The sequence below is a fragment of the Variovorax sp. Soil_C_19 genome (genome assembly GCF_057657255.1).
Window position 1 is genome coordinate 1 of record NZ_JBDGIV010000024.1, and the last position, 48,316, is coordinate 48,316.

The 48,316-nt window shown below is 69.0% G+C and carries 43 protein-coding genes, 3 tRNA genes and 1 pseudogene; 38 read left to right on the plus strand and 9 right to left on the minus strand.

Going from position 1 to position 48,316, the window contains the following annotated elements; all coding sequences use genetic code 11:
• Nucleotides 1-180 precede the first annotated feature (180 nt).
• The 18 genes from AC3A6R_RS26125 (at nucleotide 181) to AC3A6R_RS26210 (ending at nucleotide 25,921) form a co-directional block, all read left to right on the plus strand.
• Nucleotides 181-2,088 (plus strand): protein kinase domain-containing protein, encoded by a 1,908-nt coding sequence (locus AC3A6R_RS26125; RefSeq protein WP_487861340.1) that lies wholly within the window; start codon nucleotides 181-183, stop codon nucleotides 2,086-2,088.
• Between the two features lie 54 nt (nucleotides 2,089-2,142).
• Nucleotides 2,143-3,765, plus strand: a complete 1,623-nt coding sequence (gene mltA / locus AC3A6R_RS26130; protein ID WP_487866033.1) for a murein transglycosylase A — start codon at nucleotides 2,143-2,145, stop codon at nucleotides 3,763-3,765.
• Nucleotides 3,766-3,922: 157 nt separating this feature from the next.
• Entirely contained in the window at nucleotides 3,923-4,672 is a 750-nt protein-coding gene (locus AC3A6R_RS26135) for a hypothetical protein (RefSeq protein ID WP_487866034.1), read from the plus strand.
• A gap of 28 nt (nucleotides 4,673-4,700) precedes the next feature.
• A complete protein-coding gene (locus AC3A6R_RS26140) occupies nucleotides 4,701-5,834 on the plus strand; it encodes a hypothetical protein (RefSeq protein WP_487866035.1) in 1,134 nt (377 codons plus the stop codon).
• Between the two features lie 116 nt (nucleotides 5,835-5,950).
• Nucleotides 5,951-7,942: a caspase family protein gene (locus AC3A6R_RS26145; RefSeq protein ID WP_487866036.1), complete on the plus strand. Its 1,992-nt coding sequence runs from the start codon at nucleotides 5,951-5,953 to the stop codon at nucleotides 7,940-7,942.
• A 37-nt stretch (nucleotides 7,943-7,979) separates the two neighbouring features.
• On the plus strand, nucleotides 7,980-8,537 hold the full coding sequence (locus AC3A6R_RS26150; protein ID WP_487866037.1) for a type VI secretion system tube protein Hcp: 558 nt from the start codon (nucleotides 7,980-7,982) through the stop codon (nucleotides 8,535-8,537).
• A gap of 1 nt (nucleotide 8,538) precedes the next feature.
• Complete coding sequence (locus AC3A6R_RS26155; RefSeq protein ID WP_487866038.1) at nucleotides 8,539-9,354, plus strand: type VI secretion system accessory protein TagJ; 816 nt, start codon at nucleotides 8,539-8,541, stop codon at nucleotides 9,352-9,354.
• Nucleotides 9,347-9,856 (plus strand): type VI secretion system baseplate subunit TssE, encoded by a 510-nt coding sequence (gene tssE / locus AC3A6R_RS26160; protein WP_487861347.1) that lies wholly within the window; start codon nucleotides 9,347-9,349, stop codon nucleotides 9,854-9,856. The genes AC3A6R_RS26155 and tssE overlap by 8 nt, the downstream gene beginning before the upstream one ends.
• A gap of 9 nt (nucleotides 9,857-9,865) precedes the next feature.
• Nucleotides 9,866-11,758 carry a type VI secretion system baseplate subunit TssF gene (gene tssF / locus AC3A6R_RS26165; protein ID WP_487861348.1) on the plus strand — a complete coding sequence of 631 codons (1,893 nt, stop codon included), beginning with the start codon at nucleotides 9,866-9,868 and terminating at the stop codon, nucleotides 11,756-11,758.
• Nucleotides 11,734-12,861: a type VI secretion system baseplate subunit TssG gene (gene tssG / locus AC3A6R_RS26170; protein ID WP_487861349.1), complete on the plus strand. Its 1,128-nt coding sequence runs from the start codon at nucleotides 11,734-11,736 to the stop codon at nucleotides 12,859-12,861. Before tssF ends, tssG begins: the two co-directional genes overlap by 25 nt.
• Before the next feature lie 39 nt (nucleotides 12,862-12,900).
• On the plus strand, nucleotides 12,901-15,600 hold the full coding sequence (gene tssH, locus AC3A6R_RS26175; protein WP_487866039.1) for a type VI secretion system ATPase TssH: 2,700 nt from the start codon (nucleotides 12,901-12,903) through the stop codon (nucleotides 15,598-15,600).
• A 35-nt stretch (nucleotides 15,601-15,635) separates the two neighbouring features.
• Nucleotides 15,636-18,449, plus strand: a complete 2,814-nt coding sequence (locus AC3A6R_RS26180) for a type VI secretion system Vgr family protein (RefSeq protein ID WP_487866040.1) — start codon at nucleotides 15,636-15,638, stop codon at nucleotides 18,447-18,449.
• Between the two features lie 26 nt (nucleotides 18,450-18,475).
• Entirely contained in the window at nucleotides 18,476-21,073 is a 2,598-nt protein-coding gene (locus AC3A6R_RS26185) for a DUF2169 family type VI secretion system accessory protein (protein ID WP_487861352.1), read from the plus strand.
• A 16-nt stretch (nucleotides 21,074-21,089) separates the two neighbouring features.
• Nucleotides 21,090-22,142 carry a pentapeptide repeat-containing protein gene (locus AC3A6R_RS26190; protein WP_487866041.1) on the plus strand — a complete coding sequence of 351 codons (1,053 nt, stop codon included), beginning with the start codon at nucleotides 21,090-21,092 and terminating at the stop codon, nucleotides 22,140-22,142.
• A 47-nt stretch (nucleotides 22,143-22,189) separates the two neighbouring features.
• A complete protein-coding gene (locus AC3A6R_RS26195; protein ID WP_487866042.1) occupies nucleotides 22,190-22,879 on the plus strand; it encodes a DUF3540 domain-containing protein in 690 nt (229 codons plus the stop codon).
• 8 nt (nucleotides 22,880-22,887) lie between these two features.
• Nucleotides 22,888-23,283, plus strand: a complete 396-nt coding sequence (locus tag AC3A6R_RS26200; RefSeq protein WP_487861355.1) for a DUF4150 domain-containing protein — start codon at nucleotides 22,888-22,890, stop codon at nucleotides 23,281-23,283.
• Between the two features lie 140 nt (nucleotides 23,284-23,423).
• Entirely contained in the window at nucleotides 23,424-25,088 is a 1,665-nt protein-coding gene (gene tagH, locus AC3A6R_RS26205) for a type VI secretion system-associated FHA domain protein TagH (RefSeq protein WP_487866043.1), read from the plus strand.
• 41 nt (nucleotides 25,089-25,129) lie between these two features.
• Nucleotides 25,130-25,921, plus strand: coding sequence for a PP2C family protein-serine/threonine phosphatase (locus AC3A6R_RS26210; protein ID WP_487866044.1), 792 nt, complete (start codon nucleotides 25,130-25,132; stop codon nucleotides 25,919-25,921).
• Nucleotides 25,922-25,960: 39 nt separating this feature from the next.
• On the opposite strand, the gene AC3A6R_RS26215 is transcribed toward AC3A6R_RS26210, so the two are convergent.
• The 5 genes from AC3A6R_RS26215 to tssA all read right to left on the minus strand — a co-directional run bounded on the left by AC3A6R_RS26215 (nucleotide 25,961) and on the right by tssA (nucleotide 31,107).
• Entirely contained in the window at nucleotides 25,961-26,962 is a 1,002-nt protein-coding gene (locus AC3A6R_RS26215) for a hypothetical protein (protein ID WP_487866045.1), read from the minus strand.
• A gap of 334 nt (nucleotides 26,963-27,296) precedes the next feature.
• A complete protein-coding gene (locus tag AC3A6R_RS26220) occupies nucleotides 27,297-27,779 on the minus strand; it encodes an Hcp family type VI secretion system effector (RefSeq protein WP_487861359.1) in 483 nt (160 codons plus the stop codon).
• A 156-nt stretch (nucleotides 27,780-27,935) separates the two neighbouring features.
• Nucleotides 27,936-29,429: a type VI secretion system contractile sheath large subunit gene (tssC, locus tag AC3A6R_RS26225; RefSeq protein ID WP_487861360.1), complete on the minus strand. Its 1,494-nt coding sequence runs from the start codon at nucleotides 29,427-29,429 to the stop codon at nucleotides 27,936-27,938.
• A gap of 54 nt (nucleotides 29,430-29,483) precedes the next feature.
• On the minus strand, nucleotides 29,484-30,008 hold the full coding sequence (tssB, locus tag AC3A6R_RS26230) for a type VI secretion system contractile sheath small subunit (RefSeq protein ID WP_487861361.1): 525 nt from the start codon (nucleotides 30,006-30,008) through the stop codon (nucleotides 29,484-29,486).
• 67 nt (nucleotides 30,009-30,075) lie between these two features.
• The gene (gene tssA, locus AC3A6R_RS26235) at nucleotides 30,076-31,107 is read right to left on the minus strand and encodes a type VI secretion system protein TssA (RefSeq protein WP_487866046.1); all 1,032 of its coding nucleotides are present in this window, start codon (nucleotides 31,105-31,107) and stop codon (nucleotides 30,076-30,078) included.
• 71 nt (nucleotides 31,108-31,178) lie between these two features.
• On the opposite strand from tssA, the gene tssJ reads away from it, so the two are divergent.
• Nucleotides 31,179-31,691: a type VI secretion system lipoprotein TssJ gene (gene tssJ / locus AC3A6R_RS26240; protein WP_487861363.1), complete on the plus strand. Its 513-nt coding sequence runs from the start codon at nucleotides 31,179-31,181 to the stop codon at nucleotides 31,689-31,691.
• Nucleotides 31,692-31,700: 9 nt separating this feature from the next.
• Here the strand turns inward: tssJ and AC3A6R_RS26245 are convergent, their stop codons facing one another.
• Together AC3A6R_RS26245 and AC3A6R_RS26250 are read right to left on the minus strand one after the other, a co-directional pair.
• Nucleotides 31,701-32,807: a type VI secretion system protein gene (locus tag AC3A6R_RS26245; protein WP_487866047.1), complete on the minus strand. Its 1,107-nt coding sequence runs from the start codon at nucleotides 32,805-32,807 to the stop codon at nucleotides 31,701-31,703.
• A gap of 10 nt (nucleotides 32,808-32,817) precedes the next feature.
• Nucleotides 32,818-34,137 carry a DotU family type IV/VI secretion system protein gene (locus AC3A6R_RS26250; RefSeq protein ID WP_487866048.1) on the minus strand — a complete coding sequence of 440 codons (1,320 nt, stop codon included), beginning with the start codon at nucleotides 34,135-34,137 and terminating at the stop codon, nucleotides 32,818-32,820.
• A 233-nt stretch (nucleotides 34,138-34,370) separates the two neighbouring features.
• Here AC3A6R_RS26250 and AC3A6R_RS26255 point away from each other — a divergent pair, with 233 nt between their 5' ends.
• The 3 genes from AC3A6R_RS26255 (at nucleotide 34,371) to AC3A6R_RS26265 (ending at nucleotide 36,005) form a co-directional block, all read left to right on the plus strand.
• Nucleotides 34,371-35,054, plus strand: a complete 684-nt coding sequence (locus tag AC3A6R_RS26255; RefSeq protein ID WP_487861366.1) for a response regulator — start codon at nucleotides 34,371-34,373, stop codon at nucleotides 35,052-35,054.
• 140 nt (nucleotides 35,055-35,194) lie between these two features.
• A complete protein-coding gene (locus AC3A6R_RS26260; RefSeq protein ID WP_487866049.1) occupies nucleotides 35,195-35,533 on the plus strand; it encodes a hypothetical protein in 339 nt (112 codons plus the stop codon).
• Nucleotides 35,534-35,555: 22 nt separating this feature from the next.
• The gene (locus tag AC3A6R_RS26265; RefSeq protein ID WP_487866050.1) at nucleotides 35,556-36,005 is read left to right on the plus strand and encodes a hypothetical protein; all 450 of its coding nucleotides are present in this window, start codon (nucleotides 35,556-35,558) and stop codon (nucleotides 36,003-36,005) included.
• A 10-nt stretch (nucleotides 36,006-36,015) separates the two neighbouring features.
• Here AC3A6R_RS26265 and AC3A6R_RS26270 read toward each other — a convergent pair whose 3' ends face one another.
• Nucleotides 36,016-36,249, minus strand: coding sequence for a hypothetical protein (locus AC3A6R_RS26270; protein ID WP_487861369.1), 234 nt, complete (start codon nucleotides 36,247-36,249; stop codon nucleotides 36,016-36,018).
• Nucleotides 36,250-36,277: 28 nt separating this feature from the next.
• Nucleotides 36,278-36,637 carry a translation initiation factor IF-2 gene (locus AC3A6R_RS26275; RefSeq protein ID WP_487866051.1) on the minus strand — a complete coding sequence of 120 codons (360 nt, stop codon included), beginning with the start codon at nucleotides 36,635-36,637 and terminating at the stop codon, nucleotides 36,278-36,280.
• Between the two features lie 209 nt (nucleotides 36,638-36,846).
• Here AC3A6R_RS26275 and AC3A6R_RS26280 point away from each other — a divergent pair, with 209 nt between their 5' ends.
• The 16 genes and pseudogenes from AC3A6R_RS26280 to AC3A6R_RS26355 form a co-directional block, all read left to right on the plus strand.
• Nucleotides 36,847-37,128 carry a hypothetical protein gene (locus tag AC3A6R_RS26280; RefSeq protein WP_487866052.1) on the plus strand — a complete coding sequence of 94 codons (282 nt, stop codon included), beginning with the start codon at nucleotides 36,847-36,849 and terminating at the stop codon, nucleotides 37,126-37,128.
• A gap of 185 nt (nucleotides 37,129-37,313) precedes the next feature.
• Entirely contained in the window at nucleotides 37,314-37,796 is a 483-nt protein-coding gene (locus AC3A6R_RS26285; protein ID WP_487861372.1) for a ferritin-like domain-containing protein, read from the plus strand.
• 168 nt (nucleotides 37,797-37,964) lie between these two features.
• Nucleotides 37,965-39,752: an alkaline phosphatase D family protein gene (locus AC3A6R_RS26290; RefSeq protein ID WP_487866053.1), complete on the plus strand. Its 1,788-nt coding sequence runs from the start codon at nucleotides 37,965-37,967 to the stop codon at nucleotides 39,750-39,752.
• 83 nt (nucleotides 39,753-39,835) lie between these two features.
• Nucleotides 39,836-40,564 (plus strand): phosphoglycolate phosphatase, encoded by a 729-nt coding sequence (gph, locus tag AC3A6R_RS26295; protein ID WP_487866054.1) that lies wholly within the window; start codon nucleotides 39,836-39,838, stop codon nucleotides 40,562-40,564.
• Nucleotides 40,565-40,845: 281 nt separating this feature from the next.
• The gene (trpE, locus tag AC3A6R_RS26300) at nucleotides 40,846-42,348 is read left to right on the plus strand and encodes an anthranilate synthase component I (protein ID WP_487861375.1); all 1,503 of its coding nucleotides are present in this window, start codon (nucleotides 40,846-40,848) and stop codon (nucleotides 42,346-42,348) included.
• A 61-nt stretch (nucleotides 42,349-42,409) separates the two neighbouring features.
• Entirely contained in the window at nucleotides 42,410-42,802 is a 393-nt protein-coding gene (locus tag AC3A6R_RS26305; RefSeq protein WP_487866055.1) for a GxxExxY protein, read from the plus strand.
• A complete protein-coding gene (locus AC3A6R_RS26310; RefSeq protein WP_487866056.1) occupies nucleotides 42,799-43,383 on the plus strand; it encodes an aminodeoxychorismate/anthranilate synthase component II in 585 nt (194 codons plus the stop codon). Before AC3A6R_RS26305 ends, AC3A6R_RS26310 begins: the two co-directional genes overlap by 4 nt.
• 9 nt (nucleotides 43,384-43,392) lie before the next feature.
• Nucleotides 43,393-44,454: a low-specificity L-threonine aldolase gene (ltaE, locus tag AC3A6R_RS26315; protein WP_487866057.1), complete on the plus strand. Its 1,062-nt coding sequence runs from the start codon at nucleotides 43,393-43,395 to the stop codon at nucleotides 44,452-44,454.
• Between the two features lie 17 nt (nucleotides 44,455-44,471).
• Nucleotides 44,472-45,140: a LysE family translocator gene (locus AC3A6R_RS26320; protein WP_487866058.1), complete on the plus strand. Its 669-nt coding sequence runs from the start codon at nucleotides 44,472-44,474 to the stop codon at nucleotides 45,138-45,140.
• Nucleotides 45,141-45,167: 27 nt separating this feature from the next.
• Complete coding sequence (gene trpD / locus AC3A6R_RS26325; protein WP_487861380.1) at nucleotides 45,168-46,190, plus strand: anthranilate phosphoribosyltransferase; 1,023 nt, start codon at nucleotides 45,168-45,170, stop codon at nucleotides 46,188-46,190.
• A gap of 29 nt (nucleotides 46,191-46,219) precedes the next feature.
• Nucleotides 46,220-47,020 carry an indole-3-glycerol phosphate synthase TrpC gene (trpC, locus tag AC3A6R_RS26330; protein WP_487866059.1) on the plus strand — a complete coding sequence of 267 codons (801 nt, stop codon included), beginning with the start codon at nucleotides 46,220-46,222 and terminating at the stop codon, nucleotides 47,018-47,020.
• The gene (locus tag AC3A6R_RS26335; RefSeq protein WP_487861382.1) at nucleotides 47,017-47,739 is read left to right on the plus strand and encodes a uracil-DNA glycosylase; all 723 of its coding nucleotides are present in this window, start codon (nucleotides 47,017-47,019) and stop codon (nucleotides 47,737-47,739) included. The genes trpC and AC3A6R_RS26335 overlap by 4 nt, the downstream gene beginning before the upstream one ends.
• 92 nt (nucleotides 47,740-47,831) lie before the next feature.
• Nucleotides 47,832-47,917: transfer RNA gene (locus AC3A6R_RS26340), tRNA-Tyr, on the plus strand.
• Nucleotides 47,918-47,982: 65 nt separating this feature from the next.
• Nucleotides 47,983-48,056: transfer RNA gene (locus tag AC3A6R_RS26345), tRNA-Gly, on the plus strand.
• Between the two features lie 39 nt (nucleotides 48,057-48,095).
• Nucleotides 48,096-48,170 (plus strand) — tRNA-Thr (locus AC3A6R_RS26350).
• Nucleotides 48,171-48,244: 74 nt separating this feature from the next.
• A pseudogene (locus AC3A6R_RS26355) lies at nucleotides 48,245-48,316 on the plus strand (GTP-binding protein); the annotation flags it as partial.

Genomic DNA, 48,316 nt, shown 5'->3' on the forward strand with positions numbered 1-48,316 from the left:
CCCGCGAAACGCGAGCACCGCAGGTTGCCCCGTAGCGCAGCGAAGGGGTCGCAGACAGCGGGGTCGCCTTTTCTTTGCTTACTTTCTTTTGGCGAAGCAAAAGAAAGTGAGGCCGCCGCCGGGCGGACACCCCGGCCCCGGGAAACAACCGCTCAGCCTGCGCCAACAAGGAGCCCGTCCATGACCGACTCCAACAAAGACGAAGAAGACCGCACCCGCGTCGTCAGCAGCCGGACCGACGCGCCGACCACGCTGGGCGACACCGCAGCCACCGTCATCACCGCCGGCACACCCGTCACAGCCCCCGCCACCGGCACCCACGAAGCCGGCCTCCTCCCCGTAGCCAGCCGCCTCGCCGAATTTGAGATCACGCGCGTCATCGGCCAGGGCGGCTTCGGCGTGGTCTACGAAGCCTGGGACCACACGCTCGAGCGCGTCGTCGCCATCAAGGAATACCTGCCCACCTCGCTCTCCACGCGCCAGCAGGACGGCACCGTCGTGCCGCTGTCCGAGCGGCACCGCGAGACCTTCGATCTCGGCATGCGCAGCTTCATCAACGAAGCGCGCCTGCTCGCGCAGTTCGACCATCCGTCGCTGCTCAAGGTCTACCGGTTCTGGCAGGAGAAAGGCACCACCTACATGGTGATGCCGTTCTACCGCGGCGACACGCTGCGCCAGGCGCTGGTGTCGATTCCCGCGGGCGTGGACGAGGCCTGGCTGATCCGCATCATGGACGGCGTGACGCAGGCGCTCGCGGTGATGCACGGTGCCAATTGCTACCACCGCGACATCGCGCCCGACAACATCATCCTGCTCGAAGGCTCGGGCCGGCCCGTGGTGCTCGACTTCGGCGCCGCGCGCCGCGTGATCACCGACAAGACGCAGGCGATCACCGTCATCCTCAAGCCGGGCTACGCGCCGATCGAGCAGTACGCGGAAATGCCCGACATGTCGCAGGGCGCCTGGACCGATGTCTATGCGCTGGCGGCGGTGATGCACGTGGCGGTCTGCGGTCGCGCGCCGCCGCCTTCGGTGGCGCGGCTGCTTTCCGATAGCTACGTGCCGCTCGCGGGCAACGAGATCCTGCGCGAGCGCTACAGCTTGCGGCTGCTGCAGGCGATCGACGCGGGGCTGGGCGTGCGGCCGGAGGCGCGGCCGCAGTCGATGGCCGAACTGCGCGCGGCGCTCGATCTCGAAGTCGGCACCAGCATCGCGCCGACGCCTCGCACCTCGCCGGCATCGCCCGGCGCGGGCGCGATGGCCCAGGCCGATCTGCCGACCACCATCGGGCGTGGCAGCAAGGCGATGGCACCGGCACCGGCACCCCGGCCGCAAGGCCGCGCCGACGGCGGTGGCGGCAGCGGCAAGACCGTGGCCACGATCGCCTCGGTCGCGCTGCTTGCCGCGGTGGGTGCCGGTGGCTGGTGGTGGCTGCGCGGCGCAGCCGACGCGCCTGCCGATGGCGGCAGCGGAGGACAGGCCGTTGCCGTGGCGCCCGCGCCGCCGGCCGACACGGGCGACAGCGCCGTCGAGGCCCCGCCGCCGCCGCCGCCGCCGCCGCCCCCTCCACCGAAGCCCCGCACGCCGCTCGAGTCGCTGCGATCGCTCGCGGCCGGCGCGGCGCCGGGCTTCGGTGTGGCGGCGGTGCCGGCCAAGGCCGAGGTCGCGATCGGCAAGGACCGCCTCGGCTTCGAGATCAAGAGCCAGCGCGACGGCTTTGCCTACGTGTTCCTGCTGTCCAGCGGGGGCGAGATGTTCCTCTTGTTCCCGAACCTGCTCGACAAGCACAACAAGCTCACGGCCGGCAACGCGCTCTCGCTGCCGCGCGCTTCCTGGCCGATGAACGCGGGCGGACCCGCGGGCACCAACCATTTCGCGGTGCTCGTGAGCGAGCACGAGCGCGACTTCGGCAACGCGGGCGTCCAGAACGACGGCGTGTTCCCGCAGTTCCCGCTGCCGGTGCTGGCCGCGCTCGAGGCCAACCGCGGCACCGGACCGTCGCCACTGCTGGGCAAGCCGATGTGCGCGCCCGGCGTCCCCTGCAACGACGCGTACGGCGTCGCGAATTTCAAAATCGTCGAGAAGTAATCGTCTGCAGGAGGAGGGCCCGCCGGGCCCTCTTCTGCCGACATGGAGGCTTTCATGAACACACGGTCGCCGATCTTCGTTCCCGCGCTTCGCTGGGCCACCGTGGCCGCCGCCGCGCTCGCGGCAGGCTGCGCCAACCTGCCGTACTTCGGGCGCAGCGCCGACGGGGCCGTTGTTGCTCCCGCCAGCGCGCCCGCCGCGCCCGCGGTGGTGGCCGCCGCCCCACCTGCGCCTGCACCCGCCCCCGCCCGGCCCCCGCCAGGCGCAAGCGTGGCCGGCCAGGCGCGCACCTTCTCCACCCAGCTGGCCACCTACACGGCGGTCAGCTTCGATGCCGTGCCCGGCTGGCGGCGCGACGATTTCTCGGAGAGCTGGCCCGCCTTCCTCACGAGCTGCAAGGTGCTCACGGGCCGCGGCGCCGAATGGAAAGACGTGTGTGCGCGCGCACTCCGGGTCGACAGCCGCAACGACGTCGCGATCCGCGGCTTCTTCGAGCAGGAGTTCTCGGCCTACCAGATCCGCGACGACGACCGCCGGCCCGACGGCGTGGTCACGGGCTACTTCGAGCCCGAGATCGCGGGCAGCCGCACCTACGCGCCGCCCTACATCTACCCGGTGTACGGCCAGCCCGAAGACATGCTGTTCGCCGACGCGCGCAAGCTGCCGCGCGGCAACGGCACGGTCGCCGCGCGAGTGCAGGGCCGCAACGTGCTGGTGCAGACGGGACTCAGCACGCGCGACATGGGCGCGCCCGGTCTCTATGCGCTCGACCTCTCGGCGATCACGCGCGACACGCTCGACCGCAAGGTGCGCCTGCGCGTCGAGGGCAAGCAGCTGCTGCCCTACTACACGCGCGAAGAGATCGAGACCAAGGGCGCGCCCAACGCCAAGGTGCTGGCCTTCGTGAGCAGCGCCACCGCCCTCTACGAGATGCAGATCCAGGGCTCGGGCCGCATCCGCCTGCCGAGCGGCGAGGTCGTGCGCGTGGCCTATGCCGAGCAGAACGGCCAGCCTTTCCGCCCGACGATCGCGAAGGCGCCCAACGGCAAGCCACGCAGCGCGGTCAAGGTGCGCGGCTCGTCGATCGAGCTGGAGCTCGATGACGGCGATGACGACGAGACCGATGGCGTCGAGACCGGCGTGATCCGCACCCGCGGCTTCACGCTGGCGCGGCCCGTGAACAGCGGCGCGGTGGTGGTGCCGGGGCGCCGTGCGACCGGCCGCGTCGCCGGCTCGGGCATCACCGACCCGAGCTACGTCTTCTTCAAGGAGTCGCAGTCGCCTGAGGGTGGCCCGGTGGGCGCGTTCGGCGTGCCGCTGTCGGCCGGCCGATCGATCGCGGTCGATCCGCGCAGCACGCCGCTCGGCTATCCGGTGTTCATCTCCACGCGCACGCCGCGCACGGGCGAACCGATGCAGCGGCTGACCATCGCGCAGGACACCGGCGGTGCGATCCGCGGCGCGGTGCGGGCCGACTACTTCTTCGGCAACGGCCAGCAGGCCGCAGCCAATGCGCGCCGCATGAAGGAGCGCGGCCAGCTCTGGATCCTGCTGCCGCGCGGACTCGCGGTGGCGCAGGCGGCCGCGTCCTCGGGGATCCGCACGCGCGGCGCGGCCGTGGGCGCGGACCTGCCGCAATGCCTGGTGCCCACTGAAGACATTTGCGTCGACGATTGATGCACAACGCCTGCCAGTCCGTCCCTGCAGCGGCCCGCGCAGCGCGGCCCCTTCGGGAAACACCGCGGAACCGGCTTTGCCGGGCCGCTGGTGTTGCCCCCGGAGAGGGGGAGGGCGAAGCGACACGCAGTGCGCGAAGCCTGGGGGAGAGCCAGTGATGCAGGAAACGCTGTCGTCCGCGCAAAGCACCGAGCTCGTGCGCCTTTGGCGCCGGCGCCAGGCGCTGTCCGCAAGCGACATGGGCGCCATGTACCGCATCGTGGGCGATGCGCTCGTGGCCTGCAATCCGCCCGAGCTGCAGGTGCTGGGCGAAGGCCGCCAGGAGCTGGTGGCGCAATTCATCTACGTGAAGGTGCTGCGGCTCGATGCCGATCCCGACGAGGCCGACGAGCGCGCGGGCCACAGCGCGCCGTCGAGCGCCTTCGCGCTGTGCGCGTACTTCCGGCGCTACCTGATCGACTGCACGCGTGCGAGTTCGTTCCGGCGCAAGCTCTCGATCGGCGACCAGGTCACCGAGGCACAGCTCGAGGAGGCGCTCGGCGCCGACGAGGACATGGACGCCTGCCTCGCGGAGCACGGCCTGAGCGCCGCCGCGGTGCAGCAGGCGGCACGCGCCTTCATTGCGCAACTCGACGAACCCGAACGCCTGCTGCTCTGCGAAGGCTTCGGCAGGGAGGCCGAGGGCGGGCTCTCGGGCATCGCGTCGCGCCACGCCATTGCGTCGTACCACTACCGTGCGGGCCGGCTCGGCCTGGTGCACAAGCGCGACGCGCTCACGGCCGACTACGCCAAGACCCGGCTCGGCGGCTGGCTGCAGCAGACGCTGGGCATCGCGATCGAGCGCGAGAACATGGCCGCGATCCTGCAGGTTTTCAAAATCCTCGGCGCTGAAGCGTCTTATGCCTGAAGACATAGCCATTCAGGAACAGACCGCCATGCCGACCACCGAACTCTGGCCCCCCCTCAGCGTCATCCGCAGCGCGTTCGAGGCGCCGGGTGCCGTGCCCGCGCCGCCTGCAGCCGACACGGCGGCCGTCGTCGCGATACCGGGCCGCGCCACGCCCGCGCCGCCGCCCGATGCGCCGCGCGCGGTGCTCGACCTGCTGCTGCCGCTCGCCGAACTGGCGGCGCGCCGCGAGGCCGTCGCACGCCGCGCCTTCACCGCGCGCTGGGCGCCAGGCCGGCTGGTGAGCGTGGTGCACGAAGGTCGGCTGCTCGGCGTGCTGCTCGACCGCTGCGTGCAGGGCAGCGTGTGGCAGGGCTGGATGGCCGCCAGCGAGGCCGACTGGGCCGGCGCGCACGACGTGCTGCTCGAGCCCGGGGACGAGCCCTTCGAACCCGCCTTCGGACTGGTCCAGGCCTGGAACGTGGTCACGCTCGAACCGAGCCCGCAGCTCTGCGCGCGCGTGCTCGGCGAGGTTTCGGCCACGCGGCTCGCCGCCATCCGCGCGGTGCACGACGAATGGGCCGCCCAGGCGCCGCTCGGCATCGCGCCGGCGCCGGGCCACATCGCCTTGCGCACCGCGGGGGGCGTGTTTTCGGTGCTGTGCGGAACCCCCCTCGGCGCCGACGATCCGCGCGCCGACTACCAGGCGCTCTACCGCACCGCCGCGGCGCAGCTTGGCACCGCGCTGCAGCCGCAGGCCGTGGAGGGCACGCCGCGCGCCAGGCCGCAGCCGCGGCCCGAAGGCGGCTGGTGGGGCAGCATCCGCCGCTGGTTCGGTACGGAGGGCTGGATGCGGCCCGCGCTCGGCGTACTCGCGCTGGTCGTGGTGGTGCAGAACGTTGGCCTCTTCGGCAGCCGTGGCGATGAAGACGACGCGGTGCGCTTCCGCAACCTGCCCTCCGCGCCCGCCGCCGCGAGTGCCGACCTCGTCGTGCGCTGGAAGGACGGCGTGCGCGTGGACGAGGCCGACCGGCTGCTGCAGGCGGTGTCGGCCGAAGTGGTGGGTGGGCCGGGCAGCAACGGCGTCTGGCGCCTGCGCGTGCCCGATGTCGAGCAGAGCCTGCAGTTGCTGGCTGCGTCGCCGCTCGTCGAGACTGCCGCACGCGCGACGGAGCGGCCATGACCCGTGGCGCACGGCTCCCCGTCTTGCTCCCTCCCCCTCTGGGGGAGGGCAGGGGTGGGGGCCCGCGGTGCTCGATCGCTTCGCAACTCCTGCAATGCCTGCTGCTGATCGCCGCCATGCTCCTCCTCGCACCGCAGGCCGCCGCCGCCCAGCGCGCATTGCTCGTCGGCGTCTCCGAGCTCGTCAACCAGCCGCAATCGCTCTGGCTCCAGGCCCCGCGCAACGACGTGATGCTGATGCGCGACGCGCTGCTCAAGCAGGGCTTTGCGCCAAACGACATCGTGCTGCTCGCCGACGGCGTCGAGGGCGCGGCGCTGCCCGCGTCGCACGCCATCCATGAGGCGCTTGGCCGGCTGCTCGCGCAGTCGAAGAGCGGCGATTTCGTGCTGCTCTACTTCTCGGGGCATGGCACGCGCTGGCGCGATGCGGCCAAGCGCTACCAGGAGCCCGATGGCCTGGCCGAGAACTTTCTCGCGCGCGACGTGCGCGGCACCGTGGGCGCGCAGGCCGCGCTCTCGGGCGGGATGCGCGACGTCGACTTCGACGCCTGGGTGGAGGCCTTCCTCGCGCGCGACGTGTTCGTGTGGTCGGTGTTCGACACCTGCGCCGCCACCTCGATGACGCGCAGCACCGCGGCCGCGCCGGCCGTGGCCGAAGGCCCGCCCGACGACGAGGTGCGCTGGCGTGGGCTGCGCACCGCGCAGCTGCAGGCCGCTGCCGCTGCCGCATCGCCCGCCGTCGCTGCAGTGCCCGCGCCGCCCGCGTCCGAGCGCGTGCCACGGGCGCGCTACGTCGCCTTCTTCGCATCGGAAAGCCACCAGATCACGCCCGAGCTCCGGCTGCCGCGCCAGGGCCGCCACGCGCGGTCGCAGGGCCTTTTGACCTGGGCCGTGGCGGGCGCGCTCGAGCGCCGGCCCGCGACCTGGCGCGAACTCTTCGATGGCGTGCTCTCGGTCTATCCGCCGGTCATCGACGAGCTTGCGCAGCGCTTTCCCACGCGCGAACTGCCTTCGCCGGTGGCCGAGGGCAACCTCGATGCACCGCTGTTCGCCAACGGCGCGGGCGCGGCGTCCACGCGCCCGGCCTGGCGCGCGCAGCGCAGCGGCGACCAGCTCGTGCTGCAGGCGGGACTGATCGATGGTGTGCAGCCATCGCAGGAACTGCGCGTGAGCGCCACGCTCGACGACGGCACCCAGCGCAGCGCCCCGTCGCGGCTGGCGCAGGCCGACATCGACAGCGCGCGCCTGCCGGTGCCCGCGCCGCTGCGCGACGTGGCGGGTGGCGCGCTTTGGAACGTGTCGCCGCTCGCCGCACCGGCCGCGTTCGCACTGCGCGTGCGCGGCCAACCGCAGCTGCAGCCGCGGCTGAACCTCGACTATCCCGCCTCGGTCGCGCTGCTCGGCAGCGCGGGCGGCGATGCGGCCGAGGCGCCCGAGGTGCGCTGGACGGACCTCGGCGCCGCCGGCCACAGCATCGAGGTGCTCTCGCCCGCGCTCGGCGCCGGCACGCAGCTGCTGCCCAATGCCGCGGCAGCGCGCCGGCGCATCGCGCTGCTCGCGCGCCTCAAGTGGTGGAACCGGCTGGTCGCCATCGGCCAGGCGGGCGCCACGCCGGTCGAAGGCTTCGACGCCGTGCTCGAGGTGTGGCAGGGCGATCGCCTGCTGCGCAGCGAATCGGCGCTGCGTGCGGGCGCAGGCGGCCTGCTGCCGCTCGGCGACGGCGAGCGTGTCGCGCTGCATGTGCGCAATGCCAGCGGCCATTCGGTCGACATGGTGGTGGTCGGCGTCGACGCCGACGGGGCGCTGCGCGCGGTCTACCCCGACGACCCCGGCGCGACCAACCGTTTCGAGCGCGGCACGCGCGAGGCACCCGCGGCCAAGCGCTTCGAGCTGCCGTGGCTGGCGTCGGCCGGCGGCGCGCGCCTGCTGGTGCTCGCGACCGTGGCCGGCCCCCACACCGCGCCGCGGCTCTTCGGCGCCGCGCCGCTCGACACCGCCACGGGCGGGCTGGCGGGGCTTCGGCTTCGCGGCCAGCCCGCGCCCGACAAGGCGCGGCAGACCTATGCCGCCCTGGTGCGCTGGCCGGGCGAGGGCCCGGCCGCGCGATGACCGCACCCACCTACTTTTCTGCCATCAGGAGATCGACATGAGCTGGACTTACGACGGAAAACTGGACCCCGATGAGGCCCTGCGCCTGCTCGATCACCTCTCGGGCCAGTCGGGCAACGACTTCGCGATGATGATCGAGAGCAAGGGCTCGGCGATCGAGGGTGAATCCAAGCGCACCTACGAGGACGGCAAGCAGCGCATGGAGATCGGCGGCTACTCGTACAAGACCGACGTGATCGTGCCGCCGGGCGCGAGCAAGGGCAAGCTGCGCAACTACCCGTTCATCGTGATCCGTGACTGCGACGCCGCCACCGCCTCGATCGCGAGCCTGCTCAAGAGCCAGGACGCCGACTTGAAGGTCACGGTCTCGGTCTTCAAGGCCGGCGGCGACAGCTCGAAGGACATGCAGTCGCACCTGGAGTTCGTGATGGAGGGCGCGCGCGTGCAGTGCCATGCGATCGTCACCGGCGGCTCGCCCAAGCGGCCCTGCGACATCATCTTCTTCAGCTACCGCAAGCTCGAGATGCGCTCCGCGCCGCAGCAGCAGACCGGGGCGCGCGGTGCCGTCAGGACCTGCACCTTCGTGGATGCATGAGATGAGCACCGCCGCAGAACTCCTCAAGTCCGCCGACCCGGTCGGCGCCCTCAAGGCATTGAGCGACGACGTGCGCGCCAAGCCCTCCGACAGCAAGCCGCGCGTGTTCATGGCGCAGCTTCTGTGCGTTCTCGGGCAGTGGGAGCGTGCGCTCAACCAGTTGACGGTCGCGGCCGAACTCGATGCGCTCGCGGTGCCGATGAAGCAGGTGTATGGCGAGGCCATCCGCTGCGAGGGCCTGCGCGCCGAGGTGTTCGCCGGCACGCGCACGCCGATGATCTTCGGGCAGCCCGACGAATGGCTGGCGCTGCTCATCGAGTCGCTGCTGCGGCAGGGGCGCGGCGAGGCCGACCTGGCCGAAGACCTGCGCCAGCGCGCGTTCGACGCGGCGCCCGCGGTCGGCGGGCGCATCGACGGCGTTCCCTTCGAATGGCTGGCCGATGCCGACATGCGCCTGGGGCCGGTGCTCGAGGCCTTCGTCAACGGCAAGTACTACTGGATTCCGTACGCGCGGCTGTCGCACATCAAGATCGAGCCGCCCGAGGACCTGCGCGACTGCGTGTGGATGCCCGCGCACCTTGCGTTCGAGAACGGCGGCGAGACGCTGGCGCTGATCCCCACGCGCTACGAAGGCAGCGAGCAGTGCGACGACGGCGAGCTGCGGCTTGCGCGCAAGACCGCATGGCGCGAACTGCGGCCCGAGGTCTGGGCCGGCCACGGGCAGCGCGTGCTCGGCAGCGACCAGGGCGAGTACGCGCTGATGGATGTGCGCGAGATCGTCTTCGCGCCGGCGGCCGAAGGATCGGGCGGTGGCTGACCTCAGCGCGCAGGAGCGCCTGCAGCCTTCGCTGCTCGACCGGCTGGTCGACGAGGCGCCCGGGGAAAAACGCGAGAGCGACGAGAAGCGCACGCTCACCAAGCAGGCGCTGCGCGCGGCGGTGCTGCGCGACCTGAGCTGGTTGTTCAATGCCACCGGCTACGGCCTCGCGATGGACGACCGGCAGTACCCGAACGCGGCGCGCTCGGTCCTCAACTACGGATTGCCTATGCTGTCTGGCCAGTTCACCTCGTCGGTCCAGCGTGTCAGCATGGAACAGGCTCTGAAGAACGCGATCCTGCAGTTCGAGCCCCGCATCTTGTCACGCACTCTCGAAGTGGAACTCGTCATGGATGGCCCCGCCCTCGACTCGCACAACAGCATCGGCCTGCAGATCCGCGGCATGCTGTGGGCGCAGCCCGTGCCGCTGGAGTTCCTCATGCGCAGCCGGGTCGACCTGGAAGAAGGACGCATCGAGATCGAGGACATGTCCAACCGGTAGCGCCCGCGCATGGACCCCCGGCTGCTGAACCTGTACGAGCAGGAGCTTCGCTACTTTCGCGAAAGCTCGGCCGAGTTCGCTCGCGCCTTCCCGAAGATCGCGCACCGCCTCGGCATCGAGGGCCAGGAAGTCGCCGACCCGTACGTCGAGCGGCTGATCGAGGCCACGGCCTTCCTGTCGGCACGCGTCAACCTCAAGCTCGACGCCGAGTACCCGCGCTTCACCGGGCACCTGCTCGACATCGTCTATCCGCACTTCCTCGCGCCCACGCCTGCGATGGCCGTGGTCTCGTTCGCGCACGATCCCGAGGACGCCAACCTCGCGACCGGCCCGACGCTGCCGCGCGGTGCGGGCCTGCGCGCACGCCAGGCCGTGGGCCAGAACACGTATTGCGAATTCCGCACCGCGGCCGCAATGCGGCTGTGGCCACTCGAAGTGCAGCGCGCGCAGTACTTCAGCTATGCGCCCGACCTGCCGCTGGCCACGCACCCGGAATCACGCGCGATCCGCGGCGGCCTGCGCATCCAGCTGCGCACCACCGCGGGCCTGAACTTCAGCCAGATCGCGCTCGACGAGCTGGTGCTGCACCTGGGGGGCGCCGAAGACGTGGCCTGGCAGCTGCACGAATGCGCGCTCGGCCGGCCGATCGGCGTGCTGGTGCGTCCGCTCGGCGCGGGCGGTGCGCTGCAGGGCGAGGTGCGCAGCCTGCCCGCGAGCGCCATCGGCGCGGTGGGTTTCGACGACGAAGAGGCGCTGCTGCCGGTCACGGCCACGGGTTTTTCTGGCTTTCGGCTGCTGCAGGAGTACTTCGCGTTTCCGCAGCGCTTCCAGTTCATCAAGCTCGGCGGGCTGCAGCCGGTGCTGTCGTCGATGCCGGTGGGGCAGGTCGAGATCGTGCTGCTGTTCTCGCGCGGCGACGCCGCGCTCGAAAAGCTCGTGAGCGCCGAGAACGTGCAGCTGCATTGCGTGCCCGCGGTCAACCTGTTCCACAAGCGGCTCGACCGCGTGCCGCTCAGCGAGGGCGTGAGCCAGTTCCACCTGGTGCCCGACCGCACGCGGCCGCAGGACTTCGAGGTGCACACCGTCAACGAGGTCGTCGGCCACGGCGCGCCGGGGGCGGACGCCGCTGCGGCCGAGCAGCTGTTCCGGCCCTTCTATTCGGCCTTTCACGGCACGCGCCACAGCCACCCGGCCTACTACACGACCACGCGCGAGCCGCGCATGCTGTCGGTGCGCCAGCGCACCGAAGGCAACCGCAGCAGCCATATCGGCTCCGAGGTCTACATGCAGATCGTCGATCCGCAGCAGGCGCCGTACGCGGGCACGCTGCGCCAGCTCGCGGTGTCGGCGCTGTGCACCAACCGCGACCTGCCGCTCTTGCTGCCGCTGGGCCGCGAGAACGACTTCGACTGCGTCGACTCCTTTCCCGCGCAGCGCGTGCGCATGGTGCGCGGCCCGTCGCGGCCGGTGTCGCCGGTGGTGAGCCAGGGCCTGGGCTGGCGCGTGCTCGACCATCTCGCGCTCAACTACCTGTCGCTGTCCGACAGCACGCCGCAGCAGGGCGCCGCGGCGCTGCGCGAGACGCTGATGCTCTACGCGGTGCATGGCGACGAGATGCGCCAGGGCCAGGTGCGCGGGCTGCTGTCGGTGAAGGCCAAACCCGTGGCGCGCCGGCTGCCGATGAAGGGGCCGATCGCCTTCGGCCGCGGGCTGGAGGTCACGCTCGAGGTCGACAAGGATGCGTTCCACGGCCACAGCGTGTTCCTGTTCGGCGCGGTGCTGGCGCGCTATCTCGCGCGCCATGTCGAGGTCAATCATTTCGTCGAGACCGTGGTCCGCGTGGCGGGCAAGGGCGAGAACATGCGCTGGAGGCCGCTGTGCGGGACACGCCAGATCCTCTAGCGGCCGGCGCCGCGGGCGCGTCGGCCACCCACGACGCGGTGCGAACGCGCGTCGATGCGGCGCTCGGCCAGTATTCGGACCAGCCCTGGGCGTATGACTACTTCGCGGTGCTGCGCCGGCTCGAGGCCGCCGCCGCGACCACGCCGCGCTGGGGCCGTGCGCTGCTGCCGGGCGCCGAGCCGGTGCGCGTGGGGCAGGAGCCGTCGCTGTCGTTCGCGCCGGCCGCGTTCAGCCGCTTCGAACCGGCGGCCGCGCATTCGCCGCCGCGGCTGCGGCAGCATTTCTTTGCCTACATCGGTCCCAACGGGCCGCTGCCGGTGCACCTGAGCGATTTCATCCGCGAGCGCAGCCTGAACCATGGCGACCCGACCTGGCTCGCCTTTCTCGACAGCTTCCTGCATCGCTTCTCGCTGCACTTCTACCGCGCCTGGGCGCAGGCTCGGCCCGCGGTGGCGCTCGACCGGCCGCACGAGGACCGCTTCCGGCTGCAGGTCGGCGCGCTCGTGGGCGTCGGCACGCCGGGGCGCATCGGCCGCGACGAAATCCACGACGACGCGCGGCTGCACTTCTCGGGCTGGCTCGCGCGCCGCGTGCACAACGCCGAGAGCGTCGAGGCGGTGCTGTGCAGCTACTTCGGCGTGCCGGTGAAGCTCGAGCGCTGGGTCGGTCACTGGATGGCGCTGCCGGCCGGCGAGTTCACGCGGCTGGGCCGCGGCGAGAGTTCGCGTTCGATGGGCCTGGGCGCCATGCTCGGCACGCGCGCCTGGGACCGGCAGCACCGCGTGCGGCTGCACATCGGGCCGCTCGATCTGGCGCAGTACCGCATGTTTCTGCCGACCGGCGATGCGCAGCCCGTGCTGCAGCGCTGGATGTCGCAACTGCTGGGCGACGAACTCGAATGGGATGCCGAGCTCGTGCTGCAGAAGGAGCAGGTGCCGCCCGCGCGGCTCGGCCAGCACCAGGGCAACGCGCCGCGCCTGGGCTGGATCGCGTGGCTCGGCGAACGCACGCGTTCGCGCGACGCGGCGGACGTGCGCATCGCGAGCCGAACCCCTGCCCGCAGCGGACGACAAAGCGAATCCGCGCCGCTGGCCTTTCAATGAAACCCCTTTCGTTCGTCTTGAAGAGATACGGAGTCCTCCATGAGTGAAATCAGCCGCACAGCCCTTTTCGGCAAACTGAATGCGCTGGCCTACAAGGCCATCGAGGGCGCGACCGTGTTCTGCAAGATGCGCGGCAACCCCTACGTGGAACTCGAGCACTGGTTCGCCCAGCTGCTGCAGGCGCAGGACTCGGACCTGCACCGCGTGATCCAGCACTACGGCCTCGACGTGTCGGTGATCGCCAAGGACATGACGGCCGCGCTCGACCGCCTGCCGCGCGGCGCCACCGCGATCAGCGACTTCTCGCCGCACATCGAGAACGCGATCGAGCGCGCCTGGACCTATGCCACGCTTCAGTTCGGCGAGGCGCAGGTGCGCACCGGCTACCTCGTTGTGGGCATGCTCAAGACGCAGAGCCTGCGCAATCCGCTGTTCAACCTGTCGAAGCAGTTCGAGAAGATCAAGCTCGAGGACTTGTGCGACAACTTCGCGAAGATATGCGACGCCTCGCCCGAAGCGCAGATGCGCGCGCAGGACGGCACGGGCTTGGGGCAAGGGGCGCCCGGCGAAGATACCGGCGCGATGGCGCCGGCCGCGATGGGCAAGGGCGACGCGCTCAAGAAGTTCGCGGTCGACCTCACCGAGAAGGCGAAGAAGGGCGAGATGGACCCTGTGACCGGGCGCGACGAGGAGATCCGCCAGATCGTCGACATCCTGATGCGCCGGCGCCAGAACAACCCGCTGCTCACCGGCGAGGCCGGCGTGGGCAAGACGGCGGTGGTCGAGGGCTTCGCGCAGCGCCTGGCGCGCGGCGACGTGCCGCCGCAGCTCAAGGACGTGAAGCTGCTCACGCTCGACCTTGGCCTGCTGCAGGCCGGCGCAAGCATGAAGGGCGAGTTCGAGCAGCGGCTGCGCCAGGTGATCGACGAGGTGCAGAGCTCGCCCACGCCGATCATCCTTTTCATCGACGAGATCCACACGCTGGTGGGCGCGGGCGGTGCGGCCGGCACCGGCGACGCGGCCAACCTGCTGAAGCCCGCGCTCGCACGCGGCAACCTGCGCACCATCGGCGCCACCACCTGGGCCGAGTACAAGAAGTACATCGAGAAGGACCCGGCGCTCACGCGGCGCTTCCAGGTGGTGCAGGTGCCCGAGCCCGACGAGACCAAGGCGATCCTGATGCTGCGCGGCGTGGCCAGCGTGCTCGAGAAGCACCACCGCGTGCAATTGCTCGACGAGGCCATTGAGGCGGCCGTGAAGCTGAGCCACCGCTACATTCCTGCGCGCCAGCTGCCCGACAAGGCCGTGAGCCTGCTCGACACCGCCTGCGCGCGCGTGGCCGTGTCGCAGCACGCCACGCCGCCCGAGGTGGAAGACTGCATGCGCCGCATCGAGGGCCTCACGGTCGAGCAGGAGATCATCGGCCGCGAGGAGGCCATCGGCATCGACGTGACGAAGCGTGCTGCGCAGGTGGCGACGCTGCTCGACGAGTCGAAGACGCAGCTCGTGGCACTCAATGCGCGCTGGCAGGAGGAGAAGGGGCTGGTCGACCGGCTGCTTGAACTGCGGGCGAAGCTGCGGGGTGGGAACAAGCCGGTGGACGCCTCACTCCCTCCCCCACCGGGGGAGGGCGGGGGAGGGAGCGACAACCGCGCCGCGCTGCTTGAAGAGCTGCATGCGCTGCAGGCGAAGATCCACGCTGTGCAAGGCGAGTCGCCGCTGATCCTGCCTTCGGTCGACGAACAGGCCGTGGCCTCGGTGGTGGCCGACTGGACCGGCATTCCGGTCGGCCGCATGGTCAAGAACGAGGTCGAAGCGGTGCTCAAGCTCGCCGACACGCTGAACCAGCGCGTCATCGGCCAGAAGCACGGACTCGAGATGATCGCGCGCCGCATCCAGACCTCGCGCGCACGGCTCGACAACCCGCAGAAGCCGATCGGCGTGTTCATGCTCTGCGGCACCTCGGGCGTGGGCAAGACCGAGACCGCGCTCGCGCTGGCAGAGGCGCTCTACGGCGGCGAGCAGAACATCATCACCATCAACATGAGCGAGTTCCAGGAGGCGCACACCGTCTCCACGCTCAAGGGCGCGCCCCCGGGCTACGTCGGCTACGGCGAGGGCGGCATCCTGACCGAGGCGGTGCGCCGTCGGCCCTACAGCGTGGTGCTGCTCGACGAGGTCGAGAAGGCCCACCCCGACGTGCACGAGATCTTCTTCCAGGTCTTCGACAAGGGTTGGATGGAGGACGGCGAGGGCCGCATGATCGACTTCAAGAACACGATCATCCTGCTCACCACCAACGCCGGCAGCGAGCTCGTGATGAGCATGTGCCGCGACCCCGAGCTGCTGCCTGAGTCGAACGCGCTGGCCGATGCGCTGAAGGCGCCGCTCATGAAGGTGTTCCCGCCCGCGCTGCTGGGGCGCATCGTCACCATCCCGTACTACCCGCTGTCGCCCGAGATGATGAAGAAGATCGTGCGGCTGCAGCTGGGCCGCATCAAGAAGCGCGTGGAGACGAACCACGGCGTGCCCTTCGAGTACAGCGAAGCGGTGGTCGAACAGGTGGTGGCGCGCTGCCAGGACCCGGAGTCGGGCGGCCGCGTGATCGACGCGATCCTGACCAACACCGTGCTGCCCACCATCTCGGTCGAGTACCTGCAGCGGCTGGCGTCGGGCGGCGAGATCCGCCGCGTGGCCCTGGACGTGAAAGACGCCGACTTCACCTACGCCTTCGACTGATTCGCAGCTTCCGAGGCTTCCCACAAGAGAACCCCATGGCCGACCACGCGTTCCGTATCGAATCCGATTCACCCGCCAAGGACGATCTGATGTTCTGGCGCATCGTGGGCCACGAGGCGCTGGCGCGCCCTTCGACCTACGAACTCACGGTGCTGTCGACGAACAAGGCGATCGATGCCACGGACATTCTCGGGCGTGCGTTCGACGTGGTGATCGAGTTCGAGGACGCCGACGGCGGCGGGCACGAGCGGCACTGCCAGGGGCATGCGGTGCGCTTCGTGCGCAGCGGGCACGTGGGCCGGCATTTCGAATACCGCATCACGCTGCGCTCGTGGTTCTGGCTTTTGACCAAGCGCACCAACTCGCGCATCCTGCAGGACAAGAAGGTGCTCGAGGTGCTCGACGCGGTGTTCGAGGACAGCCCGATCAAGCGCTTCAAGAAGACCAAGGCCGGCAACGTGATCGGCACCCACACGCCGCGGCGCTACTGCGTGCAGCACCAGGAGAGCGACTACCAGTTCCTGTCGCGCCTGCTCGAGGACGAGGGCATCTACTACTGGTTCGATGCGCACGATGCGCCGGGCACCATGCACCTGTCGGACGCGAGCGACCTGGCGCATGAGAAGCTGCCGGTCGTCGACACGCTGCACTACGCGCTCGACGGCGCGAGCGAGGCGCGGCACGCAGAGATCACGCGCTGGGTGAGCGCGCGCCAGTTCGACACCGGCAAGCAGGCGTCGCGCGACAGCGACTTCAAGGCGATCAAGAAGAAGCTCAACCTCGAGATCGATGCGAGCGACGACCACGAACTCGCCGACTTCGAGGAATTCGAATTTCCCGGCGGCTACTTCAACGGCGACGACGGCGAGAACCGCACCAAGTGGCGCGGCGAAGAGCTCAATGCGCGCCGCGACCGGCACTGGGCTCTCACCAGCTGGCCCGACGTGGCCGCGGGGCGCAGCTTCAAGTTCGAAGGCGATCCCGACGGCACCCGCAACGGCGACTATGTCATTGCGGCCTGCACCTTCATGGTGAGCCACCACAGCTACGAGAGCGTCGACGCCAGTGCCGCGGCGCCCCGCCATGTGCATGCGGTGCTGGCCGAAGCGCTGCGAGACGATGCGGTGAACGCCGACACGCTGGAGGTGCTCGAGGACCTGATCGCCGGCACGCCCGTGCTCAACACCGCGCAGCCGGGCGCCAGCGCGTTCCTGATCACGGCGCTGCCGATGGAGCGCGCCTTCAGGCCGCCGCGCCTCACGCCACGCGTGACCATGCCGGGGCCACAGACCGCCATCGTGGTCGGCCCGGCGGGCGACGAACTGCACGTCGACGATCACGGCCGCGTGAAGGTGCACTTTCATTGGGACCGCTACGACGAGAGCAACGAGAAGTCGACCTGCTGGGTGCGCGTGTCACAGCCGTGGGGCGGCAAGGGCTGGGGCGGGTATTTCGTCCCGCGCATCGGCCAGGAGGTGATCGTCGACTTCCTCAACGGCGACCCCGACCGGCCCGTGATCGTGGGCCGCGTCTACAACGACGACCAGCCGATTCCCTACAAGTCGCCCACGCAGAGCGGCTTCAAGACCCGCTCCACGCCCGGCGGCGGCCCCGCGAACTACAACGAGATCATGTTCGAGGACAAGAAGGGCGCCGAGAACATCAACATCCATGCCGAGCGGAACATGAGCCGCAGCGTGGAGCTCGACGACTCGACCTCGGTGGACCGCGACCAGTCGGTGACGGTGAAGCGCGACCAGACCTCCACCATCGTGCGCAACCGCAAGACGACGGTGGAGAACAACGACACCACGGAGATTCGGCAGTTCCAGAAACTCACGGTCGGCAAGAACCAGGACAACCACATCGTCGGCTACCAGACCACGAACGTCGACATCGACCATGCGCTGCTGGTGAAGGGCCATCACAAGATCCAGGCCGACGGCAACCGCACCGACATCACGGGCGGCAACGAGACCCGCACCGTCATCGGCACGCAGACGGTCACGGTGCAGGGCGGGGTGAAGTACAAGGCACCGACCATGCTGTTCGAAGCCGGCCACATGGAGTTCAAGGTGACGGGCGCCAATTCGATGAAGATCGATGCCAACGCCGCACCCTATGCGGCGGCCTTCCAGAAGTACACGCTGGTGAGCAACACCGAGCTCAACATGGTGGCGGTGGGCAACATCAACACCGTTTCCGTGGGCTCGAACACCACGGTGCTGGGCCCGAACTCGAGTGGGTACATGGGCATCAACACCGACTTCAATCTCGGTGTGACCCGATCGACCTTCATGGGCCTGAGCATGGACAACGCGCTGGGCGTCGCCATGTCGAACTTCCTGGGCCTCAAGGTCGAGAACACGCTGGCCATCAGCATGGGCTCGGTGGCGGGACTGAACATCCAGCGCGACGGAACCTCGGTGCGGCAGGCGCCGTTGCATTCGATCATGCCCGGCGCTGGCGCCGGCAACGGCGACCCGGCGACCGCCTTGATGGCGAAAGCGGGGACTGCCGGGGCGGTCACAAGCCTGGGCTACGGCGCCGTGTCCTATCTCAGCGGCGCCGCGTCGTTCGGCGAGCAATACAACGATGCGCACAAGCTCCTGACGGAAATCCTGTCGAGCAATGACATCGACAAGATTCCGGGCATGCGCGGGCGTCTCACGCGCATGCGCAGCATGGTGGGCGAAAACCGCGACGATGCAGTGGTGACGGTAGGGACCTTGGGCGCGGGCGGCGTGATCTACGCGGCCCTTGGCTTGTTCCCCAATGCGATCGGCACCGAGCGCGAGGCCGGCGACCTGCTGGACCGCGACGACGCCGGCAATCCGACGCAGGAGTGACGCGAGCTCCACCGCGCGAGGCCACCATGCAAGTCGTCAAACCCCAGGCAGTCTGCCTGACCACCCGTCCGATCGAGTACCGCAAGCGATTCGGCCTGTGCGTGACAGCGATGCTGCACGTTCCCTTTGCTCAGGCCGCCGGCGGGACGCTCTGGGGCGAGCAGTCGGCATGGAACTTCATCGGCCACGAGATGTCGGTGCCGCTGGTGGACGAGGGGGTGGCCAAGCTCACGTCGGAGTTCCTGGTGCACGGCAAGGCCTTCGCGCCGAAGGACGCGCGGGGCGCATGTGCCGTGCGCGCGCGCGTGGGCAGCCGCAGCAAGAGCCTGCTGGTCTTCGGCGACCGCCGGTGGGAGGGCGTGAACGCGACCGCGCCCGCCGCGTTCGACGAGATGCCGATCGAATGGGCGCGCGCCTGGGGCGGGCCCCCGGAGCCGGGCAATCCGGACGGCGTCGGGGCGGCGCCGCAGGATGGGGTCCACCGGCTGCCGAACATCGAGCTGCCCGGCGATCCGCTGCGCCACCCCGACCAGCGCGTGGTGCCCGCAGGCTTCGGCGCGCGCGGGCCGATGCATCCCGAGCGTGCACGCTATCGCGGCACCTATGACGCGGACTATCTGAAGATGCACGCGCCAGGCTTCGCGCCCGACCTGGACTGGCGCTACTTCAACCTTGCACCGGCGGACCAGTGGTTCGATGCGCCTCTGCGCGGCGACGAGCCCTTCGCATTCGATCACATGCACCCGCAGAAGGCGTCGGTCGAGGGGCGTCTGCCCGGCCTGCGCGCACGCGTGTTTGCCGACTATCGCGCCGCGGGCGCCACCGCGCCGCGCCTGCGCGAAGTTCCGCTGCGCCTGACGACGGCCTGGTTCTTTCCGCATGCCGAGCGGGCGCTGCTGCTGTTCCAGGGGCTGGCCGAAGTGGCGCGGGACGATGGCGGCGACGTGCACGGACTGCTCGGCGCCGTCGAGCGGCTCGACGCGCCGCGCCCTGATCACCACTACCTCGACGCGCTCGCGCGCCGCGCCGATCCGCGCTGGGGCGGCATCGAATGCCTGGACGACAGCGACCTGCTGCCCGAAGGCCTCGATGCCGTCGACCCGGAAGCCGAGCGCGCTGCGGAGGCATTCGCGAGCCAGGGCCTGCAGGCCGAAGCACAACGCCGCCGTGCGGAAGTCGACGTGGCACTGGCACGCGAAGACCTGCGCGCCAGCGGCCGCGACCCGGACGCCCTGGGCGTGGTCATGCCCCCGCGCGAGACGCTGCCCACGCCGGCGCAGCGCGTCCCTTTTCTCAAGAAGAAGATCGTCGAAGCCGAGCAGCAGCAACTGGCGGCCATCGACGACGTTCTCGATGCCCTCGAAAGGGCGGCGGCCTCGTCCAAGGCGCATAAGGCGATGAAGCCGTTGCCGCACCGCGGGCCGCCAACGTTCAACGCCGACGTGGCGCTCGAGCGACTGCAGGCGGCCAACGCCGGGGCGACCGGCACCTTCGATCTGTCAGCCACGCGCGCCAAGCTGCTGCAGCAGGAAGCGATGGAGCGGGTGGGCTACCTGCAAGGCGCGCACGAGCAGTCGCCCGCACCTGCCATGGCGCCAGCGCAGGCGGCCACCCTGCGCGACGGGTTGAAGCAGGCGCTTGCGGGCGGGTTGCGCTTCTTCAGTGGCATGGACTTCACCGGTGCCGATCTCTCGGGCCTCGATCTGCGCGGCGTCAACTTCGCGGGCGCCTGGCTCGAAAGCGCAGACCTCACGAAGGCCAACCTGTCGGGCGCGAACCTCACTTCGGCGGTCCTGGCGCATGCCAGGCTCGACGGTGCCATCGGCATTGGCACTGTGCTGCGCGGTGCGAACCTGGGCCGTACCCGGTGGCAGGGCGCGGTGTTCGACGAGGCCGACTTCAGCGACACGCAACTCTCGCAAGCGGACCTCGGCGGCCTGGCACTGCGCCGTGCTCGCATCAAGGGCGCAATGCTCATCGGCACGCGCTGGGAGGGCGCCGATGCGCACGGCCTCCAGGCCCAGGAGCAACTTTTCTATCGCCTGGCGCTGCCGGGCCTGCGGCTCGGCGAAGCCGGGCTGGCGGGGTGTCAGTTCGTCGAGTGCGACCTCACCGGGGCGGACTTCCGCGAAGCGAACCTGGCGCAGGCCAATCTCGTGACCTGCCAGCTCGAAGGCGCACGCTTCGGCGGCGCGACCGGCGGCGGCATGGTCTTCGCGCAGCATTGCTCCTTGGCCGATGCGGATTTTTCCGGGGCGCGGATGCAGGGTGTCAATTTCGGCGGCTCGGACATGTCCCGTGCGCGCCTGGTCGGCAGCGTGGTCGACGGCGCCAACTTCTGCGAAGCCCTCCTGCCGGACAGCGACTGGCGCATGGCTTCGGCCAAAGGCGCCCTGCTGCGCCGCACCGCGCTGCAGGGCGCGCGCCTCGCGGGTGTGAACTTCAGCGACGCGATCCTGCAGCATGCCGATCTGCGCGGCGCCGATCTGCGCAACAGCAATCTCTTCGGGGCCGACCTGTCGCGTGCCCGGCTCGATGCTGGCGTGCGCTTCGAAGGCGCGCTGCTGAAGCGCGCGCGCACCTGGCCGCGGCTCACGCCCGAACAGCACGCTGCCGGCGCATGAGGACCTCGAAATCAAGATGAACGCGACCACGCTGGTACTTGCCGTGCTGCTCGGCGAATCGATTCCCGACCTGGACCTCTCGGGCGGCCACTTCGCGAACGCCAGCCTGGCCGGTGCCTTGTTCGATCGCACCGATTTCTCCAAGGCCGACCTGCGCGGGGCCGACCTGCGCGAGGCGGTCTTCAATCAGTGCGACCTGCGAGGGGCATTGCTGGGCGGTGCGCGGCTGCAGCGCGCCGTCTTCGATCAATGCCAGATGGCGCACGCCGATCTGCGCGCGGCGGCCCTGCACGCGGCCGTGCTCAGCGAGTGCGACGCATCGCATGTCAACCTCACGGATGCCGACCTGAGCATGCTCGCCTGCACCCGCTCACGCCTGGACCACGCGATGCTGCGCGGCGCGCTGCTCGATGCCAGCGTGCTGACCGAGAGCAGCCTGCTCGACGTGGGGGCGGAGAACACGCGCTGGGTCCACACCACGGTCGCCGGTTGCGACCTGCGCCATGTCGGATGGCAGGGCGCCACCCTGCTGCGCACCGCGTTCTCGACGACCCAGCTCGCGGGCGTCTCCTTCGAGGGCGTGGCGCTCGAGAGCTGCCAGTTCGCAGGCGCCGACCTGCGCGGCGCGCTTTTCAGCGGCGCCGCGCTGCGCCAGTGCAACTTCCAATCGGCCAAGCTCGACGAGGCCCGCTTCGACCGCATCGATGCGCCGCTCGCGCTCTTCTGCGAAGCCGAGGGGGCGGGCGTGGATTTCAGCCACGCCAAGCTGGCCCAGGCGCTGTTCACAGGTGCCCGCCTGCCGCAAGCCAACTTCAGCGCTGCACAGCTCTACCAGGTGCACTTTGCAGGCGCGAGCCTTGACGGCGCACGGTTCGTTGGCGCCGACCTGACCTATGCCGACCTGCGCCACGCCAACCTCCAGCGCGCGGACCTGAGCGACGCGACCCTGGCCCGTGCCTGCCTGCACCGCGCGAAGACCGACGACGCCCGGATGGACGACCGCGCGCGGGCACTGGAGACCGACGCCGACCTCGCGCAGGCCGAGGACTGGCGGCCTGTCCCGGTCTGATGTTCGCCTGCCGATGCCGCTCGATTTCTTTTGATGGAAGTGCTGCCATGAAGACCACCTCTCGCCACACACCTCGCAGGGCCGACGCCGCGCTGCACCGAAGCCGCCCCGCTGCTGCCGTCCAACCGCCCCACGCCGGCCATCCCGAGCACTGCTGGACCGCGCTGCTGGAAGCAGGCGACGACGGTCAGCCATGCATCCGGAACGGCGAGGCATTCACGCGCGTTCGTACGGCGGCCAGTTGCCTGCTCGCGCCCATCGCCGGGGACACCGTGCTGTGCTTCGGCGCTGCGCCGGACGACGTCTGGGTGCTGGGCGTGCTGGAGCGCTGCGCCGGCGCGCAGGAGCGCCTGCTTCAGTGCAGCGGCGACACGCGCTTCGTCGTGGAAGGTGGCCGGCTCGCGCTCGAGGCCGAGCAGCTGCAGATGAAGTCTGCGCGCCTCGAGATGCGGGCCGACACCGCCGCCGTGTCGATCGACGCGGCCGAGTACGTCGGCGAGCGCGTGCGCCTGATTGCCGGCACGGTCAAGCTGGTCGGAAGCGTGCTCAGCACCGTGATGGACCGCGTCAACCATTTCAGCCAGCACTACCTGCGGACCACGCGCGGGCTCGACCGCGTCAGCGCCGACCACATCGAATGCGATGCCGCGCAGCTGCTCCACTTGCGCGGCGAGCATGCGCTCATCAACGGCGCGAAGCTGGTGAAGACGCGCGGCGCGCAAATTCATTTCGGCTGAGGACGCGCATGTTCGCCAACTGCCAGATGATGGGCACGGACATGGGGTTCCCCGACGTCTGCATCACGCCCGCTGCGCCATCGCCGATTCCGGTCCCCTATCCGAACATCGCGATGGGGCCGATGGCCATTCCGAACTGTCCGACCATCCTGTTCATGGGCACGCCGGCCCACAACCTCGGCACGACCATTCCGATGACCAACGGCGACAACGCGGGCGTGCTGCTCGGCGTGGCCTCGGGAACCGTCATGGGCCCGAGCCGGCACCTGACGGGTGCGTTCACGGTGTTGCTGAACAGCATGCCCGCCACCCGCCTGACCAGCACCTCCTTGCAGAACAGCACCAACTGTCCCGGCGTGCGCACCGTGCCGAGCCAGACGCTCGTGCTGCTGCTGGCGCCTTGAGGCAAGCACTTCATCGCGGCCACGGCATATCTCTTCCGGCGAGATTGCCAATCCGCGCACTGGAATGAATACTCCTTCGGACATCTTCGCCCGCGCGCGCACGGGCTGTATTCGGGCCTAGCTGCCCCGAGGGCCGATTCATGATCCATATCGCTGTCATCACCCGGCAAGGCGCTGCGGCAGGCCCGGCCATCGCCGCCGACTTCGGCCCCAACGGCGGCACCATCGGCCGCGCCGAAACCAACACGCTCGTGCTCGACGATCCCGACCGCACCGTCTCGCGCGTGCATGCGCAGGTGCTGTGCCGCGATGGCCAGTACTTCATCATCGACCGCGGCAGCAACCCGATGCAGTGCAACGGCGTGTCGCTGGGCGCGGGCAAGGAGGCGCCGCTCGCCGATGGCGCGCGGCTCGTCATCGGCAGCTTCGAACTCGGCGTGCGCGTGACGGCCGCGATGCCGCCGGCACTTGCCATTCCCCACACCGTGGCACCGGGTGCGCCCGCACCGGCAGCGCCGGCCAGCAGCAGCGACGATCCGTTCGCCGACCTGCTCGCGGGCCTGGGCTCGCCGGCCGCCGCACCCGCTGCCGCCGCGCACGCGAAGGCGCCCGCGTCCGCCGACCCGCTGCTCTTCCCCGACCCGATGGCCACCGGCTCGCGCAATGCGCAGGCAGCGCAGGTCGATCCCTTCGCCGGCCTGCTCGGCGCCGATGCGGCGTCGGCGCCGGCCGCGGGCATGGGCGCGCTCGAAGATTTTTCCGACCTCGGCGCGCCGCCCGCGCACGGCAAGGCGGAGGGCATCGACGCGCTCTTCGGTGGCACGGCGGGTGCCGGCGGCATCGGCGGCGATCCGCTGGCCCTGTCGCCGCTCGCCGATCCGCTGCTGCAGCCGAACACCGCATCGTCGGCCGACCCGCTCGCCGCGCTGCAGAGCGCGGCGCCAGCCACGCCGACGCCGCGCGCCGACCATTTGCCGATCGACCATTTCGGCTTCACGCCACCCAGGGCCGTGACGCCGCCGCCCGCGCCGGCCGAACCGCTGCTGCCCGCGTTCGACGACATTGCGGACCAGCCGATCCGCATCAGCGGCCCGGACACCCCGGCGCGCGAGCTGCCGCCAGCGCCACCGCCGGTGTTCGCGCCCGCGCCGGTGCCGCAGCGGCCCGCCGCAGCCGCCGCCGAGCGCTCCGCCACCGACGACGAGCTGCTCGCCGCCTTGCTGCGCGGCCTCGGCAACCTGCACCAGCCGCCCGCGGTGCTCACCCCGGGCCTGATGGAGCGCATCGGCACCCTGCTGCGCAGCACCACGGAGGGCACGCTGCAGCTGCTGCTCACGCGCCAGGAGTTCAAGCGCGAGGTGCGCGCCGAGGTCACGATGATCGCGTCGCAGGCCAACAACCCGCTGAAGTTCTCGCCCACGGTGGAGGTCGCGCTCGCGCACCTGCTGGGGCCCGGCGTGCGCGGTTTCATGCCGGCCGAGGCCGCGATGCGCGATGCCTTCGACGACCTGCGCGCCCACCAGTTCGGCGTGATGGTGGGCCTGCGCGCGGCGCTCGCGCACGTGATCGCGCGCTTCGAGCCCGACGAGCTCGAAAAGAAGATCAGCGCCAGGTCGGCGCTCGATTCGCTGTTCGCCGCCAACCGCAAGGCCAAGCTCTGGGACCAGTTCGTGGCGCTCTACGGCGGCATCGCGAGCGAAGCGGAGGACGACTTCCACAACCTCTTCGGCAAGGCTTTTCTCGAAGCGTACGAAGAACAGATGGCGCGGCTCAAGGCCGATGCCGGCACGCCCCCGGGCCGCTGAGTTTCCGCAGCACAGCAACCAGACAAGCAAGAGGCATCCGCTTGGAAATCGAAATCGTCACGCTGTCCCGCCAGGGCGGCCGCAGCTACAACGAAGACGTGCACGGCCATTGGCACGACGAGCGCTTTGTCGCCTGCCTGGTGGCCGATGGCGCGGGCGGACACGGTGGCGGCGACGTGGCAGCGGCCACGGTGCGCGCGAGCATGCTCGGCGCGTTCTCGGCCGGACCGAGCCTCGACCAGGGCGTGCTGCGCATCCTGGTGGAGCAGGCCAACCGCGACGTGGTGGCGCGCCAGGCCGAGGGCGGCAAGCTCGCGGGCATGCGCTCGACCGTCGTGTTCGCGGCCATCGACCTCGAGGACCATGCGCTCGCCTGGGTGCACAGCGGCGACAGCCGCGCCTACCTGTTTCGCGGCGGCGCCATCGTCGCGCGCACCACCGACCACAGCCTGGTGCAACAGATGGTGGCGGGCGGCATGCTCGACGAGGAAGGCGCGCGGCTGCATCCGCAGCGCAACATGCTGCTGTCGGCGCTGGGCTCGCTCGAGGAGGCGCCCGACATCGCGGTGTCCGACCGCATGCGGCTGCAGCCTGGGGATGTGCTGCTCTTGTGCAGCGACGGCGTCTGGGAGCCGCTCGGCGACGAATGCCTGGTCGAAACCCTGCATGCCTCGCGCACCCCAAGCCAGTGGACCGAGCAGCTCGACGGCCAGATCAAGGCGCGCGCCAAGCCCGGCCATGACAACTACACGGCGCTGACGCTGTGGGTGATCGCCGATGCAGAAGACGACGAGGCCACGCGGCTCATGGCGGAGCCGGTGGCCTCGGAGTGAGTAGCGAGCGCCGGCGTTGCATGCCGGCGCTCGCTGCGGTCAGGGCGCCTTGGCGTTCAGTTCGACCTTCACCAGGCCCGACGGGCCGAACCATGCGCTGGCAGTGCGGGTTTCGAGAGTCTCCGGCTTTGCGCTATAGATGTACATGTCGGCGCGACGAACCACGATGTTGACCTTGCACGCCTTCGCATACGTGATCTCGCCAACCTTCACGTCCTCACGGCCGGCGTTGGTCAAGGTAAGTTCCTTGACGCCAGTCCTGAAGTTCGTGGGGAACGGACTCGATCCCCTGGCGCGGCGTTCCAGCATGAGCAGTGTTGTCGGCGCGTCGGCGTTGAAGATCGACAGGGATGGCATGGCGGGGGTCAAGTCTGGAATCGACATCCCGCCATAGTTATTGAGCATCTCCGACCTCGCGCCGTCCGGCAGAATGTACGTGTTGTTACCCCACGTGGTCAGGCCACTCAGCCACTCCCAGTTAGGCTCCGAGCCCAGAGTACCCCACGAAAAGCTGGCTGTGCCATCTTTGATCTTTGCACTCAGCTGCGCCAGCGTCAGGTTGGCGTAGGTGTAGGCGTATCGCCGATTCCCCCAGACATCGTCGGCCGAGTAAGTCGTAGCGCCAACCGGCAGCAAAGGCGCATCGGCCAGCATGTGAAGCGAATGGCGCGACTCGCGGCCCGCCATGCGCTCGAACACGCTGCGGACACTCAGCGACGGAAAGGATTGCCCCTCGAAGGCCTTCGGCCCTTCGTTGGTCAATGTGGCAACGCCCAGCGGCAGCGGAATGCCGAGCGTCGTCGAGACGCTGACCGCGACCTCCATGCCTTCACCCGGCATCGCCAGGCAAGCGGGAAGCTCTTCCGGAGCTGGGGCTGGAGCCGGAGTCGGCGTGCCTGAATCGGGCGGCGCGGGAGCAGGGACGCCCGCGACTGGAAACGGGAAACCGCCACCGCCTCCACCCCCACCGCCGCAGCCGGCGACCAGCGCGCCGAACGCCAGGTAAAAAAAGCTCGACCTCACCCGATAACTGCACGTCATGAACGTTCTCCCTCTGTGTTGCAAACCTTGTATTCGCCCGAGCCAACCGGCCGGCGCCGCCAGCATCGGCCGATCTCTTCTCGCGTGAGGCAAGGGAGACGGCGGCGCGAGGCAGCCGGTCATTCTGTGAGGGCAGGAGCTTGTGACCCAGGAACTAGTTCACGAGGCGGGGGGGCAACTGCTGAGCTCCGCTTTACGAGTGCGGCAGGAATGTGAACTGGTGCGGCACGCTTGATCACGCCGACCGGCGAAGAACCAAAAAAAACGGCGGCCCGGTGTGAACCGAGGCCGCCGCAGGCGAACTCATGAAGGAGGCCCGTAGCCCCCCCAATCGTCAGACCTTCTTGTTCGCAGCGATGTCCCAGCCGGTTTCCTTCACGCCGTCGCCCGAGCCGTCCGACTTCTGCGGCGTGTACTCGTACTTGAACTTCGAGAAATTCAGCGTGATGGTTTCGGCCAGGCGGTCTTCGCCGCCGCTGCCGCCGGTGCTGATGGCGGTCACGAGGATGTCTTCCATCGTGAGTTTGATGTATTCGAGCGGCGTGGCGCCTGCCTTGCGCACGGTGAGCACGCCCTTCTTGATGTGCTGGCCGTTGCAGCAGTCGAGCAGTAGCAGGTGCGACGCGGAGTCGACGTACTTGGTGAACGAGAGGTCCTGCACGTTGACCTTGCCGGCGCCCGAGCCGCCGCCGACGTGGCCGGTGCCCGACTGGCTGGCGCCCCAGCTCCACGAGAGCACGTCGATCTCCTTCTTGTGTCCGTCGTCCTTGGATTCGCCGTCGACGCCTTCGAGCTTCAAAAACATGTCTGCAGCCATGATGCTTACCTTTCAGTTGTGTGAGTCAGTGGTGGTCTAGATGAAGGGGCTTCCGTGCGTCGCTTCAGCGTGGGTGCCCGGGAGCTGTCTTGAGAACGAGCGAGCAGGCTTTTTTTCAAAGGCCGCGCGCCTGTTTTCTTTTCTCTTCTCTTCTCTTTATTTGCCGCCCTTCGCGGACGGCAGCTTCGACACCAGCCGCAGCGAGACCGTGAGGCCTTCGAGCTGGTAGTGCGGGCGCAAAAAGAACTTGGAGCTGTAGTAGCCGGGGTTGCCCTCGACCTCCTCGACGACCACCTCGGCGGCCGCGAGCGGCTTGCGCGCCTTGGTCTCCTCGGACGAGTTGACGGGGTCGCCGTCGACGTAGTTCATGATCCACTTGTTGAGCCAGCGCTCCATGTCGCTCTTCTCCTTGAAGCTGCCGACCTTGTCGCGCACGATGCACTTCAGGTAGTGCGCGAAGCGGTTGCAGGCGAACAGGTAGGGCAGGCGCGCGGCCAGGTTGGCGTTGGCGGTGGCGTCGGGGTCGTCGTACTCTGCCGGCTTGTGCAGCGACTGCGCGCCGATGAAGGCCGCGAAGTCCGAGTTCTTGCGGTGGATCAGCGAGAGCAGGCCGGCCTTCGACAGCTCGGCCTCGCGCCGGTCGCTGATCGCGATCTCGGTCGGGCACTTCTGGTCCACGCCGCCGTCGTCGCTCGGGAAGGTGTGCAGCGGCAGGTTCTCGACCGCGCCGCCCGACTCGATGCCGCGGATGCGCGAACCCCAGCCGTAGAGCTTGTACGAGCGATTGATGTTGGTGGCCATCGCATAGGCGGCATTGGCCCAGGCGTACTTGCTGTGGTCGGCACCGGCCACGTCTTCCTCGAAGTCGAACTCCTCCACCGGGTTGGTGTTGGCGCCATACGGCGTGCGCGCCAGGAAGCGCGGCATGCACAGGCCGAGGTACTTGGAGTCGTCCGACTCGCGCAGCGTGCGCCAGCCGGCGTATTCGGGGGTCTGGAAGATCTTGGTCAGGTCGCGCGGATTGGCGAGCTCCTGCCACGATTCCATCTGCATCAGGTTGGGGCTCGCGCCGGTGATGAAGGGCGCATGCGCCGAGGCGGCGATCTTCGCCATCTCGCCGAGCATCTCCACGTCGGGCGGGCTCTGGTCGAAGTGGTAGTCGCCCACGAGCGCGCCGAAGGGCTCGCCGCCGAACTGGCCGTATTCCTGTTCGTAGACCTTCTTGAACATCGGGCTCTGGTCCCAGGCGGCGCCCTTGAACTTCTTCAGCGTCTTGGCGAGCTCCTGCTTGGAGATGTCCATCACGCGAATCTTCAGGTGCTCGTCGGTCTCGGTGTTGTTGACCATGTAGTGCAGGCCGCGCCATGCACTCTCGAGCTTCTGGTAGTCGGGGTGGTGAATGACCTTGTTGACCTGGTCGGTCAGCTTGGCGTCGATCGCGGCGATCATGGCCTGGATCGACTTGGTGACGTCCTTGCCGATGACGGTGGTATTGACCAGTGCCTGCTGGGCCAGCGTGAGCACGGCGGCTTCGACCGCGCTCTTGGCTTCATCGCTGCGCGGCTTGAATTCTTTCTGCAGCAGCGACGAAAAGTCGCTGCCCGCATAGGCGACGTCTTTCAACGCGCTCTGTTCGAGTGCTTCGGCCATGGTGGGTTACTCCTCGTGAACCGGGTGTGCGGAAATGGAAAAAAAGGGGTGTCGTCAGGCGGCGGGCGGCGACGTGGCGGCGTCGTCGACGGGCTTCTGGGTGGCCGCGAGCGACTGCAAGAGCGCCGGGTCCTCGAGCACCTTGGCCAGCAGTTCCTCGGCGCCGTTCTTGCCGTCCATGTAGGTGACGAGGTTCGACAGCTGGGTGCGTGCCTCGAGCAGCTTGCTGAGCGCACCGACCTTGCGGGCCACGGCGGCGGGCGAGAAGTCGTCCATGCTCTCGAAGGTCAGCTCTACCTTGAGCTCGCCTTCGCCGGTCAGCGAGTTCTCGACGGCGAAGGCCGCACGCGGCTTCATCGCCTTCATGCGCGAGTCGAAGTTGTCGACGTCGAACTCGAGGAACTTGCGGTCGGCCACGGGCGCCAGCGGATCGGCGGGCTTGCCCGACAGGTCGGCCAGCACGCCCATGACGAAGGGCAGCTGGATCTTCTTCTCGGCGCCGTAGAGTTCGACGTCGTACTCGATCTGGACCCGGGGCGCCCGGTTTCTGGCGATGAATTTCTGACTGCTCTTGGCCATGGAGATGCTCCTTGCGGGTGTGAATGGGGCGGGTCGATGGAAAAACGAAAACTCTGAATGGAGAGGCTTATTCGGACGCCCGCTTGCCCGTCACCGTCTCGATGGTGTCGAGCGCGTTGGGCGCGAGGTTGGCCATGATCTCGAGGAAGCTCACGCCGATGAGCTTCTTGGCGCGTTCGATCAGGAGCGGCGCCGGATTGCCCGGTTCGGTCTGCTCGAGATAGCGGATCACGCGGTCGAGCATCTGCAGCGCGTCCTGCCGGCTCTGGATCTCGCCGCGCGCGGCGGCCATGCGCGGCGCGTTGCCTGCGGCCTGCGCTTCGTCGCCTGCGGCGGCGTCCCCGGCCTGCGCGTCATCGGGCACACCGCTCGCAAGGCTGCAGGCCTTCTGCAGCATGCGCGCGATGCCGCGCAGTGCGCCCAAGTCGATCGCGTCGGCGCGCCCGGTGCGCTCCACCAGCAGGGCCTGCAGCTGCTCGACCTGCGCCGTCGTGCCGATGGCGGCCTGCAGCAGCTCGGGCCGTTCGGCCTGCAGGGCTTCGAGACCGCCCTGGATCTGCGACATCGAATAGGTGGGGTCGCCGCCCACGCCCAGGGCGTTGTTCGCGATCGCGACGTCGCGCACGCGGATCGGACCGACGCCCGCGGCGACGCCGACCTGCGCCTCGTAGAGATCGCGCAGCACCATGTTCTCGTCGGACAGCGGCGCCAGCGCATTGAGGCGCATGGTGGGATCGTTGCCGTCGTCGGCATCGAGCATTGGATGTATGCCGTCCCAGAAGCGGTCGAGCAGGCCGATCAACAGCTGGAGCCCCGCGGCGAAGCCCGCGACGCCCTGCAGGCGCGTTGCGGCGCGCAGCAGCAGCACCGCGGCGCGCACGTCCTTGCTGCGGCGCAGGATGGCGTCGGACTGTTCGGCCACTTCGCGCCATTCCGGCTCCACCGCGGGGATCACGGTGTCGCCGAACTGCTGCTCGGGCTTGCCCTGCGACGCGGCCGAGAGCGCTGTGAAGGCCGCGTCGTATTCGAGATCGTCGCCGCACGGCGATGCCTCGCCGATGGGCGTGAGCAGGGCTTCGACAAGTTCGTTGGTCAGCATGTTGCCTGTTCGAGTTGGCTGGTGATAATCAAAGATGCCTCCAAACCGGTCAATGCAACGAAGGGAATAGCATGCGCACGCTGGGTACACGCCATTCGTCCTATGGACGCTCTCTTGCTGCGGGTTCGCGGCGCCTGGTGCTGGCCTGCGGCCTGGCATGCGCGGGTGTGCTGCTGGCCGGTTGCGCGCCCAAGCCCGTCGTCACGACCGTGTCGATCAACCTGGCCGCAGCGGCCGATGCCAACCCCGATGCGCGCGGCCGCGCCTCGCCGCTCACGGTGCGCGTCTACGTGCTGAAGTCGCCGGGTCCGTTCGAGAGTGCCGACTTCTTCTCGCTGTTCGAGAAAGACCAGGCCACGCTCGGTGCCGAGCTCGTGCAGCGCGAAGAAGTGCTGCTGCGCCCCGGCGAGAGCAAAAAGCTCGATCTCACGCTGCCGGCCGATGCCAAGGCCATCGGCGTGATGGCCGCGTTCCGCGACCTCGACCGCGCACGCTGGCGCGAAGTGCGCCCTGTGCAGACCGGCAAGGCGCAGGCCTTCGACGTGAACTTCGGCGCGCGCGCGATCCGCATCGACACCAAGTAGGCCGCGCCGTCAGGGCGGCGCGCCCGACGGCGTGCGGCCCGGCCGCACCAGCGGCTGGTCGGCCGGCAGGAAGCGCTCGAACAGTTCGTTCACGAAGGCGCCGCCGGTCGCCTCGGACCCAGCGGCCGTGAAGTACAGGCCGCGCCAGCGCGGCTTGCGCGAACCGCGTGCGTAGGGCCCGAACAGCACGTCGGCCACCTGGCGCAGCCCGGGTTGCAGCGCACGCACCGCCTCCGTGAATTCATGCACCGCAAGACGGCCCGTCGGTCCGGGCTGTTCGCGCAGCAGCGCCATGCGCAGCGCATGCAGCTGTTGCGCGAAGGGACCGAACACGGCATCGAGCCGCGCGGCCGCCGTTTCGCCCGATGCGATCGGCTCGGCCATGCGATGGCCGATGGCCTGGGCCAGCACCTCGGGGGGCAGTGCGCCGCGCAGCGTGGCATAGCCGGGCAGGCGCTCGAGGCCGGTCACCACCAGGTAGACCGGCATCTGCAGTCGCAGCATGTCGCCCGCTTCGTCGAGCATGCGGCGCATGCGTGTCGCGAGCGGCTTGGCCTGGTCGCCGTTCGCGTTGCGCAGCGCGCTGGCCGCCATGCACACCACCACGCCATGCAGCGGAATGCGCTCGCGCCGCTCGGCCAGCGCCAGCAGCGCATGAAGCCACAGCGCGCGTGCGTGCGGCGTGGTGGCCGCCTCGCCGACCGCGCTCGGATGCAGCGCGATGGCGGCCATCGAGCGGCTGAGCCACCAGCGCCAGTACGGTTCGCCGAGCGACTCGCCGCCCGGGGGCTGCACGCATTCGGCGCGCGCGGTCGAGAGCAGGGACGGCAGGTCGGCCTGCGCATCGCCGGCGAAGAGAAACCACGGTACCGCCGCGTCGCGCGGGCGCAGCATCTGGCGCGCCTGCGACATGGCCTCGCGCGCGGCTTCGAAGGCCGCCTCGTCGTCTTCTGCGCCAGGCGGCCCGAGCGCCGCGATGCGCCGCTTGAGCGCCCGGCGCCGCGCGCCGCGCCCGGCATCACGCACCACGGCGTAGAGCAGCCCGAAGCCGCCCAGGCACAGCGCGAGCAGCAGCCAGAACAGGTGGGCCGGCGAGAGAAGATCCGTGGGGGGCATGGCGATGGCCTCAGCGCGCGACGGTCTGGAGCGCCGCCAGGTCGGCGATCAGCCGCTCGCCGCCGCGGTTGGCCGCGAGCGCTTCGCGCAGGCGCAACAGGTAGTCCGAGGCCAGTTCGAATGGCGGCCGATCGGCGGTCTCGGGGAACGGCGCGGGCGACGAGATCACGGTGACCAGCACGCTGCCGAACGGCGGGCCCACGAGCCAGCTCGACGGGATGTCGGTGCCGAGCACCAGCCCCGCGCCCCCTCGCAGCCGCGTGGCGGCCGGGCCGGCGTTGAGGTGCATCACCGCCCCGTCGGCGGTGTAGTAGTCGACCCACACATAGCTATCGTGGCTCGGCGCGCGGATCTCCACACGCACGCCGTCGCCTTCGCGCAGCCGCTGCGCGTGGGCCGTGGGCGACTGCACCCCCAGCCCGTGGGCCTTGTCGCGGTTGCGCTGCTGGTAGGGCTTGAGGATCGCGAACACCTCGCATTGCGGCCAGGCACGCAACGCGATGTCGAACGAGGCGGCGCCGGCACCCGGCATCGCGGCCACCTCGCGTTCGATGCGCGCCAGGTCCGCGGGCAGCGATACGAAGCCGCTCACGCGCAGGCTGCCGTTTGGGCCGGCGCTCGCCGCCAGGTCGGCGCAGGCATAGCCTTGCAGGTGCTGCTCGATGCGCTGGGCCAGCCCCGGCTCGCGCGCGGGTGGCCCTGCGAGCCACATCCACCAAAGCAGGTAGGCAAGCGGCAGCAGCAGCGCGAGCGCGCCGCTCGCGCGCAGCAGCGCCCGGTCGCGCCGCCGCATGTCCGGCGGGCCGCGCGGATCGGGCACGCCGTAGGGCTGGGGCGTGATGCGGTCCTGCACCAGGCTGCCGAGCGCCAGCGGGCCGTGCCGCAGCTGCCGGCCATGCAGGTCCTTGAGCTTGCCGAGTTCGCCGCGGTCGCCGCTTTCGAAGTAGTACTGGCCCTTGAAGCCGAGCACCAGCGCATGCCAATAGACCTCGCGCAGCTCGTCGTCATCGGGCCCGAGTGCGGAAAGGTGATGGAAGAACTCGCTCGCGGCGTTATTGGAATTGAACAGCTCTACCTGGAGCGGTACCGCGCCCAGGCCGTCGGGGTACCGCGCCAGGATCTCGTCGATCCATGCCACCATCGCGAAGGCGGCCGATTCGATCTGCGGCTGCGGCTTGCCCACCGCGCTGGCGCGTGCCGCATCGAGCAGGCGATGGGCCTGCTGCCGGGCCGCCGCACGCGACGGCTCGGCGCGGCCGGCGGCGATCGATGCATCGAGGGCGAGGCCGAAGGAAACGAAGGCGGAGAAGCAGTCGAGCAACCGGGCCATGAACTGCGCCCGATCACCGCGGCCGCATCGGGAGGGATGCCTTGCACCGGCGTCTGCTGCTGTGGCACATGCCCATGTCCCCTTCGAATGAACGCCGATTCTTCCAAAGGAGGCGAGAGCGGCGCCATACCGCTTGGGGCCTATGCCGTTCGTGGAGCGGTACAGCCTTGCTGCGCGGGGCATTCGCCGGTATCTTCGGCATCCGCTGAATTCACCGCACGCTGGGACATGCCATGAAAATTTTGATCGCCGACGACCACCGGCTCGTCATCGAGGCGGTCAAGGCCAAGTTGGCCGAGCTCGAACCCGGCATCGAGTTCGTCCTGGCGATGAGCGTCGACGAACTGCTCGCGAGCGCGACCGACGAGCTCGACCTGGCCGTGATCGACCTCAACATGCCCGGGGCCGACGGCCAGGCCCACATCGACGAGATCCGCCGCCGCCATCCGGCCGTGCCGGTCATCGTGCTGTCGGGCTATGAAGACCCCGCCATCATGCGCAGCGCGCTCGAGCGCGGCGTGCTCGGCTTCATCCCGAAGGCCTATTCGCCCGAGGTGATGCTGTCGGCGGTGCGGCTGGTGCTCGCGGGCGGCGTCTACGTGCCGCAGATGATGCTGGCGGCGCTGCCGCCGGGCATCGTGGCCGGCGTGGCGCCCAACGCGGCAGGCGAGCCGCGCACCGCGGCCGCTTCCTCCTCGCAGACGCTCGAGCACCTGCGCAGCGTGCTCACCGAGCGGCAGGTCGAGGTGCTGCAGCTGCTCTCGCAGGGCAAGCCGAACAAGCTCATCGGCCGCAGCCTCGGCATCAGCGAGGGCACGGTCAAGATCCATCTGGCAGCGATCTTCCGCGCGCTCAACGTGCGCAATCGCACCGAGGCGGTGGTGGCCGCGCAGGCGCTCACCGAAGCGCAGGCCTGAGCCGCGCCGCCGAGTCCGGTCCGGCGCCCAAACCACGATCTCGGCCGATGACGGCGGCCCGGATGCGCGCCTTTCCTACGCAGCCGCACGCCGCCGGTGCGCAGCCTGAAGTCTTCTCAACGAACCCATCGAAGGAAGACATGGCCACGAGCAGCATCCTGGGCGGCGCGCGCCCGCCAGAGGAACCAAAGGGCACCGACATCGACAGCCTGGGCCCGAGCGATACCAGCGACAGCGGAAGCGACGTGCGCATCGCGCGCGAACGCACCGCACTTCCCGACGACGCGGCCGAGGGCGCGATCCCGGTCGCGCACGACAGCAGCACCGACGCCGCCGGCACGGGCGAGCGCGCCTCTGCCGATTCGCCCGCGCCGCAGGACGATGCGGACATCCTGCCCGACAGCATGGCCGAGGCCGGCGAGCTGGCGGACACGGACGAAGGCGATCCGGTGGACGCTGACGAAGACGACCGCAGCTGAGGCGCCGCTGGTGCGGAACACCATGCAAGCCCATCTGGAATGTGTGCTCCAGAGCCTGCAGCAACTGGCCTATGCGCGCATCGTGCGCGAGTTTCATCGCACCTGGAACGTGCAGGTGGACCCCGCGGCCGCCGAGGGCGGGAGCCGCGAGGCGCACTGCCGCGTGCTGCGCTGCGAGCAGGCGCTAGCGGGCCTGCGGCTGCTGATCCACGACCCGGGCCAGATCGCGCAGATCAAGGTGGCGCGTGCGCTCTACCTGCGCATGCTGCTCGAAAGCGCGCCGATGCGCCTGCAGGGCTGGAGCGACAGCGACAACCTGGACGACATGCCGAAGTCGCACCTGTTCGAGTGGATCGCGTACGACTTCGAGCGCCTCGAGCTGGCAGAGCTCGAGGGCGCGATGACGCCGGGCGAAGCCGCCTCGTACGCGCAGGCGCTCGACGCGCGCGCCAGCAGCCTGCGCGAGGAATAGGAGCGGCTTCTCAGCTCCGTCCGAGCACGATCGCGCCCGAACTGATGTAGCGGTCGAACTCGATCTTCGGGATCGCCGCGGTGAGCGATTGGCCCTCTTCCGACCAGGTGAGCACGACGCTGTCGTCGGCCACCATCGCCTGGCAGTCGCCCTCGGGGATCGTCAGTCCCGGGCCATCGCCGGCGCGGAATTCAACCGGACCAGCGATGCGGGCGTCGATCTGCTGCGGGGTGGAGGTGGTCATGGGCCTTGTTCCTTGGTGGCGGTGCCGGTCATTGTGGAGCAGGGGGCGCATGGCGGTTGCTGCCGTCGCTGCGCTGCTGCTTGCTGGGATCGCCGTCGCGCGAGGGCGCGATGCCGCCGGGGGTGGCCGACGAAGGCGGCCGGGAGGTCTGCGTGCGGGCGCTGGCCGGGCCCTTGTCGGCGCCGAGCTTGCCCTGGTCCATCGAACCGCGGGCCTGTTCGGGCGGGCGGGTGGCGGGGGCCTTTTCCGCGTCGCTGCTGGGCGGCGTGACGGTGCCCTTGGGGTTGCCCGCCGGTTGGGCCGCGGCGCCCAGCGACACCAGCGCGGCGGCTGCCAGCCCGTAGCGCAGGCTGCGGGCACCAAAGTGTGTGAAGAATTCGTTGGCCATCGGTGAGGTCCTCGAAAGAAAACAGGGAAATATGCAAGCCAGATGTGTTTGTCGCCGATCCAGGCGATGCGCTTGTAGGCAGGAACAGCATTCCGGCGCCGGTGGCGCGCCTGCCCGCGCGCGAACTCGAATGCCCCGAAGACGGGCCGCATTCCTACGCCGGAGCGCCATTGCCGGGGTCACGGTGGTTTTTTCGAAAGGAATCGAGCGTGACCAGATCCACCCCAACGGCGCACAGTAGCGCGCCCGGCACGGCCCCCGCCTATGGCGAGCAGATGCCCGCGCAGCGCAGCATGAAGCGCGAAGCCAAGACCGCGGCGGAAAACGAGAACGAAAACGACGACCCGGTGGGGCCGAATAGCGGCCCCGCAATCACGCCGCAGAAAAAGCCGCCCCGCCCGGGCGATGCGGGCGTCGGCGAGACCGACAACCACGGCAGTTCGCCGTACAGCCAGCCCGGATTGCCCGAAAAGCCCGTGCGCGACGAGTGACTGCCGGCGCCTGTGCGGCGCTGCTCGAAGAACGCTTACACCCGACGTCAGGCGACGCCGACATAGGTGCTCGGGCATGCGGCCACCATGGGTGGCTGACCCGGCGCAGGCGCAGTGCCGGGAGTTTTTAATTTTTCCCAACTGCCTCGTCTTCCCGAGGCCAACGAATGAAGGAGTTTCCAGACATGGCCAACTACACGAACACTGCCGACACCGCGAACGCCGAAAACGTCGTCGAGGTGCTGAACGACCTGCTCGAGAACTCGCGCGACGGCGAATACGGCTTCCGCGCCTGCGCCGAGGAAGTCGAATCGCCGCAACTCAAACAGGTCTTCCAGAACCGGTCGGCCGACTGCGCGCGCGCGGCCGGCGAACTGGTCCAGCTCATCCGCCGCTTCGGCGGCTCGCCCGACGACGGCGGCACGGTGAGCGGCGCAATGCACCGCGGCTGGGTGCATGTGAAAGGCTCGGTGGGTGCCAACAGCGCGCTCTCGATGCTCGAGGAGTGCGAACGCGGCGAGGACGCAGCAGTGGCGCGCTACCGCAAAGCCCTGAAGGAAGACCTGCCCGCCGACGTGCGCGCGGTGATCCAGCAGCATGCCGATGGTGCCCAGCGCAACCACGACGAGATCAAGCGGCTGCGCGACGAGCTGCGTGCAAGTAAGTAAGCAGGCAGGCCGGTAGGCAAGCAACGCCCAGCGGCTTGGCTACCGGCTGACACGCGCATAGGTACAAACCTACGCCGGAAAGCAAAGTCTTCTCCTTCAATGGCGCCGCCGCCGGGCGGCGATCGAGGCGTGCCGTGCGTCTCACCCTCGTCGGATCAGGAGACAGCCATGCGCGCTCGGAAAGAGAAGAAGAACGACGAGGCAATCCAGATTGCCGATGAGGGCGGCGGCACAGATCCCCAGCAAGTCCTGACCGGCACCACCCGACGCTCGCTCATACGCAGCGCGGTGCTGTTCGCGATGTTCTCCGCCAGCGGGGTGAGCCTGACCGCTTGTGGAGGCGGTGGTGGTGGTGGCGGCGGCGGCATCGGAGGGGGCATCGGCGGAGGCGGCGGCAGTCCGCCGGAGAGCACCGGCGCGGTGTTCAAGCACGGCGTCGCCAGCGGCGACCCGCTGTCGGACCGGGTGATGCTCTGGACCCGTGTGACGGCGCCCGCACCGGGCACCCTGAACGTCGAATGGCAAGTTGCGAGCGACGAGCGCTTCGGCGTCATCGTTGCGCGCGGTGCGCTGAGCGCCGGACCCGAGCGCGACTACACGGTCAAGGTGGACGCCTCCGGGCTCCAGCCGGCCAGCACCTATTTCTATCGCTTCCTGGTGGGCAGCGAGAGCTCACCCATCGGCCGCACCCGAACGCTGCCGGTGGGTGGCGTATCGCAGGCCAAGTTGGCGGTGGTGTCCTGCTCCAACTTTCCGAGCGGCTATTTCAATGTCTATGCCGACATTGCCAAGCGCACCGATATCGATGTGGTTCTGCACCTGGGCGACTACATCTACGAGTACGGCCCGGTGGGGTATGCGTCGCAGCTTGCGATCGCCATCGACCGCGAGTCGGCACCCGCCCACGAGCTATTGACGCTGGCGGACTATCGCCAGCGCCATGCGCAATACCGCACCGACGGCGACCTGCGCGCGCTGCATGCGCGGTTTCCCATGATTGCCGTGTGGGACGACCACGACTTGGCCGACAACGCGTGGTCGGGCGGCGCCGCCAACCACGACGAAGCAGACGAAGGCAGCTTTGCGGCGCGGCGCGCGGCGGCCGTGCAGGCCTACCACGAGTGGTTGCCGACGCGGCTGCCCGACCCGGCGAACCCGCTGCTGATCTATCGCTCGTTCGACATCGGCACGCTGGCTTCGCTGCACATGCTCGACACCCGGCTGATCGGCCGCGAGCGGCAGCTCACGATCGACCAGTACCTGGCCGGCGAGGCGGACGCCCCCACGCGGCAACTGCTGGGCCAGCCGCAGGTGGATTGGCTGTCTGCGCGCATGGCCGCGTCGGCCGGTACCTGGCAGGTGCTGGGCCAGCAGGTGCTGATGATGCGCATGACCATTCCCCTGAGCATTGCGACCGACGTCAACGCCGAGACGCTGGCCGCCTACGTAGCCGCAAAGGCGCTTCCGGACTCAGAGCGCAGCGACAGCCAGAGGGCCTTGCTCGCCCAGCAGAATGTGCCCTACAACATGGACGCTTGGGACGGCTACCCGGCCGCGCGCGACACCGTGCTCGCCATGGCGCGCAATCAAGGCAAGAACCTGGTCTCTCTGGCAGGGGATACGCACAACGCGTGGGCCGGCAACCTCACCGATGCCTCGGGGCAGCGGGCGGGCGTGGAATTCGGAACGTCGTCGGTGTCGTCGCCCGGCTTCGAGCGAGCGTTGCCGCTGATTGCCAACGACCTGCTGTCCGACGGCTTCCTGCGCATGGTCGAAGACCTGCGCTACGCCGAAACCAGCAAGCGCGGCTATGCCATTCTGACCCTGAAACCGGGCGAAGCGCGCTGTGAGTACGTCGAGATCAGCACGGTGCTGAGCCGCGACTATTCGGCGAGAACGGCCGCCACGCTGCGCGCGTTGCCGGGCACCGGCAACCTCGAGGTGCTTGCCGCCTGAGGGTGGTCCGGGCCGAGCGCGGGGCCGGGTTGCCGTGCCGCCGCGGGTAGCATGGCGCCTCTTTTCGCAACCGCTGAAACGTCTTGAACTCCTTTCGCTTCGATTGCACCCGCTTCGACGCGGCCATCGTCGATCTCGACGGCACGATGGTCGACACCCTGGGCGACTTCGCGGTGTCGCTCAACCACATGCTCGGAGACCTTTCGCTGCCGCCCATCGCGCCGGCCGCGATCGAGCGCATGGTCGGCAAGGGGTCGGAGCACCTGATCCATTCCGCGCTCGCGCATGTGCTGGCCATGCCAGGCAGCGCCTTCGCCGGCGACGGCGCAGACGCACTGCATGCGCGCGCCCAGGCGCTGTTCGAGCGCGCCTGGACGCGTTACCAGTACCACTACCTTGCCATCAACGGGCAGCATTCGTCGCTGTACCCGGGCGTGCGCGAGGGCCTCGAAGCGCTGCGCGCGCGCGGGCTGCGCCTCGTGTGCCTCACGAACAAGCCGGGCGCGTTCGCGAAACCTTTGCTGGCCGCCAAGGGGCTCGACGGGTTCTTCGAATTCGCCTTCGGCGGCGACGCCTTCGAGCGCAAGAAGCCCGATCCGCTGCCGCTCTTGAAGGCCTGCGAGGCGCTGGGCACGCTGCCGTCGCGCACGCTGATGATCGGCGACTCGAGCAACGACGCGAAGGCGGCCCGTGCTGCCGGCTGTCCCGTGGTGCTCGTCACCTACGGCTACAACCATGGCGAACCGGTGCGCGCGGTCGATGCCGACGGCTTCGTCGATTCGCTGGCCGAACTCGGCCGCGCGGCGGGCTGAGCGGCGCAACTTCGGGGGAACCCTCAAATCGCGGGCCATTGCATGTTGCGGCGTTTTCGTGGGCTAAACTCCGCGTTCCATGTTCGTTCATCACGTCATTCAATCAGGTGAAGGCAGCCGGGGAGCCTGGCCCTGGCGTCGCCATACATCGCTGCCTGTTTGATTGGCACGGCGCACGCCGTGCGCCCGCGGTTCCGGTGCAGCACAGCACCAGGCCATGAATGTGAATGACCTTGCCCCGGCCGAGAGAGCGCGCCGGCCGGCAACTGGAGAACGAATCCGTGATCACCGAACTTGAATTCAAGAGCCTCAGCGCCCAGGGCTACAACCGCATTCCGCTGATGGCCGAGGCCTTTGCCGACCTCGAAACCCCGCTGTCCCTCTATCTCAAGCTGGCCCATTCCCAGGGCGGCGGCAAGCACAGCTTCCTGCTCGAATCGGTGGTGGGCGGCGAGCGCTTCGGGCGCTACAGCTTCATCGGCCTGCCGGCACGCACCCTGCTGCGCGCGAGCGGCTTCGGCGCCGAGGCCGTGACCGAAGTGGTCACCGACGGCCGCGTGGTCGAAACGGCCGCCGGCAATCCGCTGGACTTCGTCGCGCAGTACCAGAAGCGCTTCAAGGTGGCGCTCCGGCCGGGGCTGCCGCGCTTCTGCGGCGGGCTCGCGGGCTACTTCGGCTACGACACCGTGCGCCACATCGAACGCAAGCTCGAGAAGAGCTGCCCGCCCGACGCGCTCGGCTGCCCCGACATCCTGTTGCTGCAGTGCGAGGAACTGGCCGTCATCGACAACCTCTCGGGCAAGCTCTACCTGATCGTCTATGCCGATCCGGGGCAGCCCGAGGCTTATGCCGCTGCCAAGCGCCGGCTGCGCGAGCTGAAGGAAAAGCTCAAGTACTCTGTGAGCGCGCCGGTCGTGAAGCCGACGCAGGCGCATCCGCCCGAACGCAGCTTCGCCAAGGCCGACTACCTCGCGGCCGTCGAGCGCGCGAAGGAAATGATCGCCGCAGGCGACTTCATGCAGGTTCAGGTGGGCCAGCGCATCAGCAAGCGCTACACCGAGTCGCCGCTGTCGCTGTACCGTGCGCTGCGCTCGCTCAATCCGTCGCCCTACATGTACTACTACGACCTCGGCGACTTCCACGTGGTGGGCGCGTCGCCCGAGATCCTGGTGCGGCAGGAAAACACCGCCGACGGCGAGCAGAAGATCACCATCCGCCCGCTGGCCGGCACGCGGCCGCGCGGCGCCTCGCTCGAACTCGACAAGGCCGCCGAGCAGGAGCTCATCAACGACCCGAAGGAGCGCGCCGAGCACGTCATGCTGATCGACCTCGCGCGCAACGACATCGGCCGCATCGCGAAGACCGGCACCGTGAAGGTGACCGAGGCCTTCGCGGTCGAGCGCTACAGCCACGTGATGCACATCGTGAGCAACGTCGAAGGCACGCTGGCCGACGGCATGACCGCCATCGACGTGCTCAAGGCCACGTTCCCCGCGGGCACATTGACCGGTGCGCCCAAGGTGCATGCGATGGAACTCATCGACCAGCTCGAGCCGACCAAGCGCGGCCTCTATGGCGGCGCCTGCGGCTACATCAGCTATGCGGGCGACATGGACGTGGCGATCGCGATCCGCACCGGCATCGTGAAGGACCAGATGCTGCACGTGCAGGCCGCGGCCGGCGTGGTGGCCGACTCGGTGCCTGAGCTGGAATGGAAAGAAACGGAAGCCAAGGCGCGCGCGCTGCTGCGTGCGGCCGAACTGGTCGAGGAAGGCCTGGAATGAGCGCAGCGCCGGGCCGCCCCAAGCAAGCTCGCACCGCAGTGCGCAGCACGGAGGTACTACGATGAATTCCGCACCCGATACACAGAACGATTTTTCGCACGAGATCATCGGCGCCGCCGTCGAGGTGCAGCGCGTGCTCGGCACGGGGCTCGACGAGAGCGCCTACGCAGCGGCGCTGGCCATCGAGCTGGCCGAGCGCGAGATCGGCTTCACGCGCGACGTGGCCTTGTCCGCGAGCTACAAGGGCCGCTCGCTCGGCGAGGTGTACCGCGCGGGCTTCGTGGTCGAGCAGTCGGTCATCGTCGAGCTCAAGGCGGTCGATGTGCTGACCGACCTGCACCGCGCGCAGGTGCTCGCGGCGCTGCGCCTGTCGGGCCTGAAGCTGGGGCTTCTGATCAACTTCAACGTGTTCCCCGTCGTCAAGGGCGTGCACAGGATTGTGGGCAAGCCATGAAATTGCTGATGATCGACAACTACGACAGCTTCACCTACAACATCGTCCAGTACTTCGGCGAGCTGGGTGCGGACTTGCAGGTGCATCGCAACGACGAGATCACCGTCGCGCAGATCGGCGAACTGATCGCCGCCGGCGTGACGCGGCTCGTGGTGTCGCCCGGGCCGTGCTCGCCGGCAGAGGCGGGCGTTTCGGTGGCGGCCATCACCGAGTTCGCGGGCAAGCTGCCGATCCTGGGCGTGTGCCTCGGCCACCAGGCCATCGGCGCCGCCTTCGGCGGCAAGATCGTGCGCGCGCAGCAGCTCATGCACGGCAAGACCAGCGAGATCACGACCACGCGCGAAGGCGTGTTCGCGGGGCTGCCCGAGAAGTTCACCGTCAACCGGTACCACTCGCTGTCGATCGAGCGCGACAGCTGCCCGAAGGCCCTGGCGGTCACGGCGTGGACCGATGACGGCGAGATCATGGGCGTGCGGCACACCGGCTTTGCGCATGAGGTGCGCATCGAAGGCGTGCAGTTCCATCCCGAATCGATCCTCACCGAGCATGGCCACGCGATGCTCAAGAACTTTCTGAACTGACCGACCGCCATGACAGCAGACCGCTCCTCCGTCGTCGACCTGCGCAGCGACACCGTCACGCAACCCACGCCGGCGATGCGCGAGGCGATGCTGGCGGCGCCGCTCGGCGACGACGTGTTCGGCACCGACCCGAGCATGAATGCGCTGCAGGAGAAGATCGCCGCGCTGCTGGGTTTTGAGGCGGCGCTGTTCGTGCCGACCGGCACGCAGAGCAACCTCTGCGCGATCCTCTCGCATTGCGGCCGGGGCGACGAGTACATCGTCGGCCAGCAGGCGCACAGCTACCGCTGGGAAGGCGGCGGCGCCGCGGTGTTCGGCAGCGTGCAGCCGCAGCCGCTCGACCATGCGCCCGACGGCACGCTGCCGCTCGCGCAGATCGAGGCCGCCATCAAGCCCGACGACGCGCACTTCGCGCGCACGCGCCTGCTGGCGCTGGAGAACACGCTGGGCGGCAAGCTGCTGCCGTTCGACTACGTGCAGGCCGCGACCGACCTCGCGAAAGACAAGGGCCTGCAGCGGCACCTCGACGGCGCGCGGCTTTTCAACGCCGCCACGGCGCAGGCCGCGCAGCACGGGCGCAGCGACATCCGCGCCGAAGCCCGCCGCATCGCGCAGTGCTTCGACAGCGTGTCGGTCTGTTTCAGCAAGGGCCTGGGCGCACCCGTCGGGTCGGCGCTGGTGGGGTCGCGCGAATTCATTGCGCGCGCGCACCGCATCCGCAAGATGGCGGGCGGCGGCATGCGCCAGGCCGGGCTGCTGGCCGCGGCGGCCTCGCATGCGCTCGACCATCACGTCGACCGGCTCGCCGACGACCATGCACTGGCGCGGCGCCTGGCCGAGGGGCTCGAAGGCATCGAGGGCCTCAAGGTCGAAGCGCCGCACACCAACATCGTCTTCGTCGACCTCACGGGCGCGGCGCAGGCACGGTCGGCCGAACTGCTCGCGCACCTCAACAGCCAGGGCATCCTTGCGACGGGGCTCTACCGGCTGCGCTTCGTGACGCACCTCGACGTCGATGCGGCCGGCGTCGATCGCGCCGTGGCCGCCATCCGCGGTTTCTTCAAGGCCTGAATCCTCGGGAGCCAGCGATGCCCGATCTTCCCCACCTGCTCGCCTTCATCGCCGCCGGCTGGCTGCTGAACCTGACGCCGGGGCCGGACGTGCTCTACATCGTGAGCCACTCGCTGCGTTCGGGCGTGCGCGCTGGCATCGTCGGCGGGCTCGGCATTCTGGCGGGCTGCTTCGTGCATGTGTTCGCAGCGGCGGTGGGCGTCGGCACGCTGCTCGCCACCTCGGCGGCGGCTTTCACGGTGCTCAAGTACGCCGGCGCGGCCTACCTGCTCTATCTCGGCGTGCGCATGGTGCTGTCGCGCGCGAGGCCGCCCGCCGCACTGGGCCAGGTGCCCGCCGCCGCCTCTACAGGCGCAGAACGCAGCCTTCGGCAGATCTTTCTGGGCGGCTTCTGGACCAACGTGCTGAACCCGAAAGTCGCGCTGTTCTTCCTCGCCTTCGTGCCGCAGTTCATCGCGCCCGGCGCGGAGAACAAGGCGCTTTCCTTCGTGCTGCTGGGCGTACTCTTCATCTTCAATTCGGCGCCGATCGTCATCGGCTGGGCCGCCGCCGCGGGATGGATGGCACGCCGCGGCGCCGTGCAGAAGGGCATGCACTTGCTCGACCGGGTCGCGGGCGTGCTGTTCATCGGCTTCGGCCTCAAGCTCGCTTTCACGGACGCGCCGGCCAGCCGCGTCGGCGCCTGACGACAACAAACATCGAGGAGACTGTTCATGATCACCCCCCAGGAAGCGCTCCAGCGCACCATCGAGCACCGCGAGGTGTTCCACGACGAGATGCTGCACATCGTGCGGCTCATCATGAGCGGCGAATGCTCGCCGGTGATGATGGCGGCGCTGGTCACGGGCCTGCGCGTCAAGAAGGAAACCATCGGCGAGATCACCGCCGCGGCTCAGGTGATGCGCGAAGTCTCGACCAAGGTGCCGGTGAAGGACACCACGCACCTGGTCGACATCGTCGGCACCGGCGGCGACGGCTCGCACACCTTCAACATCTCGACGTGTTCGATGTTCGTTGCGGCCGCGGCGGGCGCCAAGGTCAGCAAGCACGGCGGGCGCAGCGTGTCGAGCAAGTCGGGCAGCGCCGACGTGCTCGAGTCGCTGGGCATCAACATCAACCTCCAGCCCGAGCAGATCGCGCGCTCCATCGAGGCCTGCGGCATCGGCTTCATGTTCGCGCCCAACCACCATCCGGCGATGAAGAACGTCGCGCCGGTGCGCAAGGAGCTCGGCATCAAGACCATCTTCAACATCCTCGGGCCGCTGACCAACCCGGCGGGCGCGCCGAACATCCTGATGGGCGTGTTCCACCCCGACCTCGTGGGCATCCAGGTGCGGGCGCTGCAGCGCCTGGGCACCGAGCATGCGATGGTGGTCTATGGCCGCGACGGCATGGACGAGATCTCGCTCGGCGCCGCGACCATGGTCGGCGAACTCAAGGGCGGCGAGATCCGCGAATACGAGCTGCACCCCGAAGACTTCGGCTTCCAGATGTCGAGCAACCGCGCGCTGCGCGTGGAAACGCCCGAGCAATCGAAGGCGATGCTGATCGGCGTGCTCGAGAACCAGGCGGGCCCGGCGCTCGATATCGTGCTGCTCAACGCCGGCGCGGCGCTGTATGCAGCTGGCGTGGCCGATTCAATGGCCGCGGGCATCGAGCGCGCGCGCGAAGCGGTGGTGTCCGGCAAGGCGCGGGCCAAGCTCGACGAGTTGGTCCGGATCTCGACTGCGGTCTGACGCGACAACAACAGGCAGGAACACAGAACATGTCCGACATTCTCGACAAGATCGTTGCCGTCAAGCACCAGGAAGTGGCCGCGGCCCAGAAGAGAAGCCCGCTCGAGGCCGTGCGCTTCGACGCCGAAAGCCGCGTGCTGACGCGCGATTTCGAAGGCGCGCTGCGCGCCAGGATCGCCGCGGGGCAGGCGGCCGTGATCGCCGAGGTCAAGAAGGCCAGCCCGAGCAAGGGCGTGCTGCGCGAAGACTTCATTCCGGCCGACATCGCGCAGAGTTACGCCGAGGGCGACGGCGAGATCCGCGCCGCCTGCCTCTCGGTGCTGACCGACCGGCAGTTCTTTCAGGGCGGCATCGACTACCTGAAGCAGGCCCGCGCCTCGTGCGACTTGCCGGTGCTGCGCAAGGATTTCATCGTCGACGCCTACCAGGTGTACGAATCGCGCGCGATCGGCGCCGATGCGATCCTGTTGATCGCAGCCTGCCTCGACGACGTGCAGATGGCCGACTTCGAGGCCATTGCGCGGGGCCTCGGCATGGCGGTGCTGGTCGAGGTGCACGATGCGGCCGAGCTCGAGCGCGCGCTCAAGCTCAAGACGCCGCTCATCGGCGTGAACAACCGCAACCTGCGCAATTTCGAAGTATCGATCCAGGCCTCCATCGACCTGCTGCCCGGGCTGCCGGCCGACCGGCTGGCCGTCACCGAATCGGGCATCGCCACGCGCGAGGACGTGGCCACCCTGCGGGCGGCCGGTGTCCATGCCTTCCTCGTCGGCGAGGCCTTCATGCGTGCCAAGGAACCCGGCGAGGCGCTCGCTGCACTGTTCCGATGAACCGGCCCGATCAGCTGTCTGGCGGCGATCCGGCCGAATGGCCCGTCGCGCCAGGCTGGCAGCCGCTAGTCGACGATTTCTTCGGCGGCATCGTCGGCCAGAAGCTGCGCAGCTTCCTGCGCGAGCGGCTCGATGCGGGCGCGGTGATCTTTCCGCCGCAGCCGCTGCGGGCGCTCGAACTCACGCCGCCGGAGGACGTGCGCGTCGTCATCCTCGGGCAGGACCCGTACCACGGGCGCGGCCAAGCCGAGGGGCTGGCGTTCTCGGTCGCGTCGGGCGTGCCGCTGCCGCCGTCGCTGCGCAACATCTTCAAGGAACTCCAGCGCGACCTCGGCACGCCACCGCCGCCTTTTCCCGACCCGGGTGGCAGCCTCGTGAAATGGGCCACGCACGGCGTACTGCTGCTCAACACCTGCCTGACGGTGGAAGAGGGGCAGCCGGCCAGCCACGCCGGGCGCGGCTGGGAGGCGCTGACCGACGCCGTGATCCGCCATGTTTCGGCGGGTCCCAAGCCCGTCGTTTTCATGCTTTGGGGTGCACATGCCCAATCTAAGCGCGCGTTGATCGACGTTGGGCGACATAAGGTGCTGATGGCGAATCACCCGTCGCCGCTGTCGGCGCTGCGGCCGCCCGTGCCGTTCATCGGCTGTGGGCACTTCGGCGAAGCGCGTGCCTGGCGGCTCGCGCACGAAGAAGAGGGTGGTGAAGTTCGCGGATAATGCGGCAGGTTTCTCGTCTCGAATGGTTTCCTGCTTCTTCTCGGGGCGGGTTCTGCGTAGTCACAAAATCGTGCTATATTTCGAGGTTCGCCGGAGAGGTGGCCGAGTGGTTAATGGCAGCAGACTGTAAATCTGCCCTCTAACGAGTACGCTGGTTCGAATCCAGCCCTCTCCACCAGCGATGAATTTGGTTTCTAAGAGCGATTGGATCTAGCGCTTTGGGTGCCTTGGAGTGCCCTCGATGCGGGAGTAGTTCAATGGTAGAACCCCAGCCTTCCAAGCTGATGACGCGGGTTCGATTCCCGTCTCCCGCTCCAGAGACCCGGTTCGGCGCCGGAAGCGATTGGTTAGCAAAAGCCCTTTTGGCTCAGTGGTAGAGCACTCCCTTGGTAAGGGAGAGGTCGCGGGTCCGATTCCCGCAAAGGGCACCAGTTTTTTGAGGGTTGCAACGGCCGGTTTGCATCCCATCTGCATACGTTGAAATCGTTCTTTTCGGAGTCGAAAAATGGCAAAAGGTAAATTCACCCGCACCAAGCCGCACGTGAACGTGGGCACGATCGGTCACGTCGACCACGGC

What these genes read in the sequence shown, in the direction of transcription:
- AC3A6R_RS26125 (WP_487861340.1), top strand. Translation starts at nt 181, where the DNA reads ATGACCGACTCCAACAAAGACGAAGAAGACCGCACCCGCGTCGTCAGC.
- mltA (WP_487866033.1), top strand. Translation starts at nt 2,143, where the DNA reads ATGAACACACGGTCGCCGATCTTCGTTCCCGCGCTTCGCTGGGCCACC.
- AC3A6R_RS26135 (WP_487866034.1), top strand. Translation starts at nt 3,923, where the DNA reads ATGCAGGAAACGCTGTCGTCCGCGCAAAGCACCGAGCTCGTGCGCCTT.
- AC3A6R_RS26140 (WP_487866035.1), top strand. Translation starts at nt 4,701, where the DNA reads ATGCCGACCACCGAACTCTGGCCCCCCCTCAGCGTCATCCGCAGCGCG.
- AC3A6R_RS26145 (WP_487866036.1), top strand. Translation starts at nt 5,951, where the DNA reads ATGCTCCTCCTCGCACCGCAGGCCGCCGCCGCCCAGCGCGCATTGCTC.
- AC3A6R_RS26150 (WP_487866037.1), top strand. Translation starts at nt 7,980, where the DNA reads ATGAGCTGGACTTACGACGGAAAACTGGACCCCGATGAGGCCCTGCGC.
- AC3A6R_RS26155 (WP_487866038.1), top strand. Translation starts at nt 8,539, where the DNA reads ATGAGCACCGCCGCAGAACTCCTCAAGTCCGCCGACCCGGTCGGCGCC.
- tssF (WP_487861348.1), top strand. Translation starts at nt 9,866, where the DNA reads ATGGACCCCCGGCTGCTGAACCTGTACGAGCAGGAGCTTCGCTACTTT.
- tssH (WP_487866039.1), top strand. Translation starts at nt 12,901, where the DNA reads ATGAGTGAAATCAGCCGCACAGCCCTTTTCGGCAAACTGAATGCGCTG.
- AC3A6R_RS26180 (WP_487866040.1), top strand. Translation starts at nt 15,636, where the DNA reads ATGGCCGACCACGCGTTCCGTATCGAATCCGATTCACCCGCCAAGGAC.
- AC3A6R_RS26185 (WP_487861352.1), top strand. Translation starts at nt 18,476, where the DNA reads ATGCAAGTCGTCAAACCCCAGGCAGTCTGCCTGACCACCCGTCCGATC.
- AC3A6R_RS26190 (WP_487866041.1), top strand. Translation starts at nt 21,090, where the DNA reads ATGAACGCGACCACGCTGGTACTTGCCGTGCTGCTCGGCGAATCGATT.
- AC3A6R_RS26195 (WP_487866042.1), top strand. Translation starts at nt 22,190, where the DNA reads ATGAAGACCACCTCTCGCCACACACCTCGCAGGGCCGACGCCGCGCTG.
- AC3A6R_RS26200 (WP_487861355.1), top strand. Translation starts at nt 22,888, where the DNA reads ATGTTCGCCAACTGCCAGATGATGGGCACGGACATGGGGTTCCCCGAC.
- tagH (WP_487866043.1), top strand. Translation starts at nt 23,424, where the DNA reads ATGATCCATATCGCTGTCATCACCCGGCAAGGCGCTGCGGCAGGCCCG.
- AC3A6R_RS26215 (WP_487866045.1), bottom strand. Translation starts at nt 26,962, where the DNA reads ATGACGTGCAGTTATCGGGTGAGGTCGAGCTTTTTTTACCTGGCGTTC.
- AC3A6R_RS26220 (WP_487861359.1), bottom strand. Translation starts at nt 27,779, where the DNA reads ATGGCTGCAGACATGTTTTTGAAGCTCGAAGGCGTCGACGGCGAATCC.
- tssC (WP_487861360.1), bottom strand. Translation starts at nt 29,429, where the DNA reads ATGGCCGAAGCACTCGAACAGAGCGCGTTGAAAGACGTCGCCTATGCG.
- tssB (WP_487861361.1), bottom strand. Translation starts at nt 30,008, where the DNA reads ATGGCCAAGAGCAGTCAGAAATTCATCGCCAGAAACCGGGCGCCCCGG.
- tssA (WP_487866046.1), bottom strand. Translation starts at nt 31,107, where the DNA reads ATGCTGACCAACGAACTTGTCGAAGCCCTGCTCACGCCCATCGGCGAG.
- tssJ (WP_487861363.1), top strand. Translation starts at nt 31,179, where the DNA reads ATGCGCACGCTGGGTACACGCCATTCGTCCTATGGACGCTCTCTTGCT.
- AC3A6R_RS26245 (WP_487866047.1), bottom strand. Translation starts at nt 32,807, where the DNA reads ATGCCCCCCACGGATCTTCTCTCGCCGGCCCACCTGTTCTGGCTGCTG.
- AC3A6R_RS26250 (WP_487866048.1), bottom strand. Translation starts at nt 34,137, where the DNA reads ATGGCCCGGTTGCTCGACTGCTTCTCCGCCTTCGTTTCCTTCGGCCTC.
- AC3A6R_RS26255 (WP_487861366.1), top strand. Translation starts at nt 34,371, where the DNA reads ATGAAAATTTTGATCGCCGACGACCACCGGCTCGTCATCGAGGCGGTC.
- AC3A6R_RS26260 (WP_487866049.1), top strand. Translation starts at nt 35,195, where the DNA reads ATGGCCACGAGCAGCATCCTGGGCGGCGCGCGCCCGCCAGAGGAACCA.
- AC3A6R_RS26265 (WP_487866050.1), top strand. Translation starts at nt 35,556, where the DNA reads ATGCAAGCCCATCTGGAATGTGTGCTCCAGAGCCTGCAGCAACTGGCC.
- AC3A6R_RS26270 (WP_487861369.1), bottom strand. Translation starts at nt 36,249, where the DNA reads ATGACCACCTCCACCCCGCAGCAGATCGACGCCCGCATCGCTGGTCCG.
- AC3A6R_RS26275 (WP_487866051.1), bottom strand. Translation starts at nt 36,637, where the DNA reads ATGGCCAACGAATTCTTCACACACTTTGGTGCCCGCAGCCTGCGCTAC.
- AC3A6R_RS26285 (WP_487861372.1), top strand. Translation starts at nt 37,314, where the DNA reads ATGGCCAACTACACGAACACTGCCGACACCGCGAACGCCGAAAACGTC.
- AC3A6R_RS26290 (WP_487866053.1), top strand. Translation starts at nt 37,965, where the DNA reads ATGCGCGCTCGGAAAGAGAAGAAGAACGACGAGGCAATCCAGATTGCC.
- AC3A6R_RS26305 (WP_487866055.1), top strand. Translation starts at nt 42,410, where the DNA reads ATGAATTCCGCACCCGATACACAGAACGATTTTTCGCACGAGATCATC.
- AC3A6R_RS26310 (WP_487866056.1), top strand. Translation starts at nt 42,799, where the DNA reads ATGAAATTGCTGATGATCGACAACTACGACAGCTTCACCTACAACATC.
- ltaE (WP_487866057.1), top strand. Translation starts at nt 43,393, where the DNA reads ATGACAGCAGACCGCTCCTCCGTCGTCGACCTGCGCAGCGACACCGTC.
- AC3A6R_RS26320 (WP_487866058.1), top strand. Translation starts at nt 44,472, where the DNA reads ATGCCCGATCTTCCCCACCTGCTCGCCTTCATCGCCGCCGGCTGGCTG.
- trpD (WP_487861380.1), top strand. Translation starts at nt 45,168, where the DNA reads ATGATCACCCCCCAGGAAGCGCTCCAGCGCACCATCGAGCACCGCGAG.
- trpC (WP_487866059.1), top strand. Translation starts at nt 46,220, where the DNA reads ATGTCCGACATTCTCGACAAGATCGTTGCCGTCAAGCACCAGGAAGTG.
- AC3A6R_RS26335 (WP_487861382.1), top strand. Translation starts at nt 47,017, where the DNA reads ATGAACCGGCCCGATCAGCTGTCTGGCGGCGATCCGGCCGAATGGCCC.